This is a genomic window from Lapillicoccus sp. (assembly GCF_036559105.1).
GTDB lineage: Bacteria > Actinomycetota > Actinomycetes > Actinomycetales > Dermatophilaceae > Lapillicoccus.
The window spans coordinates 1-56,526 of the sequence record NZ_DATBTV010000065.1; the positions used below are offsets into that span (position 1 = coordinate 1).

58 protein-coding genes, 1 tRNA gene and 1 other RNA gene (1 of these 60 only partly in view) are annotated in these 56,526 nt (G+C 71.4%); 16 read left to right on the plus strand and 44 right to left on the minus strand.

Annotated elements, in window-relative coordinates; genetic code table 11:
* The 3 genes from VIG79_RS08485 to VIG79_RS08495 form a co-directional block, all read left to right on the plus strand.
* Positions 1-786 (plus strand): zinc-binding dehydrogenase (locus tag VIG79_RS08485; protein WP_331884549.1); only part of this gene is annotated, 786 nt, incomplete at its 5' end.
* Between the two features lie 38 nt (positions 787-824).
* Complete coding sequence (locus VIG79_RS08490) at positions 825-1,592, plus strand: glucose 1-dehydrogenase (protein WP_331884551.1); 768 nt, start codon at positions 825-827, stop codon at positions 1,590-1,592.
* Positions 1,593-1,683: 91 nt separating this feature from the next.
* Entirely contained in the window at positions 1,684-2,988 is a 1,305-nt protein-coding gene (locus VIG79_RS08495) for an NAD(P)/FAD-dependent oxidoreductase (protein ID WP_331884553.1), read from the plus strand.
* 22 nt (positions 2,989-3,010) lie between these two features.
* Here the strand turns inward: VIG79_RS08495 and VIG79_RS08500 are convergent, their stop codons facing one another.
* On the minus strand, positions 3,011-3,313 hold the full coding sequence (locus VIG79_RS08500; protein ID WP_331884555.1) for an SHOCT domain-containing protein: 303 nt from the start codon (positions 3,311-3,313) through the stop codon (positions 3,011-3,013).
* Between the two features lie 58 nt (positions 3,314-3,371).
* Positions 3,372-3,803 carry a DUF6325 family protein gene (locus VIG79_RS08505; RefSeq protein WP_331884557.1) on the minus strand — a complete coding sequence of 144 codons (432 nt, stop codon included), beginning with the start codon at positions 3,801-3,803 and terminating at the stop codon, positions 3,372-3,374.
* A 207-nt stretch (positions 3,804-4,010) separates the two neighbouring features.
* Between VIG79_RS08505 and VIG79_RS08510 the strand changes: the two genes are divergently transcribed.
* The gene (locus VIG79_RS08510; protein WP_331884559.1) at positions 4,011-4,457 is read left to right on the plus strand and encodes an aromatic ring-opening dioxygenase LigA; all 447 of its coding nucleotides are present in this window, start codon (positions 4,011-4,013) and stop codon (positions 4,455-4,457) included.
* A 10-nt stretch (positions 4,458-4,467) separates the two neighbouring features.
* On the opposite strand, the gene VIG79_RS08515 is transcribed toward VIG79_RS08510, so the two are convergent.
* From VIG79_RS08515 to clpS, 13 genes are all read right to left on the minus strand, one after another.
* The gene (locus VIG79_RS08515) at positions 4,468-5,373 is read right to left on the minus strand and encodes an alpha/beta hydrolase fold domain-containing protein (protein WP_331884561.1); all 906 of its coding nucleotides are present in this window, start codon (positions 5,371-5,373) and stop codon (positions 4,468-4,470) included.
* Complete coding sequence (locus VIG79_RS08520) at positions 5,370-5,711, minus strand: co-chaperone GroES (RefSeq protein ID WP_331884563.1); 342 nt, start codon at positions 5,709-5,711, stop codon at positions 5,370-5,372. The genes VIG79_RS08515 and VIG79_RS08520 overlap by 4 nt, the downstream gene beginning before the upstream one ends.
* A gap of 8 nt (positions 5,712-5,719) precedes the next feature.
* Complete coding sequence (locus VIG79_RS08525; RefSeq protein WP_331884565.1) at positions 5,720-6,010, minus strand: DUF3618 domain-containing protein; 291 nt, start codon at positions 6,008-6,010, stop codon at positions 5,720-5,722.
* 42 nt (positions 6,011-6,052) lie between these two features.
* Complete coding sequence (gene bcp / locus VIG79_RS08530; protein WP_331884567.1) at positions 6,053-6,520, minus strand: thioredoxin-dependent thiol peroxidase; 468 nt, start codon at positions 6,518-6,520, stop codon at positions 6,053-6,055.
* Positions 6,521-6,668: 148 nt separating this feature from the next.
* Positions 6,669-6,748: transfer RNA gene (locus VIG79_RS08535), tRNA-Leu, on the minus strand.
* A gap of 27 nt (positions 6,749-6,775) precedes the next feature.
* On the minus strand, positions 6,776-8,407 hold the full coding sequence (locus VIG79_RS08540) for a molybdopterin-dependent oxidoreductase (protein WP_331884569.1): 1,632 nt from the start codon (positions 8,405-8,407) through the stop codon (positions 6,776-6,778).
* Entirely contained in the window at positions 8,404-9,051 is a 648-nt protein-coding gene (rdgB, locus tag VIG79_RS08545) for an RdgB/HAM1 family non-canonical purine NTP pyrophosphatase (RefSeq protein WP_331884571.1), read from the minus strand. The genes VIG79_RS08540 and rdgB overlap by 4 nt, the downstream gene beginning before the upstream one ends.
* Positions 9,048-9,824, minus strand: coding sequence for a ribonuclease PH (rph, locus tag VIG79_RS08550; protein ID WP_331884573.1), 777 nt, complete (start codon positions 9,822-9,824; stop codon positions 9,048-9,050). The genes rdgB and rph overlap by 4 nt, the downstream gene beginning before the upstream one ends.
* A gap of 75 nt (positions 9,825-9,899) precedes the next feature.
* Entirely contained in the window at positions 9,900-10,664 is a 765-nt protein-coding gene (locus tag VIG79_RS08555) for an MBL fold metallo-hydrolase (RefSeq protein ID WP_331884575.1), read from the minus strand.
* A gap of 10 nt (positions 10,665-10,674) precedes the next feature.
* Positions 10,675-11,496, minus strand: coding sequence for a glutamate racemase (murI, locus tag VIG79_RS08560; RefSeq protein ID WP_331884577.1), 822 nt, complete (start codon positions 11,494-11,496; stop codon positions 10,675-10,677).
* Positions 11,497-11,533: 37 nt separating this feature from the next.
* On the minus strand, positions 11,534-12,529 hold the full coding sequence (locus VIG79_RS08565; RefSeq protein ID WP_331884579.1) for a phosphotransferase: 996 nt from the start codon (positions 12,527-12,529) through the stop codon (positions 11,534-11,536).
* Between the two features lie 4 nt (positions 12,530-12,533).
* Positions 12,534-13,151 (minus strand): DUF2017 domain-containing protein, encoded by a 618-nt coding sequence (locus VIG79_RS08570; protein WP_331884581.1) that lies wholly within the window; start codon positions 13,149-13,151, stop codon positions 12,534-12,536.
* A 2-nt stretch (positions 13,152-13,153) separates the two neighbouring features.
* Entirely contained in the window at positions 13,154-13,450 is a 297-nt protein-coding gene (gene clpS, locus VIG79_RS08575) for an ATP-dependent Clp protease adapter ClpS (protein ID WP_414672607.1), read from the minus strand.
* Between the two features lie 29 nt (positions 13,451-13,479).
* Between clpS and VIG79_RS08580 the strand changes: the two genes are divergently transcribed.
* From VIG79_RS08580 to VIG79_RS08590, 3 genes are read left to right on the plus strand one after another with little or no spacing between them, the layout of a single operon-like run.
* Complete coding sequence (locus VIG79_RS08580; protein ID WP_331884583.1) at positions 13,480-14,793, plus strand: nicotinate phosphoribosyltransferase; 1,314 nt, start codon at positions 13,480-13,482, stop codon at positions 14,791-14,793.
* Positions 14,794-14,825: 32 nt separating this feature from the next.
* Complete coding sequence (locus VIG79_RS08585) at positions 14,826-15,443, plus strand: DUF421 domain-containing protein (protein ID WP_331884585.1); 618 nt, start codon at positions 14,826-14,828, stop codon at positions 15,441-15,443.
* Positions 15,436-16,038 (plus strand): isochorismatase family protein, encoded by a 603-nt coding sequence (locus VIG79_RS08590; RefSeq protein ID WP_331884587.1) that lies wholly within the window; start codon positions 15,436-15,438, stop codon positions 16,036-16,038. The genes VIG79_RS08585 and VIG79_RS08590 overlap by 8 nt, the downstream gene beginning before the upstream one ends.
* A 2-nt stretch (positions 16,039-16,040) precedes the next feature.
* Here VIG79_RS08590 and VIG79_RS08595 read toward each other — a convergent pair whose 3' ends face one another.
* Together VIG79_RS08595 and VIG79_RS08600 are read right to left on the minus strand one after the other, a co-directional pair.
* The gene (locus tag VIG79_RS08595; RefSeq protein WP_331884589.1) at positions 16,041-17,921 is read right to left on the minus strand and encodes a bifunctional metallophosphatase/5'-nucleotidase; all 1,881 of its coding nucleotides are present in this window, start codon (positions 17,919-17,921) and stop codon (positions 16,041-16,043) included.
* Between the two features lie 480 nt (positions 17,922-18,401).
* Positions 18,402-19,673, minus strand: coding sequence for a homogentisate 1,2-dioxygenase (locus tag VIG79_RS08600; protein ID WP_331884591.1), 1,272 nt, complete (start codon positions 19,671-19,673; stop codon positions 18,402-18,404).
* 67 nt (positions 19,674-19,740) lie between these two features.
* Here VIG79_RS08600 and fahA point away from each other — a divergent pair, with 67 nt between their 5' ends.
* A complete protein-coding gene (gene fahA, locus VIG79_RS08605) occupies positions 19,741-20,985 on the plus strand; it encodes a fumarylacetoacetase (RefSeq protein WP_331884593.1) in 1,245 nt (414 codons plus the stop codon).
* 38 nt (positions 20,986-21,023) lie between these two features.
* Here the strand turns inward: fahA and VIG79_RS08610 are convergent, their stop codons facing one another.
* Genes VIG79_RS08610 through hppD form a run of 3 tightly spaced genes read right to left on the minus strand, consistent with a single transcriptional unit; the run spans position 21,024 to position 24,016 of the window.
* Positions 21,024-21,680, minus strand: coding sequence for an IclR family transcriptional regulator (locus VIG79_RS08610; protein ID WP_331884595.1), 657 nt, complete (start codon positions 21,678-21,680; stop codon positions 21,024-21,026).
* Positions 21,670-22,710 (minus strand): RDD family protein, encoded by a 1,041-nt coding sequence (locus tag VIG79_RS08615; RefSeq protein WP_331884597.1) that lies wholly within the window; start codon positions 22,708-22,710, stop codon positions 21,670-21,672. The genes VIG79_RS08610 and VIG79_RS08615 overlap by 11 nt, the downstream gene beginning before the upstream one ends.
* A gap of 52 nt (positions 22,711-22,762) precedes the next feature.
* Positions 22,763-24,016 carry a 4-hydroxyphenylpyruvate dioxygenase gene (gene hppD, locus VIG79_RS08620; RefSeq protein ID WP_331884599.1) on the minus strand — a complete coding sequence of 418 codons (1,254 nt, stop codon included), beginning with the start codon at positions 24,014-24,016 and terminating at the stop codon, positions 22,763-22,765.
* Between the two features lie 107 nt (positions 24,017-24,123).
* Between hppD and VIG79_RS08625 the strand changes: the two genes are divergently transcribed.
* The 3 genes from VIG79_RS08625 to VIG79_RS08635 are packed head-to-tail and all read left to right on the plus strand — an operon-like array spanning position 24,124 to position 25,961.
* Complete coding sequence (locus tag VIG79_RS08625; RefSeq protein ID WP_331884601.1) at positions 24,124-24,603, plus strand: Lrp/AsnC family transcriptional regulator; 480 nt, start codon at positions 24,124-24,126, stop codon at positions 24,601-24,603.
* 9 nt (positions 24,604-24,612) lie between these two features.
* Entirely contained in the window at positions 24,613-24,966 is a 354-nt protein-coding gene (locus VIG79_RS08630; RefSeq protein ID WP_331884603.1) for a GntR family transcriptional regulator, read from the plus strand.
* Complete coding sequence (locus tag VIG79_RS08635; RefSeq protein WP_331884605.1) at positions 24,963-25,961, plus strand: hypothetical protein; 999 nt, start codon at positions 24,963-24,965, stop codon at positions 25,959-25,961. The genes VIG79_RS08630 and VIG79_RS08635 overlap by 4 nt, the downstream gene beginning before the upstream one ends.
* Here the strand turns inward: VIG79_RS08635 and VIG79_RS08640 are convergent.
* The 6 genes from VIG79_RS08640 to VIG79_RS08665 all read right to left on the minus strand — a co-directional run bounded on the left by VIG79_RS08640 (position 25,886) and on the right by VIG79_RS08665 (position 33,122).
* The gene (locus tag VIG79_RS08640) at positions 25,886-27,904 is read right to left on the minus strand and encodes a DUF2156 domain-containing protein (RefSeq protein WP_331884607.1); all 2,019 of its coding nucleotides are present in this window, start codon (positions 27,902-27,904) and stop codon (positions 25,886-25,888) included. The two genes, VIG79_RS08635 and VIG79_RS08640, sit on opposite strands and share 76 nt — an antisense overlap.
* 117 nt (positions 27,905-28,021) lie before the next feature.
* A complete protein-coding gene (locus tag VIG79_RS08645; RefSeq protein ID WP_331884609.1) occupies positions 28,022-28,315 on the minus strand; it encodes a DUF3039 domain-containing protein in 294 nt (97 codons plus the stop codon).
* Between the two features lie 27 nt (positions 28,316-28,342).
* The gene (locus VIG79_RS08650; protein WP_331884611.1) at positions 28,343-28,813 is read right to left on the minus strand and encodes a DUF1992 domain-containing protein; all 471 of its coding nucleotides are present in this window, start codon (positions 28,811-28,813) and stop codon (positions 28,343-28,345) included.
* A gap of 17 nt (positions 28,814-28,830) precedes the next feature.
* Positions 28,831-29,400: a YqgE/AlgH family protein gene (locus VIG79_RS08655; protein ID WP_331884613.1), complete on the minus strand. Its 570-nt coding sequence runs from the start codon at positions 29,398-29,400 to the stop codon at positions 28,831-28,833.
* An 81-nt stretch (positions 29,401-29,481) separates the two neighbouring features.
* Entirely contained in the window at positions 29,482-31,161 is a 1,680-nt protein-coding gene (locus VIG79_RS08660; RefSeq protein WP_331884615.1) for a DEAD/DEAH box helicase, read from the minus strand.
* A gap of 722 nt (positions 31,162-31,883) precedes the next feature.
* Entirely contained in the window at positions 31,884-33,122 is a 1,239-nt protein-coding gene (locus VIG79_RS08665; RefSeq protein ID WP_331884617.1) for a hypothetical protein, read from the minus strand.
* A 166-nt stretch (positions 33,123-33,288) separates the two neighbouring features.
* Here VIG79_RS08665 and VIG79_RS08670 point away from each other — a divergent pair, with 166 nt between their 5' ends.
* A complete protein-coding gene (locus tag VIG79_RS08670) occupies positions 33,289-33,957 on the plus strand; it encodes an SIMPL domain-containing protein (protein WP_331884619.1) in 669 nt (222 codons plus the stop codon).
* Positions 33,958-33,985: 28 nt separating this feature from the next.
* Positions 33,986-34,372, plus strand: a complete 387-nt coding sequence (gene trxA, locus VIG79_RS08675; RefSeq protein WP_331884621.1) for a thioredoxin — start codon at positions 33,986-33,988, stop codon at positions 34,370-34,372.
* Between the two features lie 99 nt (positions 34,373-34,471).
* On the opposite strand, the gene ssrA is transcribed toward trxA, so the two are convergent.
* Positions 34,472-34,838, minus strand: a transfer-messenger RNA (tmRNA) gene (gene ssrA / locus VIG79_RS08680).
* 108 nt (positions 34,839-34,946) lie between these two features.
* Between ssrA and VIG79_RS08685 the strand changes: the two genes are divergently transcribed.
* Entirely contained in the window at positions 34,947-35,444 is a 498-nt protein-coding gene (locus VIG79_RS08685) for a DUF427 domain-containing protein (RefSeq protein WP_331884623.1), read from the plus strand.
* 5 nt (positions 35,445-35,449) lie between these two features.
* On the plus strand, positions 35,450-36,481 hold the full coding sequence (locus tag VIG79_RS08690; protein ID WP_331884625.1) for an NADP-dependent oxidoreductase: 1,032 nt from the start codon (positions 35,450-35,452) through the stop codon (positions 36,479-36,481).
* A gap of 18 nt (positions 36,482-36,499) precedes the next feature.
* On the opposite strand, the gene VIG79_RS08695 is transcribed toward VIG79_RS08690, so the two are convergent.
* The 16 genes from VIG79_RS08695 to VIG79_RS08765 form a co-directional block, all read right to left on the minus strand.
* Positions 36,500-37,780 (minus strand): MFS transporter, encoded by a 1,281-nt coding sequence (locus VIG79_RS08695; protein WP_331884627.1) that lies wholly within the window; start codon positions 37,778-37,780, stop codon positions 36,500-36,502.
* Between the two features lie 34 nt (positions 37,781-37,814).
* Positions 37,815-40,664, minus strand: a complete 2,850-nt coding sequence (ppc, locus tag VIG79_RS08700; RefSeq protein ID WP_331884629.1) for a phosphoenolpyruvate carboxylase — start codon at positions 40,662-40,664, stop codon at positions 37,815-37,817.
* Between the two features lie 174 nt (positions 40,665-40,838).
* Entirely contained in the window at positions 40,839-41,207 is a 369-nt protein-coding gene (locus tag VIG79_RS08705) for a hypothetical protein (protein WP_331884631.1), read from the minus strand.
* Between the two features lie 52 nt (positions 41,208-41,259).
* Positions 41,260-41,700 (minus strand): SDR family oxidoreductase, encoded by a 441-nt coding sequence (locus tag VIG79_RS19780; RefSeq protein WP_414672605.1) that lies wholly within the window; start codon positions 41,698-41,700, stop codon positions 41,260-41,262.
* A 149-nt stretch (positions 41,701-41,849) separates the two neighbouring features.
* On the minus strand, positions 41,850-43,835 hold the full coding sequence (locus tag VIG79_RS08710; RefSeq protein WP_331884633.1) for a DUF2207 domain-containing protein: 1,986 nt from the start codon (positions 43,833-43,835) through the stop codon (positions 41,850-41,852).
* Positions 43,832-44,302 carry an SsrA-binding protein SmpB gene (gene smpB / locus VIG79_RS08715; RefSeq protein ID WP_331884635.1) on the minus strand — a complete coding sequence of 157 codons (471 nt, stop codon included), beginning with the start codon at positions 44,300-44,302 and terminating at the stop codon, positions 43,832-43,834. Before smpB ends, VIG79_RS08710 begins: the two co-directional genes overlap by 4 nt.
* A gap of 145 nt (positions 44,303-44,447) precedes the next feature.
* The gene (locus VIG79_RS08720; protein WP_331884637.1) at positions 44,448-45,755 is read right to left on the minus strand and encodes a peptidoglycan DD-metalloendopeptidase family protein; all 1,308 of its coding nucleotides are present in this window, start codon (positions 45,753-45,755) and stop codon (positions 44,448-44,450) included.
* On the minus strand, positions 45,748-46,656 hold the full coding sequence (ftsX, locus tag VIG79_RS08725; RefSeq protein ID WP_331884639.1) for a permease-like cell division protein FtsX: 909 nt from the start codon (positions 46,654-46,656) through the stop codon (positions 45,748-45,750). The genes VIG79_RS08720 and ftsX overlap by 8 nt, the downstream gene beginning before the upstream one ends.
* Positions 46,657-46,660: 4 nt before the next feature.
* Positions 46,661-47,560: a cell division ATP-binding protein FtsE gene (gene ftsE, locus VIG79_RS08730; RefSeq protein ID WP_331884641.1), complete on the minus strand. Its 900-nt coding sequence runs from the start codon at positions 47,558-47,560 to the stop codon at positions 46,661-46,663.
* 299 nt (positions 47,561-47,859) lie between these two features.
* On the minus strand, positions 47,860-49,509 hold the full coding sequence (mptB, locus tag VIG79_RS08735; protein ID WP_331884643.1) for a polyprenol phosphomannose-dependent alpha 1,6 mannosyltransferase MptB: 1,650 nt from the start codon (positions 49,507-49,509) through the stop codon (positions 47,860-47,862).
* A gap of 343 nt (positions 49,510-49,852) precedes the next feature.
* Entirely contained in the window at positions 49,853-50,284 is a 432-nt protein-coding gene (locus VIG79_RS08740; RefSeq protein WP_331884645.1) for a nitroreductase/quinone reductase family protein, read from the minus strand.
* Entirely contained in the window at positions 50,281-51,399 is a 1,119-nt protein-coding gene (prfB, locus tag VIG79_RS08745) for a peptide chain release factor 2 (RefSeq protein ID WP_331884647.1), read from the minus strand. Before prfB ends, VIG79_RS08740 begins: the two co-directional genes overlap by 4 nt.
* Before the next feature lie 118 nt (positions 51,400-51,517).
* Positions 51,518-52,450, minus strand: a complete 933-nt coding sequence (locus VIG79_RS08750) for an SDR family NAD(P)-dependent oxidoreductase (protein WP_331884649.1) — start codon at positions 52,448-52,450, stop codon at positions 51,518-51,520.
* Positions 52,447-53,940: an NAD(P)/FAD-dependent oxidoreductase gene (locus tag VIG79_RS08755; protein ID WP_331884651.1), complete on the minus strand. Its 1,494-nt coding sequence runs from the start codon at positions 53,938-53,940 to the stop codon at positions 52,447-52,449. The genes VIG79_RS08750 and VIG79_RS08755 overlap by 4 nt, the downstream gene beginning before the upstream one ends.
* 10 nt (positions 53,941-53,950) lie before the next feature.
* Positions 53,951-54,328: a GNAT family N-acetyltransferase gene (locus tag VIG79_RS08760; protein ID WP_331884653.1), complete on the minus strand. Its 378-nt coding sequence runs from the start codon at positions 54,326-54,328 to the stop codon at positions 53,951-53,953.
* An 82-nt stretch (positions 54,329-54,410) separates the two neighbouring features.
* Complete coding sequence (locus VIG79_RS08765) at positions 54,411-54,806, minus strand: hypothetical protein (RefSeq protein WP_331884655.1); 396 nt, start codon at positions 54,804-54,806, stop codon at positions 54,411-54,413.
* Between the two features lie 514 nt (positions 54,807-55,320).
* Here VIG79_RS08765 and VIG79_RS08770 point away from each other — a divergent pair.
* On the plus strand, positions 55,321-56,397 hold the full coding sequence (locus VIG79_RS08770; protein ID WP_331884657.1) for a hypothetical protein: 1,077 nt from the start codon (positions 55,321-55,323) through the stop codon (positions 56,395-56,397).
* Between the two features lie 3 nt (positions 56,398-56,400).
* Here VIG79_RS08770 and VIG79_RS08775 read toward each other — a convergent pair whose 3' ends face one another.
* On the minus strand, positions 56,401-56,526 hold the end of the coding sequence (locus tag VIG79_RS08775) for a CHAT domain-containing protein (RefSeq protein ID WP_331884659.1). 1,923 nt of this gene lie beyond the right edge of the window; the window shows 126 of its 2,049 coding nt (coding positions 1,924-2,049); its start codon lies beyond the right edge, outside the window; it ends in the stop codon at positions 56,401-56,403.

Here is a 56,526-nt window from a genome sequence, read left to right on the forward strand (position 1 = left end):
ACGGACCTACAGGTCGGTCAGCGCGTGTCCATCGAGCCGGGTGTGCCATGCCGGCACTGCCCGCAGTGCCTGACCGGCCGGTACAACCTGTGCCCTGACGTGAGGTTCTTCGCCACGCCACCGTACGACGGCGCGTTCAGCCAGTACGTCGCGATGCCGGCATCCTTCGTGTTCCCCATTCCTGACGGCATGAGTGACGACGCCGCCGGCCTGATCGAACCCCTGTCCGTCGGCGTGTGGGCCTGTCGACGAGGCGGCGTCTCTCCGGGCACGGACGTGCTGGTGACCGGTGCCGGCCCCATCGGGCTGATCGCCGCCCAGACCGCGCGGGCCTACGGGGCAGACACCGTCACCGTGACCGACGTGAACCAGCACCGGTTACGCCTGGCCGAGCGGCTCGGGCTCGGCACCGTCGACGTCGCGCAGACCTCGCTGGCCGATGCCGGGATCGAGGCCGACGTGCTGCTGGAGTGCTCCGGTAACGCCCGCGCCACCTGGGACGCCGTCGGCACCATGGCCCGAGCCGGCCGGGTCGTGCTGATCGGCATGGGCGGCGACACCGTGCAGCTGCCGCTGTCCTACGTCCAGGACCGCGAGCTGACGATCACCGGAGCATTTCGCTACGCCAACACCTGGCCCACCGCGATCCGCCTCGCCGCATCCGGGCGAGTAGACCTGGACGCGATGGTCACCGGCCACTACGGTCTGCGCGACGTCGAAGCCGCCCTGACGGCCTCACGGGACGACCCCCAGAGCATGAAAGCCATCGTCAGGCCCGGCGAGTGACCCGGAGAGTGACCCGGGCGAATGATCAGGAGAGTGACATGAGCGCCATGGACCGTTTCGACCTCACCGGCCGGGTCGCCGTCGTCACCGGCGGAACCCGAGGTCTGGGTGAGGGGTTCGCGACCGCTCTCACCGACGCGGGTGCCGCCGTGGTGCTGGTCGGACGTGACAGCGACCGCGGCCAGGTCGTCAAGCAAGCCCTGACCGAGAGGGGAGCGACCGTCACGTTCACGGCGGCCGACGTCACGGTCGCCGAGGATGTCACTCGCATGCTCGACGCGACGCTCGAACGGTTCGGCCGAGTCGACATCCTCGTCAACAACGCGGGCGCCTGTGTGCACGCTCCCGCCCTCGAGGTCACCGACGAGGACTGGCGGCACGTCATGGACGTCAACCTCGACGCCGTCTGGCACTGCGCGCGCGTGTTCGGACGGCACTTCGTCGACCAGCGCTCCGGCGTCATCGTCAACATCGGCTCGATGTCCGGTCTCATCGTCAACCGGCCCCAGTGGCAACCGGCATACAACGCCTCCAAGGCCGCCGTCCACCACCTCACCCGGAGCCTGGCCGCCGAGTGGGGGCCGTACGGCGTCCGCGTCAACGCCCTCGCGCCCGGCTACATCAAGACGGACATGTCGCCGGTCGACGAACCGCAGTACCGGCAACACTGGATCGAGGACGCCCCGCTGCAGCGGTACGGCACCGTCGAAGAGCTGGCCCCAGCCATCCTCTTCCTCGCGAGTGATGCCTCCAGCTTCGTCACCGGCTCGGTACTCGTCGCGGACGGCGGGTACACCACCTTCTGAACCGACGCCAGTCACGCACAGGGAGAGCCCTGTCCGTCTGCCGGTCTCGGCCCGTGGCGCTCCCCCGCCATCTGCGCCAGGGTGTGGAGCTATGGGCCGACCCACGATCGCGATCATCGGCGCCGGCTTCGCGGGGTACAACGCCGCTCGGGTCCTGGCCCGACGGATGCCCGACAGCGAGGTGGTCCTGGTCAACCCCACGGACTACTTCCTCTACCTCCCGCTGCTGCCCGAGGTGGCCGCCGGAATCCTCGACCCGCGGCGCGTGACCGTCTCCATCCCCGGGACGTTGCGGAAGGTACGCCTGCTCCTGGGGTCGGTGGACTCGGTCCGGCTCGAGGAGAAGCAGCTCACCTACATCGACCCGGAGGGCGACCGCGGGGAGCTGTCCTTCGACCGCGTCCTGCTGACCACCGGAAGCGTCAACAAGCTGCTGCCCATCCCGGGCGTCGCGAAGTACGCGCACGGCTTCCGCAACATCGCCGAGGCGCTCTACCTGCGTGACCACATCACCCGTCAGATCGAGCTGGCCGACAACACCGACGACCCGGAGGAGCGGGCGGCGCGGCTGACCTTCGTCGTCGTCGGCGCCGGGTACACCGGGACCGAGGTCACCGCCCAGGGCGTCCTCATGACCAAGGCTCTGTGCAAGGAGCACCCCCGGCTTGCGGGGCAACAGGCCCGCTGGCTCCTGGTCGACACCGCTCCGAGGGTGCTGCCAGGGCTGGGCGAGAGCCTCAGCCGAACCGCCGACCGCGTGCTGCGTCAGCGCGGGGTGAAGATCCGGACCCAGACCTCCGTCGCCGAGGCCACGGACGACCACGTCCGGCTGAGTGACGACACCGTCGTTCCCACCCGGTCGCTGATCTGGTGCGTGGGCGTGCGGCCGGAGCCGCTCATCTCCGGGCTCGGCTCCCCCACGACCAAGGGTCGGATCGACGTCGACGAGTATCTCCAGGTGCCCGGCCATGACCACGTGTTCGCGTGTGGAGACGTCGCGGCAGTCCCGGACCTCACCCGGCCCGGTGAGATCACGCCCATGACGGCGCAGCACGCGCAGCGCCAGGGGGTCCGCGCGGCGCTCAACATCGCGGCATCCTTGGGCATCGGCGAGCGACGTCCGTACGAGCACCACGACCTCGGCTTCGTCGTCGACCTCGGCGGCTGGACCTCGGCGGCGGACCCGCTGCACATCCCGCTGTCCGGCTTGCCGGCCAAGGTCGTCACCCGTGGCTACCACCTCTACTCGCTGCCGGGCAACCGCGGACGCACCGCCGCTAGCTGGCTGACCGAGACGGCGTTCGGGCGTCAGGGAGTCCAGCTCGGGCTGGTGCGCGGGAAGGACGTCCCCCTCGACACGGACACCCCTATGGGAGCGGTGACCCCCAACCCGTGAGAGCCGGCGAGCGCTGACCGACTCACATTCCGAGGAGCTGGGCCTTCGCGGCTGAGAACTCCTCGTCGCTGAGGAGCCCGGACGTCTTGAGGTTGGCGAGTCTCTCCAGCTGGTCCATCAGGTCTCCGGGCCCGGCGGCCGGTGGGGCATCCTGCGGCACGGCCGGAGGCGGCGGGGGTGGCGGGGCCGCCTGCTGCTCCGCGGCGGCCTGAGCCTGGGCAGCGCCGGCCTGCTGCTTCTTCTGGATGCTCCCGGATACGGCGGTGGCGGTTCCGGCGATCACGGCCGTGCGCGCCATGGTCCCGACCAGACCCGGGCGTCCCATGCGACGTCTCATCTCATGTCCCTCGTGTTCGTCGTTCGCGGTGTGCGGATGAAGTGGCTCAGTCCTCGTCGGGAACCGTGGCGAGGATCTCCTCGACGACGGCGCCGGGGATGCGAACGCTGTCGAGCAGCACTCCACCGGCCTCGACGACGGCGTCGCGAAGCGGCTTCATCCAGGTGTGCTCGAACGCCATGATCGCCGCCGAGCTGTTGGGTTCGAGCTCCGCCGTGAACGCCTCGACGTCCTCGTCCGAGATGATCCCTTCGATCCGCTCGATGACCGAGGTCAACGCGGCCGCATCGTCGTTGCCGCCCAGCTCGCCGAACTCGATGAGCGCGACGGTCCCGTCCTCGTCCTTGGTGGCGAACACCCCGTCGATGACGGTCACGGTGTCGGCATCGACCAGCTTCCGCAGTTCCGGCACGATCTGACCGGTGAACCGGTTCTCAGGGAAGGCGATGACCACGATCTCGATCGGGCCCAACGGCATGATGAAGTCCTTTGCCTGGTGCGAGGTGGGGGTCGAACGGGACCGACGTCCCGGGCGTCCGCGACCACACTAGGACTGGTGGCCCGCGGCAGCATCATCCTCAGGAGGTGACCGCTTCGTGGCCGGCGGGGTGTGGACTTGGCGTCATGGCCCAGGAGCCTGGGCCTTGTCAGCCTGGGTCTCAGGGGACCCGGGAGGGAGCACGCCATGAAGGCACGGACCGCCGCTCTGATCGTCATCGTCTGCGGAGTCGTCTTCTTCGTCGCGGGTGTTGCGACGTACGCCATGGTCAGCACGACGCTCGGCGCCCAGAACATCACGGTCTCCGAGGACGCCTCGATGTTCGCTGGGCAGCACATCACCCAACCGTGGGAGGCCTTCGCGCAGGCCAACGTCATCAACGAGCACGCGAACAAGATCGCCGGCGGGAAGACCTACGCGGAGCTCCCCCAGACCGACCCCAACCGGGCCACCGTCATGAACGCGTCGTTCCTCCAGGCGTCCCTGTTCACCTCCGTGGTGGCGTTCGGGGTGGCCGCCATGGCCGCCGTGCTGGGACTGGTCCTCGTCGTCATCGGGCTGGCGCTCCGGTCCGTCGCGAACGACGCCGCCGCGGTGACGGCTCCGGTCTCGGCGAAACAGACGGCCGCGTAGGCCACTCGCCTCAGGAACCGGCCACGCGCGCGCGGCACCACGCCGCGATCCACCGCTGCGCCGCGCGGGCCTCGGGCGTCGGGTGCAACGGATAGTCGTGGAGGAGTCCCGGCTCCTCCACCAGCTCGACCGCGCCGCCGACCGTCGTCACCTCGTCGACGAGGCGGTGCGCGTCCGCGTTGAGGATGTCGTGAGTGCCGCTGACCACCAGCATCGGCGGCAGACCGGCGAGGTCTCCGTGGATCGGGCTCACCCACGGATGGTCGGGGTCGAGCGGGCCCCGGTACGCGACGCCGGCCTCCCGGAGTCCGGGCGCCTGCAGCCACGGGTCGAGGAGTGCCCGCGCGGCCACACCGGGGTCGTCGCAGGTGATGTCGACCCACGGCGAGACGAGTACCAGGCCGGCCAGCTCTCGGTCGTGCGACCGGCGGAGCTCCTGGGCGACGGCCAGCGCCATCCCGGCGCCGGCCGAGTCGCCCGCCAGGAGTACCGGGCTCCCTGGGTAGCGCAGCACGTCGCGCACCAGTTCGACCACGCTGGGGACCACGATGTCGGCGGTCCCGATCGGGGCCAGCGGGTACACGGGGACGAGGACGAGGAGGCCGGTCTCCCGGGCCAGCCGCTCGACGAACCACCAGTGCCACGACCGCAGCTCGCGAAAGTACGCGCCGCCGTGGAGGAACACGAGACGTCCGGTCGACCGGCCCCGTGGGGCGATCTCGTACACCGGCCAACCGTCGGGGCTCACGCCCGCGACGACGTCCACCCGCCAGCCGAGGCGGGCGGGCGGCTTGTAGGTCGGGGGGCCCGCGCGCAGGGCGGTCATCGCTGCCCGGGTCGCCGGTCCCGTCGCATACTGCTCGTGGGCACGCCGGATGCTCGGCGCATACCGGACCAGGCGGCTGGCGAGACTCACAGGTAGAGACCCGTCGTGCCGTCCTCCTCGACCCGGCGCGCCGCGATGGCGTGGATGTCGCGCTCGCGGAGCAGGACGTAGTCCTTGGACTGCAGGTCGACCTCGTGGCGGTCCTCCGCGTCGAAGAGGACCCGGTCGCCGACCTCGACCTGGCGTACCGACGGCCCCGTCGCGACCACCCCCGCCCACGAGAGGCGCTTGCCGACCGCGGCCGTGGCAGGGATGAGGATGCCACCCCCGGACTTGCGCTCACCCTCGTTCTCGAGGGACACCAGGACCCGGTCGTGCAGCATGCGGATGGGCAGACCTTCGCCGGCCTTGGCCCGCTTGGCGGCCACCGCCGAGGTCAGCTGCGGTTGCGGCGCAGCAGTCCGGCGCCGACGAGCACCAGCGAGACCGCGCCGAGGACGGCGGCGACCAGCTCGGTGCGAATCTGGCCGTCAGGAGTGCGCGTGGCCTCGGCGATCCGGATCTTCACCGACTCGACCTCGCGCCGCACGATCTCCTGGGGACTCAACCGGGTGACCAGCTCGTCGATGGTGGTGCTCAGATGCGCTCGACGCTCGTTCAGCTCGGACTCGAGTGCCGCCACCTCCGGCGTGGGAGGGTCGGGGACCGCCGGGGTCGAGCTGCTCATCGCCTGACTCCTTGATAGCGCCGTCGTCCTGTCGGGCCAACCCTACAGACCGAGGTCCTTGCGCAGCTTGGCGACGTGACCGGTGGCCTTGACGTTGTAGCGCGCATCGGACACCTTGCCCTCCTCGTCGACGACGAACGTCGAGCGGATGACGCCCTGGACCGTCTTGCCGTAGAGCTTCTTCTCGCCGTAGGCGCCGTAGGCGTCGTGGACGTGCTTATCGGGGTCGGACAGCAACGTGATCGTCAGGCCGTCGCGCTCGCGGAACGTGGCCAGCTTCTCGGGCTGGTCCGGGCTGATCCCGAGCACCTCGACGCCGCGGGCGTGGAGCGCGTCGATGGAGTCCGAGAAGTCGCACGCCTCCGTGGTGCAGCCGGGGGTCATCGCGGCCGGGTAGAAGTACACGATGACGCGCTGGCCCTTGAGGTCCGACAGCGTCACGTCCTCACCCTTGTCGTTCGTCAGCGTGAAGTCGGGGGCGGCGTCCCCGGGCTTGAGAGTGGTCGTCACAGGTCCCAACCTAGCCTCGGCCGGTTCGCCGAGACAGACCCGGGTACGCCCTCGCCCGGCTCTGCGGTCGTTCCCCAGTCGGCCGCGCACCACGCCCCCGACTTCTCATGTCCGAGTCGCTGGCCGCCGACGGCGCACCTCGGACCGGTGCGGAAGGCGGGACTCGAACCCGCACGCCGAGGCACAGGAACCTAAATCCTGCGTGTCTACCAGTTCCACCACTCCCGCGAGTGGCCCAGTCTACGAAGCCGGACGCTACGAGACGTCCACCTGGACGGTGTGCCAGCCGGTCGAGCCGTCCGGGTCGGGCGGAGCCTGCTGCTCGGTCTGCGTGACCCCGGTCGCGTCGGTCGCGCGGACCCGGATCTCGTGCTTCCCCGGCGTCGCCGCCCACATCAGCGCCCACTGTCGCCAGGCGTCCACCGTCGGCTCGGCCGCGAGCGTCGCCTGCTGCCACGGCCCGTCGTCGACCTGGACCTCCACCTTGCTGATGCCGCGGTGCTGCGCCCACGCCACGCCGGCGACGGCCACGGTGCCCGCCTTGACACCGCGACCCGCCCGCGGGACGTCGATGCGGGACGCGGTCTTGATCGGGCCCTTCGCCGACCAGCCGCGCGGCGTCCAGTACCCCTCGTCGGCCGAGAACCGGGTCACCTTCAGCTCGGTCACCCACTTGGTCGCCGAGACGTACCCGTAGAGCCCGGGCACCACCAGCCGGGCGGGGAACCCGTGCTCGAACGGCAGTGCCTGGCCGTTCATGGCGACGGCGACCATCGCGTTGCGGTCGTCGGTGAGCGCCTCGATCGGCGTTCCCGCGGTGAACCCGTCGCTGCTGCGCGACAGGACCATGTCGGCACCGGCCTTGGGCTTGGCCATGGCCAACAGGTTGCGAACCGGCCAGCCGGTCCACATGGCGTTGCCGACCAGGTCGCCGCCGACCTCGTTCGACACGCAGGTCAGCGTGACGAGATGCTGCTCGAGCGGCTGCTTGAGCAGGGTGGCCCAGTCGATGGTGACCTCCTGCTCCACCTCACCCCACACCCGCAGCGACCACGTCGCCGTGTCGAGCTGCGGCACCACGAACGCCGTGTCGATCCGGTAGAAGTCGTCGTTCGGCACGATGAACGGCGTGACGCCCTCCACGTTCACGGACGCGCCGTCGACCGACGGCGTGACCGTCGGCGTCGGGATCACCGTGTCGGCCCGGGCTTCGCGGGCCGACCCCGCGCCGCCGCCCAGTCGCCAGCCGAGGAAACCGGCCACGAGCGCGCTGCCGCCGGCGAGGACCCGTCGGCGGGTCAGCGGGTTCCAGGCGCCGGTCTGCAGGTCGTCACTGGGCCTCGGCCGCAGTCGGAACAGCGTGTCGATCCCCGCCGCGGTCCCGAGCAGGGTCGGGAGCACGTCGGGTCCCGAGGCGCCGGGCCGCGAGATGACCGCGGCCATCCCGAGTGCACCCACCACGCCGAGCAGGACGGCGGCGAGAAGACCCCGCCGCCTCGAAAGCACGCCGATCCCGGCGCACGCCGCGACGAGGACGACGACCATCCCGATGGTCAGGGCCAGCTTGTCGTTCGTCCCGAAGGTCGAGACCGCGAAGTCCTTGAGCCATGGCGGGGTCCGGTCGATGAAGGCACCGGCCACCGCAGGAATCGGTGAGGGAGTCCCGCCGGCGATACCCAGCCATACCAGAGCCCCCGCCAGCAGGGTTGCGACGCCGATCGACACTGCGCCGGCGATGACGCCGTTGAGCGCCGCACCCCAGGTCGACCCGGACGTCGGCTCCTCGGTCCGCTGGTCGGGCGGAGCCGCCGTCGAGCCACCACCGAGCGGCGGCGGGACACTCCTCGTCGCGTCGGTCTTGGCCGGACGAGGGCTCAGGTCAGTCATTCGGTCAGCCGCTTCCTCAGGATCGGCGCCATCTCGCGGAACGCGCGCCCGCGATGCGAAATGGCGTTCTTCTCCTCGTCGGTGTACTCGGCCAAGGTCCGGCGGCCACCATCCGAGGACTCGACGAGGAAGATCGGGTCGTACCCGAACCCGTTGTCACCACGTGGTTCTCGGGCCAAGGTCCCGTCAACTCGGCCCTCCGTCGACTCGACGGTCCCGTCCGGCAGGGCGAGGACCGCCGCGCACACGAACGCCGCCGACCGGTGCTCCGGTCCCACGTCGGCCACCTGTTCCAGCAGCAGTCGCAGGTTGGCCCGGTCCCGGTCCGCCCGCGCCAGGTCGGTCCCACCGGTCGTCCCTGACCACCGCGCGCTGAACACGCCCGGCGAGCCGCCGAGGACGTCGACGGCGAGGCCCGAGTCGTCGGCGAGCGCCGGCATACCGGTCGCCTCGGCGAGGGCCACCGCCTTGAGCCGGGCGTTGCCCTCGAACGTGACCTCAGTCTCGGGGACGTCCGGTCCGTCGACCTCGGCCGCGCTGACGATCTCGAGTCCGAGCTCGTCGACGAGGACGGCGAGGATCTCGCGCAGCTCGTGCACCTTGTGCTCGTTGCGAGTCGCCAACACCACGCGCCGCGCCGTCACGTGCGCGACCTCGCGGGCGCCTCGAGAGCGGACTGCTGCAGCACGGTGAGGTCAGCGCACCCCTTGGTGGCGAGGTCGAGCAGCCGCCCGAGCAGCTCGCGGTCGAACGGGTCGGCCTCGGCCGTGCCCTGAACCTCGACGAACCGGCCGTCACCGGTCATCACGACGTTCATGTCGGTGTCGGCGGTCGAGTCCTCGGGATAGTCGAGGTCGAGGACCGGCTCCCCCTTGACGACGCCGACGCTGATGGCGGCGACCGACCCGGTCAACGGCCGCGCCTTCGCCGACAGCAGACCCCGGTCGCGGGCGTCCTCGATCGCGTCGACCAGGGCGACGTAGGCGCCGGTGATGGCCGCCGTCCGCGTCCCGCCGTCGGCCTGGAGAACGTCACAGTCGAGGACGATGGTGTTCTCCCCCAACGCCCTCGTGTCGACGACGGCTCGGAGGGAGCGCCCGACGAGCCGCGAGATCTCGTGGGTCCGGCCGCCGATCCGGCCCTTGACCGACTCACGGTCGGAGCGGGTGTTCGTCGAGCGCGGGAGCATCGCGTACTCCGCGGTGACCCACCCGGTGCCCTGTCCCTTGAGCCAGCGGGGAACGCCAGCGGTGAACGACGCGGCGCAGAGCACCCGCGTGCGCCCGAACTCGACGAGGACGCTGCCCTCGGCGTGGTCGAGCCAGTTCCGGGTGATCCGGATCTCGCGCGTCTGGTCGGGTGAGCGCCCGTCGTGCCGGGTCGTCGGAGCGGGCTTTTCGCTGGTGGGATCGGTCATGGCCGCAAGGCTAACCACGGCCCGAGAGTACGTCGGCGACCTGTCCGGAGGCCCGCGTCGAACCTCACGAAGCCCTTACAGAACGTATGCGGCGCCGGGCTCGGCGAGCTCGACCTCACCCGCCCAGTGCGCCGCCGCCTGGGCGCGGCACCGCTCCCGGTCGTTCCACGCGGGGATGTGCGTGAGCATCAGCCGGCCGACACCGCCGGCGCGGGTCGCGACCCGCGCACACTGGGCGCCGTTCATGTGGATGCCGGGGAGCGTGTCCCGTCCCTCGACGAAGGCCGAGTCCGCGAGGACCAAGTCGGCGTCGTGCATCAGCGGCAGAAGGGACTCGCACTCGTCGGTGTCCCCCGTGTAGGCCACCGTCACCCCGTCGGCCTCGACCCGCAGGCCGTACGCCTCGATGGGGTGGTGGACCGCATACGGGGTGACGGTGAACGGGCCGACGACGACCGGCACCCGGTCGACGTGGTCGCGGTAGTCGAACTCGGTGTCCATGGCATGCACGTCGTCCAGCCCGTAGGCCTCGCTCATCCGCTTCCCGGTGCCGGTGGGGCCGTAGACGACGACGGGCTCGGAGTGGCCCTCGGGGTGGTAGCGCTGGACGACGTAGAGACCGCACAGGTCGATGCAGTGGTCCGGGTGCAGGTGGCTGAGGAAGATCGCGTCGAGGTCGCGCGGGTCGATGTGCTGCTGCAGCGTGCCCAGCGCGCCCGCGCCGATATCGAGCACGACGTTCCACGTCCGGCCCTCGTGCTCGGCCTGGACGAGGTAGCAGGACGCGGGCGACCGCGGCCCGGCGAAGGACCCGGAGCAGCCGACGACGGTCACCTTCACGCGGTCCACCTCATGGGGCCACCGCCATCGGCGCCGACCCGAGGTTGCCGAACACCGTCTCGACCTCGGGTCCGAGGAACCGGCGGGCCAGGCCACGGAACTCGTCCGGGTCGCCGGTCGTGCTGAACGCCAGCGTCGGGGCGGGCAGCTCGTCGGGACGCAGCATGTCGCCGTCGGCGAGCACCCGGTAGACGTCCTTGGCCGTCTCCTCGGCCGAGGACACCAGCGTCACGTCGTCGCCCATGACGTAGGAGATGACGCCGGTCAGCAGCGGGTAGTGCGTGCAGCCGAGGACCACCGTGTCCACGCCGTGCCCGGCGACCGGCTCGAGGTACTCGCGGGCGACGTCGAGCAGCTCCTTGCCGCCGGTCACCCCCGCCTCGACGAACTCGACGAAGCGCGGGCAGGGCTGGCTGAACACCTCGATCTGGGGAGCCGCGGCGAAGGCGTCGACGTAGGCCTGCGACTGGTGCGTACCGGTCGTCGAGATCACGCCCACCCGGCGGTTCCGGGTCGCCGCGGCCGCCCGCCGCACCGCCGGCCGGATCACCTCGATGACCGGCAGGTCGTACCGTTCCCGGGCGTCGTGGAGCACCGCCGCACTCGCGGTGTTGCAGGCGATGACGAGGACCTTGACGCCGTGGTCGACGAGCCGGTCGAGGCACTCCAACGCATACTGCCGGGTCTCGGCGATCGGGCGCGGGCCGTACGGGGCCCGAGCCGTGTCCCCGAAGTAGACGACCGACTCGTGAGGCAGCTGGTCGAGCACTGCCCGGGCGACGGTGAGGCCACCGAAGCCCGAGTCGAAGATGCCGATCGGCGCGTCCGTCACCCCTGAAGGATAGGTATGCGCGTGTTTGCCGACCGAATCAGCGCGCCGTCTGCTTGGTCACAGCACGCTCGACGGCGGGCACCACCTCGTCGAGGAACGCCTGGTGGAACCGCGCGTCGTCGTCGTCACCGTCGTGCGGGGCGTGGAAGCGCACCGCGTACTCCGCCACCTCCCAGAGCCACCACTCGAGGTCGAACAGCTCGACCATGTCGTCGTCGAGCTCGGCCGTGCCGCCGTGCGCGACGTAGGCCGACAGCGGCTCGGCGCCGTCCGCTCCACGCAGCACGGTGCGCAGGTCGCGCTCACGCGGCGCGACCCGTAGCGACTCCCAGTCGACGAGTACCGGACCGCCCAGCTGCCACAGGACGTTCGCGGTATGCGGCTCTCCGTGCGTCGCCACCCACCCCTCGCGGCCCTCGAGCGCCTGCGCGGCGAGCTGGTCGAAGCGCTGGTAGAGCCGGCCGAGCTCCGGTCCACTGCGCCGCAGCGCCTGGCGCACGGACTCGCCGAACGGGCCGGCACTCCACGGTCCTCCGAGGCGCGTCAGAAGAATGCCCAGCTCGGAGCGCCGCGGCGGGCCGGGGGTCCACGGTCGTGTCCGCGCGGGCGGCCGCTCGGCGTGCAGGCCGCCGAGGGCGCCGGCGATGAGCGCCCGCTGGTTGTCGTCCGCGTACTCCCCCGGCCCGGGCTCACCCTCCAGGTAGGGGGCGACGGTCAGCAGGTATGCGGCCAGCACGACACCGACTCCCGTGGGCTCGGTCTCCGGGGCCACGGTCGGAACCACGACGTGATGGCCACGAGCCGCGAGCTCCCGCGCCGCCGCATACGAGTCGAGGAGCTCCTCGAGCCGGCCATCGGTGGCGACGTCGTCCGCGGTGACCAACCACCGAGGCTGGTGCCGCCCGCTGCCGACCCAGTGGTGTGCGCCGGCGCCCCGCGGGAGGTAGGCCGCCGACACGATGCCCACGTCCCAGTGCTCGCGCACGACCGCGAGGACGGCGTCGGGAGACAGGTCCGCGGGCTCGGTCAGCATGGGCTCAGTGGAAGAGTCCGCGACCCAGCAGCGCGGTGGTCAGCGACTCCTGCATCCAGGTGAGGAAGTCGTAGAACGAGGCGGCGTAGACCACCGGGTCCTCCGGGTCGAGGTTGGCGACGAGCCGGTCGAGGGCCAGTGCGTCCTCGTCGGTCTTGAGTCCCAGCCGCTCGCCGAGGACGAGCCGGGCATCGGTCAGAGCCACCACGACGGCGTCGGCCTGCTTCCTCGTCAGCTCCAGCCGGTCGCCCTCGGCACCGCGCAGCGCCTCGATCGCCACGGTGAGGTTGGCCGCCTTGCGGTCGCGCAGGTCGTGCTCGGTGAGCCGGCGGAACTCGGCCGCCACCTTCTCGTCGCCGCGGTGGGCGGTGGGCAGCAACCGCTCCAGTGCGGGGTCGCGGTCGGCGAGCTCCTCGGCACTGGCGACGTGGTCCTCAGCGCCCACCGAGACGCCGGCGACGATGTCGTCGAACGCGTCAGGGTTGGCCACCGGAGGCTCGCCCGCGTCGGTCGGCGCGACGATGTCGCGGGTCTGCTCCAGGAGGCCGGCGACGACGCCGCGCTCCATCTCGTCGAAGGCGGCCACATAGCGCTGGCCCTTCCGCCGGAACGCCCGAGCCACCCTCAGGCGTCCTTCTCGAAGGTCGCCCAGAGCCCGAACCCGTGCATCGCCTCGGTGTCCCGCTCCATCTCCTCGCGGTTGCCGTGGGCGACCACGGCCTTGCCCTTGGAGTGGACGTCGAGCATGAGCTTCTCGGCCTTGTGGCGGGGGTACCCGAAGTACGTCTCGAAGACGTACGTGACGTAGGACATGAGGTTCACCGGGTCGTTCCACACGAGCGTGATCCACGGGACGTCCAGCTCGAGCTCTTCCACGACCTCGGTGCTGCGCTCCTCCACGGGAGCCAGGGAGGCCGAGATCACCACTGCCCCACCATAGGCTGTCGAGCGTGGCCCGTACCTCTTCCAGCACAGGGCTCCTCACCGATCACTACGAGCTGACGATGCTCGAGGCGGCGCTCCGCAGCGGCGCCGCCGGGCGTCGCTGCGTCTTCGAGGCGTTCGCCCGCCGGCTGCCGGACGGCCGCCGCTACGGCGTCGTCGCCGGAAGTGGCCGGTTCCTCGAGGCGCTGCAGAGCTTCCGGTTCGGGGAGGCGGAGATCGAGGACCTGCGGGCCCGTCACGTGGTGGACGAGGCGACCTGCGACTGGCTGACGGGTTATCGCTTCTCCGGCGACATCAGCGGGTATGCCGAGGGCGAGGTCTACTTCCCCGGCTCACCGGTCCTCGTCGTCGAGTCGACGTTCGCGGAGGGCGTGGTCCTCGAGACGCTGGTCCTGTCGATCCTCAACCACGACACCGCGATCGCCTCGGCCGCCTCCCGGATGACCGCCGCCGCCGGTGATCGGCCGTGCATCGAGATGGGGTCGCGCCGGACGCACGAGGAAGCCGCGGTGGCTGCAGCGCGCGCCGCCTACATCGCCGGGTTCTCGACCACGAGCAACCTCGAGGCCGGCCGCCGCTACGGCGTCCCGACCGCCGGTACGGCGGCCCACGCGTTCACCCTCGTGCACGACACCGAGCGAGAGGCCTTCGAGGCACAGGTGGCCAGCCTCGGTCCCGGCACGACCCTGCTCGTCGACACCTACGACGTCACCGAGGGGGTACGCACGGCGGTCGACGTGGCAGGCACCTCGCTCGGCGCGGTCCGGCTCGACTCGGGCGACCTCCTGGAGCAGGCCCGACAGGTCCGCGACCAGCTCGACGGGCTCGGCGCGACCGGGACGCGGATCGTGGTCACGTCCGACCTCGACGAGTATGCGATCGCCGCCCTCGCCTCGGCTCCCGTCGATGCGTACGGGGTCGGCACCCAGCTGGTGACCGGTTCCGGCGCCCCGACGGCGAGCATGGTCTACAAGCTCGTCTCGCGCTCCGACGACCACGGCGTCATGCAGCCGGTCGAGAAGCGCAGCGCGTCGAAGACGTCGGTGGGTGGGCGTAAGTGGGCGCTGCGCCGGCGGTCCCCGGACGGGGTCGCGGAGGCGGAGGTCGTCGGCATCGAGGAACGGCCGACCGACGACGGGGACGACCGGGCGCTGATGGTCGACCTGGTGCGCGACGGCCAAGTGCTGTCCCCATCGGACCTCGCCGCGGCCCGCGAACGACACCTGGCGTCACGGGCGGAGCTGCCGGCCAGCGCCCTGCGACTGCAGCGCGGCGACGTCGCCATCCCTACGGTCTTCGAGGACCGAGCCACTCCGTAGCAACTCCCAGCGCTGCGGCCTAGGTTCGGCGCATGCATACCCTTGCCACTGCTGGCGACTCGATCTGGTCCGACATGTTCACCTTCCAGATCCCGGCGACCGAGAAGATCCTGCGCACGATCTTCGTCTACGCCGCGGTCGCGCTGCTGATCCGTGTGTTCGGCCGGCGGATGCTCGCCCAGCTGAACCTCTCCGACCTCGTCGTCGTGCTCCTCCTGTCCAACGTCGTGCAGAACGCCATCATCGGCGACGACAACTCGCTCTCGGGCGGCCTGCTCGGGGCGCTGACGCTCGTGCTCGTCGACTACCTGTTCGACCGCGTTGCCTTCATGATCAAGGGATCCGAGCGGTTCTTCGACGGCAAGCCGGTCACCGTCGTCAAGGACGGACAGGTCGACTCGAAGAAGCTCCGCCGACTCGGCATCCGCGACGGCGAGCTCCGGACCGTCCTGCACCGGCTCGGCGCCGACCACGCCTCGGAGGTCGAGTCCGCGACGCTGCGCCCGGGCGGGTCGTTCGACATGACCCTCAAGCGGGACGAGCAGGACGCCAACGCCGGGGAGCTGGAGGCGGCGGTCCGGCGGATCGAGGCTCGCATCGACGAGCGCTTCACCGCGTTGGAGGCCCGGATACCGTTGTCGCGTGAGTGACCCCTATCGCGCCCTGCTCGTCGTCGACGTGCAGAACGACTTCTGCGAGGGCGGGTCACTGGCCGTCGCGGGCGGGTCGAAGGTGGCCCGACTGATCGCCACGTTCGTGGACGCGCACGGGGACGACTACGCGACGATCGCGGCCACCGCCGACTGGCACGAGGACCCGGGTGCGCACTTCGCGGACGACCCCGACTTCGTCGACACCTGGCCGCCGCACTGCCGAGTGGGCTCCGACGGGGCGGACTTCCACCCAGCGGTGAAACCCGCCGTCGCCCGAGCGGAGGCGGTCTTCCGGAAGGGCCGGTTCCGCGCGGCATACAGCGGGTTCGAGGGCCACGCGCCCGACCCCGACACCGGCCAGCCTCTGGACGACTGGCTGGGCGACCGGCGGATCGGCGCGGTCGACATCGTCGGGATCGCCACCGACCACTGCGTGCGGGCGACGGCGGTCGATGCGCTCCGGCGCGGGCTGGGGGTGCGGGTGCATCTGCACCTGACCGCCGGCGTGCTGCCGACGACGACCGCCCGGACGCTCGACGAGCTCCGCGCAATGGGCGCGGAGCTCGTCGGCGATCCGGTCGTTCGCGGCTGAGGTCAGCCGGTGATGGTCACCGGCTGCCCGTTGGCGACGAGCTTCCAGTCCATCGTGGAGAACAGCGACGAGTCGATGACCTTGTTGGCGGTCACCCAGTCGATGAGCAGCTGCCGGATCTCGACCTGGGCGTTGTAGACGACCGGAGCCGTCGTCACGCCGGGGAAGTTGCCGCCGCCGGACTGGCGGTAGTTGTTGATGGCGATGACGAACGCCTGGTTCGACGTCACCGGAGCACCCGCATACCGGAGGTTCTTGATGCGGCTGCCGACCGGCTGGGCGATGTCGATGTCGTACGTCAGCGGAGCGTCGAGCCCGCCCATGATGTCGTAGTTGTAGTCGGGCGTTCCGTTCGGCGCGGTGCCGGTGGGGGCGTTGGTGACGGCGTCGGCCGCGAACGGGCCGGCGCTCGCGACCTTCTCGAAGTACTGGGCCGAGAACTCCAGGTAGGCGAGCACCTGGGCGCCGGTGAACTTGATGCCCAGCAAGGTGTTGTCGTAGATGTACAGCCCCGCCACGTCACGCACCGTGACGTCGCCGGCCGGGATCGCTGCGGCCTTGTTGAACGGCGCCGCGATCGACAGCATCGGCGTGGTCGCGTCGGCCGTGCCGGCCAGCGCCTTGCGCACCGCGTCGGCCTGGACGTAGTTGATGAAGTCCATCGCCGCGGTGTCCTCGTAGCGGGACGTCGCCGCCGACATGGCCTGCTTCGAGGTGCCGATCACGCCGTTGACGTAGGCGAGCACCTTGACGTGAGCCGGCCGGATGATCCGCGCGATCTCGGCGTCCTCGGGCACGGTGTTCGCGTCGTAGACCGTGCCGACCAGCGCGGTGTCGTCGACGACCCACTGGCCCTTGACCTTGGCCATCGGGATGTCCATCCGGGCGACCCGCATACCCCAGTAGAGCGGCTCGACGAGGAGCACCTTCTTGCCCGTCGAGGTGTTGGTGACGATCTGGTTGAAGTCGATGTGGGCGTGCCCGACGAGGATGGCGTCGATGTCGGCGACCTGCTCGGCGAGCAGGCGGCTGGCGTTCTCGGGGTACGGCAGGGCGTCGCCGTAGGACGACGACGTGACCGGGCCGGAGTGGCAGGACACGACGATGACATCGGCGCCGGCGGCCTTGAGGCGCGGGACGTAGATCTTGGCCTGCTCGACGATGCCCGGGAACTTCGCCTTGCCCTGGACGTTCGCCTTGTCCCAGATGGCGACGCCGGGCGTGACCAGGCCGAGGATGCCGACCCGGAGGGGCTTCTGGCCGGGGACCTTGACGGTCTTGATGATGTACGGCGGGAAGAGGGGGGCGCCGGTGTTCCAGTCGACGGTGTTGGCGCTGAGCAGCGGGTGGTTGCACTGGGCGTCAAAGGCGCGAAGCAGGTCCAGGCCATAGTTGAACTCGTGGTTGCCGAGAGCGGCGGCGTCGTATCCGACGGAGTTCATGGCCTGGGCCATGGGGTGCATGGTGCCGTTGGTGATGGGCTCGATCTTGGCGTAGTAGTAGGCGAGCGGCGTGCCCTGGATGGTGTCACCGGCGTCGAGGGTGATGGTGTTGCCGGCGCCGACCTCGGCGCGGACGGCCTTGATGAGCGTGGCGGCCTTGGCGACGCCGATATCGCGGTGCTGCGTGTCGTCGTACTCGGCGTTCTTGTAGTAGTCCCAGTTGTAGACGTTCCCGTGCAGGTCGGTCGTGCCGAGAACGGTGAGCGTGTACTCGTGCTTGCCGGGCTTGCCCTTCTTCGCGTCCTGGGCGGCCTGAGCCGGACCCGCGGCGGCGACGCCGGCCACGCCGACGCCTCCCACGGTGGCCATGGCCAGCAGCTGGCGGCGGGTGGTCTGGGCCTCGGTGATCGTGCTGAGGGTTCGGGGCGCGCGGCGCGTCATGTCACTCCAGGGGGTGTCGGGGTGGGTTTCGGGGCGCCCGGCATCGAGTGACGCCGGGGCCGTCCGCCCCGCACGTTTCCTCCTTTTGGAGCCGGACGCAACCTCGCCCCCCTGATCGGGCTTACCACTCCCCTGCCCCAGGTCGGCTCGCAACAACCGACCGCCTCGTCGAGGCGGTCAGGAAACGCGGCCGTCCTTCGCTCGAGGTCAGCACAAATGCCAGGTCGCGACGCCGGCAAGGCAGCCAAGAACCGACAGGACAAGTTGCTCCTGACCAAGATGGCCGAGGCCACTGCAGCGCATCGACCAGGCGCGCGTCGACCGAGGCGCCGCACCCACCAGAGCGTTCAACGAGGAGTGGCGGCGGTACTTCCCGGGTCGGGACGTTGCCTGAGCCCCAACAACGACGCCCGATGACAGTGGTTGCGGTACCTCAGGCCATTCGGCCACGACTGTCGACCCTGGCGTCAGTGGTTGCGGTCAGCCGTGGGACGGGGGTTCGGCGGCTGCGCGCCGGTGGGAGCCGCGGAGCCAGCTGAGGGCGTACTGGCCGTCGTCGACCGCGCGTCCGGCCTCGCCGAGCTCCAGCGGGCGGAACGTGTCGACCATGACGGCCAGCTCGTCGAAGTAGTGGACGCCGATCGAGCCCTCGGTCGCGCCTGGCTGCGGGCCGTGGGGGTGACCGCCGGGGTGCACCGAGATCGAGCCCTTGCCGATCCCGGACCCCTTCCGCGCCTCGTAGTCGCCGTCGACGTAGAACATGATCTCGTCGCTGTCGACGTTGGAGTGGTAGTAGGGCACCGGGATCGACAGCGGGTGGTAGTCGACCTTGCGCGGCACGAAGTTGCAGATGACGAAGTTCCAGCCCTCGAACACCTGGTGCACCGGTGGAGGCTGGTGGACGCGCCCGGTGATGGGCTCGAAGTCCGCGACGTTGAAGACGTAGGGGTAGAGGCACCCGTCCCAGCCCACGACGTCGAGCGGGTGGAACGGCAGGGTATGCACGGTGCCCACGACGCCCCCGGGTCCGGACCCGCGGTGCTTGATGAACACCTCGGTCTCGTCGCCCGCGCGAGCGCCCACGTCCTCGGCCAGCAGCGGACCCGCCGGAAGCCGGAGGTCGCGCTCGCAGTAGGGGGCGTGCTCGAGGAGCTGGCCGTACTTCGAGAGGTACCGCTTCGGCGGCGCGATGTGCGAGTTGGCCTCGATCGCGTACGTGCGCAAGGGATCCCGCGGGGACCGGCGCGGGACCCATCGATGCGTCGTCGCGCGCGGGATCACGACGTAGTCGCCCGGACCGACGTCGAACGCGCCGAACACCGTCTCGACCCGCGCCCGGCCGCGCTCCACGAAGACGCACTCGTCGCCGATCCCGTTGCGATACCAGGGGCTCGCGAGCGCCGACACCGCATACGAGATGCGCACGTCGCCGTTGCCGAGGACGAGCCGCCGTCCGGTCACCGGGTCGGTCCGTCGCACCGCGCCCGCGTCGAAGAGGTCGTGCAACCGCAGGTGCCGCGGGACCAGCGGATGGTTCGGCGTGGTCGACAGGTCTCGGATGGACCACTCGCGGGAGTCGGCGATCGTGGACGGGATGTTGCGGTGGTAGAGCAGCGACGAGTCGGACGAGAAGCCCTCCTCCCCCATCAGCTCCTCGTAGTAGAGGGCGCCCTGCTTCCCGCGCGACGCCGGTCGCCGGTGCTGGGTGTGCCGCTTGTGAGGGACGCTGCCCATCCGTTGGTAGTGCGCCATCGCTGCTCCCGTTCGTGACCACGAGCGTCCGATAATCGGACAGTTGTGTAGCGATATTCTAGCGACCATGACGAGCTGGCTCGACCTCGACGCGACCGACCCGTTCGGCCTCCAGACGCTCCCCTACGGGGTCTTCTCGACCGCGGACCGGCCCACACCGCGGATCGGGGTACGCATCGGCGGGTTCGTCCTCGACGCCGCCGCCGCCGCGGAACAGGCGGGGATGGAGTCCGGCGAGACGTGGGCCTGCTCGAGCCTCAACCGGTTCCTCGGCCGCGGCCCTCAGGCCTGGGCGGCAGCGCGCGAGTGGCTGACCATGGTGCTGAGCGGCGACGCCTACCGCGACGCGGTCGAGCCCCACCTGCACCCGCTCGACGCGGTCACCATGCACCTGCCCTTCGAGGTCGCCGACTACGTCGACTTCTACGCCGCTGAGCACCATGCCGCGAATGTCGGCCAGATCTTCCGGCCCGACAGTCCCGACCTGCCCGCCGCGTGGAAGCACCTGCCCATCGCCTACCACGGGCGAGCCGGCACCGTCGTCGCGAGCGGAACCGACGTCGTCCGGCCCAGCGGGCAACACCGGGCCGCGGGCTCGTCGCTGCCCTCGTTCGGGCCGAGCGCGCGCCTCGACATCGAGGCCGAGGTCGGGTTTGTCGTCGGAGGGGCGACGGACCTCGGTATGCCGGTGCCGCTCTCCGAGGCCGGCGACCACCTCTTCGGGGTGGTCCTGCTCAACGACTGGAGCGCCCGTGACATCCAGGCGTGGGAGTACGTGCCGCTCGGCCCGTTCCTCGGCAAGTCGTTCGCGACGAGCATCTCCGCGTGGGTCACGCCGTTGGCCGCGCTCACCGAAGCGCGGGTCGACCTGCCCGGACAGGAGCCCGAGCCGTTGCCGTACCTGAGCGGACCCGCCGCGCGCGGGATCGACCTCCATCTCCAGGTGACGGTGAACGGCACCGTGGTCGCGCGGCCCGAGTTCCGCCACGTGTACTGGTCCCCCGAACAGATGCTGGCCCACCTCACGGTCAACGGAGCGTCGCTTCGCAACGGCGACCTCTTCGCGTCGGGCACGGTGAGTGGTGCCGAGGCGCACACGCGCGGGAGTCTCCTCGAGCTGACCTGGAACGGCCGCGACCGCCTCGAGCTCGACGACGGGACCGCACGTGGGTTCCTCGAGGACGGTGACGTCGTGACGATGACGGCGTGGGCGCCGGGACCGGGCGGTTCGCGGGTCGGTGTGAGTGAGGTGACCGGGCGGATCGTCCCGGCGCGTCAACCCGCATCGGGTGGAGGTTACGGGGAGCGTTAGGGCGCTCGGGTATACCTCCACCCGGTGACGAGGCGGCGTCAGGCCAGGGCGTCGCCGACCTCACGCGCGGCGGCGACGACGGCCGGGCCGACCCGGTCCTCGTCCAGCTCGCTCAGGGCGACCACCCCGACCGACCCCTCGACCTCGCCCGCCGGCAACGGGGCGGCGACGCCGTGCGCGCCGGGCTGCAGCTCGCTCCGGCTCGTCACCCAGCCCTCGCCACCTTCGCGACCCCGGACGATGGCTCTCCCCGCTGCGCCGCGGTCCAGCCCGTGCCGCGTCCCTGGCCGGTAGGCCACGTGCACATCGGTCCAGGTCGGCTCCACGACGACGACCGCGAGCGCTCCGTCCCCGTCCACCAGGGTCAGATGCGCGGTCGCGCCGAGCTCGTCGGCCAGCCGCCGCAGCACCGGCGTCGCGGCGGCCCGCACCAGCGGCGCGACGGCCGCGGCCAGACGCGTCACCGCATACCCCAACCGCACCCGCCCGCCCGGCAGCCGGACGACGTACCCGTGGGACTCGAGCGTGCCGAGCAGCCGGTATGCGGCGGTGCGGCTCATGCCGAGGCTCGCGGCCAGCGCCGTGACGGTCATGCCCGCGGCGTTCTCGGGGCGGGCGAGCAGGTCGAGCAGGCGCAGGCCCCGGTCGAGGGTCAGCGAGAAGGAGCCGGGCGGGTCGCTCCGGTCAGCGACCACGACGCTTGACGACGACGTTGGTCTTGGCGATCTTGTCGTGCAGCGCCTGCCTCTTGTCGTCCCAGAGGGGCCAGAGGAGGTTGAGGATCTTGATGATCACCGACGAGGCACCGATCCCGGGGACCAGGCTCAGGAGGCTCGTGCCGACGTAGATGGTCTGCCGTTTGAGGGCCACGAGGAACGTCGGGTTGCCCGGTGTGTCGCGCAGCCGGACCGAGATGCCGACCGCCATCTTCCCCGGCGTCGCGCCGCGCCAGGTCAGGAAGGCGACCTGGTAGATGATCGTCACGGCGAAGCTGATCAGCGAGATCGGCAGGACGTAGCCCGTGATCTGGTCCGACAGCTGTGCCTGGTCGAAGGTCGGGGAGCCGCCGCCTTGCGCCTCGTTCATGATCTGCGTGAACCAGGACGTGTACCAGGCCACGAACTGGGACAGCCAGTACCAACCGGCCACCGTCGTGATGGCGACTTGGATGACGAAGTCGATGAACCACGCGCCGACGCGCTGCCCGTAGCTCGCCAGCGGCACGCCATCGGGTGTCGTCTTGACGCCCAGAGCCGTCGAGTAGGCCGGCGGCGTCCGGTTGTAAGCACCCTGGGGCGGGTAGCCGGGAGGGCCGTACTGAGGCGCCGGCGGGTACTGGCCGTACTGCTGCTGCTGGCCGTACTGCTGCTGCTGGCCGTACTGCTGCTGCCCGTAGGGAGGCTGCTGCCCGTAGGGAGGCTGCTGGCCGTACTGAGGCGGCTGCCCGTACTGGGGCGACTGGCCGTACCCCGAGGAGTCCTGCTGCTGCCCGCCGTAGGGCAGCTGCTGGGTCGGCGTCTGCGGGACCTCCTGCGTCGGTGCCGGCTGCGTCGGGGCCTGCTGCGCGGCCTGCTGCGCGGCTTTCTGCTCGGCGAGCCCGATCGTCGTCTGTCCCGCCGTCGGTGAGGTCCGTGGAGTGGTGTGGCTGGTCCACAGGACACCGTCGAAGTACCGGAGGTTCTCGGAGTTCTCCGGGTCGTCGTACCACCCGGCGCGCTGGCTCATACCTCGGAGTTTCCCATACCCACGTTGGCTAGCCGACCACTCTGCGCCGACCTCAGAGGTTGCCGCGCCGCTCCTGCTCGCGCTCGATCGCCTCGAAGAGGGCCTTGAAGTTGCCCTTCCCGAAGCCGAGCGAGCCGTGCCGCTCGATGAGCTCGAAGAAGACGGTCGGGCGGTCGCCGAGGGGCTTCGTGAAGATCTGCAGGAGGTAGCCGTCCTCGTCACGGTCGACGAGGATGCCGCGACTCTGCAGCTCCTCGATCGGGACCCGGACCTCGCCGATCCGAGCCCGCAGTTCCGGGTCCTCGTAGTAGGAGTCCGGAGTGCTGAGGAACTCGACACCGTTGTCCCGCAGCGCATCCACGGTCCTGAGGATGTCGTTGGTCGCGACGGCGAGGTGCTGAGCACCCGGGCCCTGGTAGAACTCGAGGTACTCGTCGATCTGGCTCTTGCGCTTGCCCACGGCCGGCTCGTTGAGGGGGAACTTCACCCGGTGGTTCCCGTTGGCCACCACCTTGGACATGAGGGCGGAGTAGTCGGTCGCGATGTCCTCGCCGACGAACTCGGCCATGTTCACGAAGCCCATGACCCGGTTGTAGAAGCCTACCCACTCGTCCATCTGGCCGAGCTCGACGTTGCCGACGATGTGGTCGAGGGCCTGGAAGAGCCGCTTGGGCTGACCCTCGCGACGCGAGACGGTCGACGCCGCCGCCACGAAGCCCGGCTTGTAGGGGCCGGTGTACCGGTGGCCCGCGACGACCCGCTGGACGAGGGTGTGCCGGGTGTCGCCGTAGGTCGCGATGGCAGCGGTGCGGATGGTCCCGTGCTCGTCGGACTCGTCGTGCGGATCCTCGATCACGGTCGCGCCGGCCCTCCGAGCCTGGACGATGCACCGGTCCACGTCAGGCACCTCGAGCGCGATGTCGACGACGCCGTCGCCGTGCTTGCGGTGGTGGTCCGCGTGCAGGCTCTCGGGGTTGACCGCGCCGCAGACGACGAACCGGATCGACCCGGACTCGAGCACGTAGGACTTGTGGTCGCGATACCCGGTCTCCGGCCCGCGGTAGGCGACCAGCTGCATACCCCAGGCGGACTGGTAGTAGTGCGCCGTCTGGGTCGCGTTGCCGACGACGAAGACGATGGCGTCCCAGCCGGTCACCGGGAAGACGTCCTTGGCTTCGTCGTAGGCGACCAGTCCGACCAGCTGCTTCAGCTGGTGGACGTCGAAACCGGCGTCGCGTTCCTGCTGGGTCAGGTCGGTCGGGTCGGTCGCGTCGTCATCGACCTGGGACACCATCGTCGTCGTCATGACCGGAGCATGCGGTACCGGTCGGTCCTGGTCAACCGGTACCCGACACGCTGGTCACGGTGCGCAGGTTGTTGCCTGCATGCCGTCAAACACTGGACACTCTGTCCATGCCCCCCGTCAACCTGGACGAGCTCGACGCCCGCATCGTCCGGCTCTACACCGACGAGCCGAACGTCGGTGTGCTCGGCGCCTCCCGCCGGTTGGGCGTGGCCCGAGGCACCGTCCAGGCCCGCCTCGACCGGCTGACCGAGCGCGGGGTGATCCGCTCGTTCGCGCCGACCGTCGACCCTGGCGCCCTCGGCTACCCGGTGACGGCGTTCTGCACGTTGGAGATCCGACAGGGCCGCGGCCATGGTCCGGTCGTCGAGCACCTCGCCCGGATCCCGGAGGTGCTGGAGGCGCACACGATCACCGGCTCCGGCGACCTGCTGATCCGGGCCGTCGCCCGTGACAACGCGGACCTGCAGCGGGTCATCGACCTCGTCGTCGACGACTCGCACGTGATCCGCGCGTCGACCGCCATCTCGCTGGCGACCCGGATCGAGTACCGGACCGCTCCGCTGGTGACCGCGGCTATTTCTAGTTAAACTAGAACTATGCTCCTCCGAGTGGACCCCGCGTCCACCCTCCCGATCTTCGCGCAGATCGCCGCCGGCGTGCGTCGCGAGGTGCTCGAGGGCCGGCTGGCGACGGGTGACCGCCTGCCGGCGGCCAAGGAGGTCGCCCGGTCCCTGGACGTCAACCTCCACACCGTCCTGCGGGCCTACCAGGAGCTGCGCGACGAGGGCCTGGTCGACCTGCGCCGCGGCCGCGGTGCGGTCGTCACCGGAGCCCAGCCCACCGCGCTGGTCGAGGTCGGCGAGGCGGTGCGCGCGTTGGTGCGCGCCGCCGGCACCGCGGGCCTCAGCCGGCAGGAGACCGTCTCGCTCGTCACGAAGGAGTGGTCATGATGACGACCCGACAGCCCACCTCGACGACCCAGCGTCCGCCGGTTCCCGGAACCGGCCGCTACGCCGCGACGGTCATCGCCCTGCCCGCACTCGCCGTGGTCACCGGTCTCGCCCTGGTAGCCGGTTCCTGGTCGCAGCTGCCCGCCGTCGTCGCGAGCCACTGGGGCCCGAACGGGGTCGACGGCACGCAGACCCTGGTGGCGTACACCGTGACGGCGACCGCGTTCGTCGTCGGCCTCTCGCTGCTGCTCGCACTGGTGGCGTGGGGCATGCCCGGCGACGGGCGCCGCGTCATGGCGACCACCGTCGGCGTGATGAGCGGCTTCCTCGGCGCCGTGCTCTACGGGGCTCTGCTGGGCCAGCGCGGGGTCACCGATCCGAGCGCCGCGACGCTCCCACCGGGGCTTTTCCTCGTGGGCGCCCTCGTCGGCGCGACACTGGGCGCCGTGGCCTGGATGCTCAACCCCGTTCTCCCCCGTCCCGACTCGGCGATCCCCGCCGTCCCGGCGGATGCTCCACGCATACCTCTCGCCGCCGGTGAGCGGCTGGTGTGGTTCGGCTGGACCGCGGCCGGCTCCTGGCTGGTATGGGTCGCCGTGGCCCTCGCCGCGCTCGGCTGCTTCGTCGCGGTCGTAGCGCGACCATGGGCGGCTGTCGGCCCGGCCTTCGGGATCGTCATGCTGCTCCTCGTGGCCCATGCGCGGGTGGTCGTCGACGCGGACGGGCTGCGGGTCACGTCGGCCGGGATCGTGCGGTGGCTTCGGGTACCCCTCTCCTCGGTCGCCTACGCGGAGCGGTCCGAGCTCCAGGCGTTCCAGGAGTTCGGCGGGTTCGGGCTCCGGTTCAGGGCCGACCAGCGCGCCTTCGTGACGCGGTCCGGCGAGGCACTGCGGGTCGTGCAACGCGACGGGACGCGGACCTACGTCTCCGTGGACGGGGCCGGGGAGGCGGCGGCGGTGCTCAACGCGCTGGTCACCCGCGCCGCGGACGCCTGACCGCGAGCGGGTCGCTCCTCGGTATGCCGGTCGGGCCACAGGGCGGCAAGGTCCCGCAGCCGGGCCTCGGGCAGATAGGCGCGGGCCAGGGCCACCGTGATCCTCGGCAACGCCACGTCGTCGGGGTAGACGAGGTAGAGGGGTTCGAACCGCGGTGAGAACTTCGCCTTGAACGCGCGCAGCGACCGGAACCCGTAGAACGGTTCGAGCCGGATGGCGACGCGCTGCACCATCAGCTCGAGGCCGGCCGAGCGGCCTGAGGCATCGACGGCAGCCCCGGTGGCAGCGAGCGGGGACGCCGACAGCGAGGCCCAGGCGCACCCCTCGTCGCGGAACCGCAGCAGTGAGGTGGCGATGAGCAGCTCCATCACCGGACGGAACGCGTCACGGCCCTCGCGACGCCGCATGACGTCGAGCGTCCAGCCCTCGACCGTGCCGTCGGACGGACGGTGCGACGGCAGCCACGACGTGACGCCGTGGACCACGCCGGCGGGGTCGATCGCGACCGACACCACCACCTCAGGATCGGCGGCCTCGTCGAGACCGCCGAGGGTGAAGCCCAGCTCGGGCAGCCGTCGCCCGGTGGTCCGGCCGCATGAGATCTCGGCCACCTGGAGCCGGACGGCGTCGGGTAGCTCGTCCAACCGGCCGGTCTCGACGGTGATGCCCCGGCGGGCCGCGTGGTTGAGGGCGGTCCGGACGTCCTGCCAGGCGCGACCATGGAGGGCCAGGCCCGGTAGGTCCACGACAGCCTCCTCGCCGACGGGCAGCACCCGCCACCCCATCGCCACCGCCGTGGCCGCGGTTTCGGCGGTGGCCGCGAAGACACACGGGACGAGCCCGCGCCGGTGAGCCCGGGTGGCGAACTCGTGCAGCAGCAGGTCTCGCCCCGACTCGTCGAGCGCGACCGGGTCGCACAGTCCGATGGCGACGCCGGCGTGCACCCGGTGGGCCAGGTAGCCGGGGGCGGCAGAGCTGTGGAACCACCGGTTCTGCGGCCAGGTCGTCATCCAGGCCAGCCGGTTGGTGGAGCCGACCGACCTCAGCCGGTCCCGTACCAGCCGGCGCTCCGCGTGCCGTTCGGCCGAGGGCGCGCGGTGGACCCGGTGACGCACCGGCCAGGCGACGAGAACGCCGGCGGCGAGCAGCAGCACGATGTCGGCGAGGACGGCGGGGCCGGCGGGCGGCCACCCCAGGGCTCGCCGGTCCAGCGGCCACGGCAGGACCACCGCACGGGGAAGGGTCACCAGCGCGACCACGAGCAAGGCGAGCGCCACGACGAGCCGGCGGTCGGCACGGCGCGCACGGCCGCGCCGCCGAGAAGCGGAGGCGACCATCGGACCGAGCGCGAGCCCGGCCGCGATGCCGAGCAGCCGTTCCAGGTCGGCGAGGCCGCCGGCGACGACCAGGGCGAGCGCGGCATACCCCACGAGCAGCGCACGAAGCCGGAGCCGCCATCCTGGGGAGAGCGTCGCGGAGGCGGCCGCCGCGGCGCCGAGAAGGGCGGTCGTCATGCCCAGGTCGCTGTGGCGCGCGAGGCCGGTAGGCCAGTCCCACCCGTGCCCGGCAGCGCCGAGGACCAGGGCCATCGCTCCCCCGACGGCGACGAGGTGGACGACCAGGCCGGCCAGGAGCGCGCGTCCCGCACCGAGGCGCCACTCGGCGAACCCGCCACCCAGCACGACCCCGAGCAGGAGCGCCACATAAGCGACCGGGTGGTCCGCGAAGAAGGCGCCGGTGACCAGACCCCACCAGTGACCCGTGTGCACGCTCGCCGGTCCGTACCCCACCGCGTCGGCGAGTGGTTCACCGACGAGGGGGGTCCACAGCGCGCCGCTTGCCGCCCCGAGCGCGAGGACGGCAACCGTCAGCGTTGCGGTGACGGGCAGGCGGCGGCGCGTCGTGTGCGCGGCAGCCCGACCGAGGGAGAGGGCGGTGGCCACACCCGCACAGAGGGGCGCGCCGAACCCGCTGATACCGCTGCGGCCAGCCGGGCCGGTCCGGGTCCAGTCGGGGTCCCCGCGACGTATCGGAGCGGAGCGGAGAACTTCGTGGGGTGACTAGTCGTCGTTGCCCTCGGCCTTGCGCAGACCCTCGTAGATCTCCTTGCAGACCGGGCACACCGGGAACTTGTTGGGGTCTCGTCCGGGGACCCAGACCTTGCCGCAGAGCGCGACGACGGGCTCGCCGCTCAGGGCGCTCTCGAGAATCTTCTCCTTGCGCACGTAGTGGGCGAACCGCTCGTGGTCGCCCGGTTCGGCGACCTGTTCCTGGGTCTCCTCGCGCTCGAGGACGGACGTCGCCGTCCGCGGAGCCTCGGGCTCGCGCAGCGGCTCGGGGTACGGCTGGCTCATCCCGCGAGTGTAGGCGGGGGCTCAGCGTTAACGCCGACGCCGCCACCAGGGCCGTGGCGGTGGCGGGGGCGCGGCCGGCTCGGAGGGCGGTGGGGCCATCGACTCGCGGAGCCGCCGCCACTGCTCGACGATGTCGTCGACGTCCACGGTCCGGGCCAGCAGGGGCGGCAGGTTGCCCACCGCCGGGCGCAGCCGGTCGACCTTGACCCGCCGGTTGAAGTCCTCGAGGATCTCGCGGACCTCCGCCTCGGTGCGGACCTCGGCCAGCGAGTCCGGGAAGGACGCGGCCTCCTTGCGCAGCACGAGAGGGGCGGGGAGGGCGCCCGAGACGTCGAGCTGCTCGCGCTCGATGTAGCGGCGCACCCACCAGTCGGGGTCGTTGGGGTCCCCCAGGTTGCCGAGCGGCTTGCCGGCGCCGGGCAGGTTGTCGAACTCGCCGCGCTCCTGGGCCTCCCGGATCTGCCGATCGACCCAGCCCTCGCGGTACTGGTGGCTCATGGCGCCATGTTCCCGCGTCAGTTCAGGGAGGGGTCGTCCGGGTAGCTCGCGACCAGCTTGAGGGTGTCGTTCTGGCGCAGCAGGACGTCGGACCACAGCCGCTCCGGAGCCATCGAGAAGGCGTCCCGCGACTCGCTGTCCACGACGTACCAGTCCCCCCGGAGGATCTCGTTCTCCAGCTGCCCACCGGACCAGCCCGCGTAGCCGGCGAAGATCCGCATACCGGCGACCTCCGGAGCGACGAGGTTCGGCGGCGCGTCGAGGTCGACGAGGCCGAGGCCTCCGAACAGGTGCTTGACCCCCAGTGGCTCCCGCTCGTCACCGGGGACCGTGACGAGACCGATCGCCGAGTTGAGCTCGACCGGGCCGCCCTGGAACACGGTCTGCGGCGAGGACGCGACGTCCTTCCAGCCCGGAAGGACGGCGTCGATGTCGGCCTCGATCGGCCGGTTGAGGATGACGCCCTGGGCGCCGTCCTCGTCGTGGTGCAGCAGCAGCACGACGGACCGCCGGAACGTCTCCTCCTCGACCTGGGGCGAGGCCACGAGGAGACGGCCGGCGAAGAACGCCCGCACGTCGTCGACCACGGCGCCAGTCTCGCATCCGACGACGCTCGCCGGCCGCAGGTATGCGGTCGGCGAGCGTCGTGGGATCGGGACGGGTGTGGCCTACGGGCGGGGGCGACGTCCGCGCGTACCGCCACCACGGTGGTCGGCACCGCCACGAGGTCCACGGGGACCACCGGGGCCGCGCCGCGGGCGCTTCTCCGCCTCGAGGAGGCGGCGGTAGACCTCGTCGGCCACGGCGATGCCGGTCGGGGTACGACCCCCGGTGTCGGCGATCACCGAGTCACCCGGCACGGCCTTGACCGGTACCGCGTCGACACCGGCGTCGCGCAGCTGGCGCTCCATGGTGCGACGCTGGTGCGGGAGGGCGAGCGTGACGACGGTGCCGGTCTCGCCGGCCCGTGCGGTACGGCCCGAGCGGTGCAGGTAGTCCTTGTGGTCCGCCGGCGGGTCCACCTGGAGCACCACGGAGACGTCGTCCACGTGGATACCGCGAGCGGCGACATCGGTGGCGACGAGCACCGGGAGGGTGCCGTCGCGGAACGCGCCGAGGACCCGGTTCCGGACCCCCTGGCTCAGACCGCCGTGCAGCGCGGCCGCGAGGACCCCCTGCTCGCGCAGCTGCTCGGCGACGCGGTCGGCACCGAGCTTGGTGCGGACGAAGACCACGGTGCGGCCCGGTCGGTTCGCGACCTCGGCGGTGATGACCTTCTTGTGCTGCGGATCGACGAGGAGCACGTGGTGGGCCATCGTCGTGATCGAGGCCTGGGCGTCGTCGGCGGAGTGGGTCACGGCGTCGGTGAGGTACCGCTCGACCAGCCCGTCGACGCCCCGGTCGAGGGTCGCCGAGAAGAGCAACCGCTGACCACCCTCGGGGAGCAGGTCGAGGATGGACGTGATCTCCGGCAGGAACCCCATCTCGGCCATGTGGTCGGCCTCGTCGAGGATGGCGATCTGGACGTCGCCGAGCTCGATGGCACCACGCTCGATGAGGTCGTTCAGACGGCCCGGCGTGGCGATGAGCAGGTCGACGCCGCGGTTGAGGGCGGCGATCTGGGTGGTGTAGCTGAGACCGCCGGCGACGAGCTTGTGGCGCAGGCCCATGACGTGCACGAACGGCTCCAGCGCGTCGGACACCTGCATGGCCAGCTCGCGGGTGGGCACGAGGACCAGGGCTCGCGGACGACGAGGGGCGGAGCTCGGTGCGTCGTTGGCGAGGCGGGTGACGGTCGGGAGTCCGAAGGCCAACGTCTTGCCAGAGCCGGTACGGCCGCGTCCGAGCACGTCGCGGCCGGCGAGGCCGTCGGGGATCGCGGCGGTCTGGATCGGGAAGGGCTCGGTAATGCCGTCGCGAGCCAGTCGCTCGACAAGCCGCTCGGGCAGGCCGAGTGCGGTGAACGGGTTGTCGGGCGCGACCTCGACCGGCCCGGTGCTCACCGAGCGACGGGTGGACTTGGTCCACGAGTCGGCGGCGATCCGCTCGGCCTCGGGGTCGATGCCGCCCGCGGCGTGACCGGGGACGTGGTTGCGGGTCGAGTGCGGCTGGTACGCGGCGCGATCGTGGTGCGGGGGACGGCGGCGCTCGCCGTCGTGGCCGACACCCTCGCGGCGGACGGGTCGCGCGTAGCGCGCACGGTCGCCGTCCGGGGCGGACTCGCGACGCACGGGGCGGTCGTCGCGCGAGTACTCGCGCTCCCGAGCCGGGTAGCTCGAGCGCTCAGGACGCTCGGTGCGCTCAGGACGGGCGGAGTAGGAGCCGCGGTCGGGACGCTCGGAACGCACGGGACGGTCGGAACGCACGGGACGGTCGGAACGCACGGGACGGTCCGAACGCACGGGACGGTCCGAACGCACGGGACGGTCCGAACGCACAGGGCGGTCGGAACGGTCGGAGCGATCGGGACGATCCGAACGCTCGACGCGATCGGGTCGGCCGGCGCGAACCGGGCGATCAGAGCGAGCGGGGCGGTCCGAGCGAACAGGGCGGTCTGGGCGACCCGGACGGTCGGTCCGGCTCGACGGCGACCCCTTGCGGGCGGCCGCCTTCTGGGCGGTGCTCCAGCGAGCCTTCTTGGGCGCGCTCGAGGAGGCAGTACGGGTTTTGGGCACGGGAAGTTCAGCTCTTTCGGTCTATGACAACAGTGACTCGGGCTAGACACGCCTCGAGCCGCCTGGCGAGAGCGACCGTGCAAGACGTACCTCAGGCGCCGGCTGGCGGCGCCCGGTGGACCGGGATCCGGGCGGGCGCCCGGTCGGTCAGGGAACCGGCTTCGTCTGGTCACCACCCACATCGGCGGGAGGTGGGGCGCAGCCTTGCGCCCAGGATGCCTGGTTCGAACCCGGATTCTATCAGTAGCCGCCGAAAGCCTCGACCACGACGGGAAGGGTGACCCGACGCAGCGCGACGAGGCCCGACAAGAGCCCGACGCGAGCCGCACGTCACGTCAGCCCGACGGCAGCCCGACGCGACGGCAGCCCGACGTCAGCCCGACGTCAGCCCGACGTCAGCCCGACGTGGTCGGCGGGACCGTCGTCGTCGTGGTCGGAGGCGTCGTGGTCGTCGTCGGCGTTGGCGGGACCGTCGTGGTCGTCGTGGTCACTGGGCGGGTGGTGGTCGTCGTCGATGGCGTCGATGGCGGCAGGGGCGGCAGGGGCGGCGGGGGCGTGGAGGCCGGCGGCGGGGGCGACGACGACGGTGGAGGGGTCGAAGCGGGCGGTGTGGTCGCACTCGCCGGCGCCGGCGCCGGAACAGAACCCGTCGAGTCGGCGGTTGGCGTCACGCCGTCGCGGTAGGCCGCGGCCCAGGTCAGCACGATGTTCACGTAGGACGCCGAGTGGTTGTACCGGAGCACGGCCTTGGCCATCGTGGCCGGGTTCGACAGGTCGCCGACCGAGCAGAGCACGTAGCCGGCCGCCGTGGCCGCGTCGAACACGTTGTTGGGGTCGGCCACCCCGTCGCCGTTGCCGTCCTGGCCCCACTCGGTCCACGACCCCGGCAGGAACCCCATCGGGCCGATAGCCCGGTCGTACGTCGCGTTACCGTCCCACTTGCCGCCGTCGGTGTCGCGGATGACCGCCGTACCGGGCGAGGACCCGTCGAGGAGCGGCCCCATGATCCGGCCGCGGGTGTTGCCGTTCGCGTCGACGCGCCCGCCGAACGCGTGGCCGCTCTCGATCCGGCCGACGCCCGCGACGAGCCACCATGGCAGGTGACAGGACGGCTTGGCCGCCGCGAGGTTGGCCTCCGCCCTCCGGTATGCGGCGAGCACGGTCACCGGGATGCCCGTCGCCCCGTCGGTGACGCCGGGAGCGCCGGACAGGGCCGACTGCGCCTGGGCCTCGACGGCGGCCTCGTCGACCGGCGCGGCGTCGGCCGGAGTGCCGGCGACGGCGGTCTCGGTCGAGGTCGGGGCCGAGGTGGGTGACGCGGTCATGGTGACGAACGTCCGGGTCGGGGCCCGGTCGTCGAGCTCGGCGACCGGTTGGTCGACCTTCGTGCCCGGCGGCAGCAGGACAGCGGCGGCGGCCGGCGCCGCCGGGGACCCGGCCGGAGGCGCATACGGCACCGCGACGGCGACCGGGAGCGCCAGCGCGCCGAGGCATCCGACGAGGAGGAGCGGGAGCACGACGGTCCTCGTGGCGCGTGCGGTAGGGACCGCGTCGGAGGTGTAGGGCGTCAGCTCGACGAGGTCGTCGGCCGGCGCGACCGGCACGCTCGGCGCAGGGAACTCGGGAGTCCGCACCACTCGTAACCGCCGCACCGCTGCCCCTGCTCGATCTCCGTGCCCCAGTCGCTCACGACCCGGCGCATACCGTCGTCGGTTCCCCGAGATCCGACCCGCACCACGGTACGTCGGTATCGCCGAGTTCGGGAGGGTTCCGCCCTAACGGGCAGGTACCGTGACCCGCATGTCCAGACACCGCCGGATCGTCCAGGTGACCGGGAGCGGCAGGTCCACGGCGACCCCGGACGTCGTGCGGCTCGCCCTCGGCGTGACCTGCGACGGCGACGACGTCTCTTCGGCGCTGCGGCTGGTCGGCGAACGCGTGCAGGCGATCGGCGCGGCCGCGCGGTCCCAGGACGTGCGCGCCGGCGACATCAGCTCGACCGGCGCGGGGGTGCACCCTCGGTACGACAGGGACGGGCAGCGGGTCGTTGGGTACCAGGCCTTCCACCGCCTCGGGGTGATCGTGCGCGACGTCGACCGGGTCGGCGCCGTCGTCGACGCGGTCGCGGGCGTGGCCGGCAACAGCCTGTCGGTCGACTCGATCCAGCTCGACCTCAGCGACGTCTCCGCGCTGCAGGACGAGGCGCGGTCCGCGGCGTTCCTCGACGCGCGGGCCAAGGCCCGCCAGTATGCGGCGCTGTCCGACGCGGTCCTCGGTGAGGTCCGGTCCGTCGTCGAGGGCGCCGTCGGCGGCGGCCCGGCTCGGCCGATGATGCGGATGGCCATGGCCAGCGCCGACTCCGCGATGCCGGTCGAGGCCGGCGAGCAGACCGTCATCGCCACCGTCACCGTGACGTGGGCGCTGGACGGGTCGTCGGTCGGCGCCGCGGACCGAACCGCCTCGGAATAGTCGACCCACCCGGCCCGTTGGAGGACGTATGGCCACGACCGAGCTGACCGCAGCGAACTTCGAGCAGACCGTGCTCGACAACGGGACCGTTTTCGTCGACTTCTGGGCCGAGTGGTGCGGGCCGTGCCAGCGCTTCGGCCCCGTCTACGAGGACGTCTCGGAGCAGCACGACGGCATCGTCTTCGCCAAGGTGGACACCGAGGCGGAGCAGGCGCTCGCCGCCGCCGTCAACATCACCTCGATCCCGACGCTGATGGCGTTCCGGGACGGGATCCTCGTCTTCCGCCAGCCCGGTGCGCTGCCCAAGGAGGCCTTCCAGTCCCTCGTCCAGCAGGTCGGGGCGCTGGACATGGACGCCGTCCGCGCGGAGCTGGCCGAGAAGAAGGACGAGAAGGTCGAGCAGAGCGCAAGCTGACCCGCACACGCAACGGCAGGAGCCGCCAGACCAGCAGGGCCCGACCGGAGACCGGTCGGGCCCTGCTGTCGTGACGAACAGCGTGACGTGGGTGCCGCATGGTGGAGGTGGCGGGAATTGAACCCGCGTCCGATGACGAATGACCAGGACTTCTCCGGGCGCAGTGCGCTATGGATTTTCTCGGCCTCGGAGCTCGCGCGCACACGTTCTCCGACAGGCCCAGCCGAGTAGATGTCCCCCGCGGCCCCTCGGCATGACCGCGCGGTGAGTTCCCTAGCTGACGCCAGGCACTGAGTCGGGAACTACCTCAGGCTGACGGACCTATGCGCTCGCTCAGGCGGCGAGGGCGAGGTCGGTGCTCTTGGAGTTGGCACCTATTGGTTTGCACGGAGCGTTAACGAGATAACCGCACATCCTCGGCCCGCTTCTCCTGGTGAGACGACCACCGTCGAAACCGATCACCCCCCTGAGGGGGCACCAACGTCACGCTGTTCAGTTGTCAAGAACCTCCAGTATGGCGGTCAACGCCCACCCCACCAACTTCGATTCCCGGTGCGGGAGGCAGGATGCTCGTATGCCACCAGCAAGCCGTGTCACGCCCGCTCCCGGTCAGGAGTCGGTCTGGGACTACCCCCGACCGCCACGCGTCGAGGCCAGCGGGGAGGAGGTCGTCGTCGTCCTCGGCGACGAGGTCGTCTCCCGTACGCGGTCGGCGCTGCGGGTGCTGGAGACCAGCCATCCGCCGGCCTTCTACCTGCCGTACGCCTCGTTCCTCGACGGTTCGCTGGTTCCGGTCGGGGGGACGACCTTCTGCGAGTTCAAGGGGTCGGCGTCGTACTTCGACGTGGTGGCGGGTGGCCGGCGCGCCGCCCGCGCCGGCTGGACCTACCGACAGCCCTCCCCCGGCTTCGAGGCGCTCGTCGACCACGTGGCGCTGATGCCCGGTGCCATGGACGAGTGCACGGTGGGCGGTGAGGTCGTCGTGCCGCAGGCGGGCGGCTTCTATGGCGGCTGGATCACGTCCCGTGTCGTCGGCCCGTTCAAGGGCGGCCCCGGAACGACGGGCTGGTAGGCGAGATGAGCGCAGACGGAACGATGGCCGAGTGGCGGCTGGTTCGGCGGCCGGTCGGCGAGCCCGCGGCCGACGACGTCGAGCTGGTCGAGATGTCGCTGCCGCCCCTCGACGAGGGCGAAGCCCTGATCCGCAACACCTTCCTGTCGGTGGACCCCTACATGCGGGGGCGGATGAACGACGCCCCGTCGTACGTGCCGCCGTTCCCGCTGGGTGGGCCGATGGACGGCGGGGCGGTCGGTGTCGTCGAGTCGGTCCGCGGCGAGATGACCGACCGGGCGGGGCGACCCGTCCGACGCGGCGACACGGTGCTGCACGACGCCGGTTGGCGGACGCATGCGCTGCTGACGGGACGAGCCGTCCGCGTAGTCGACGCCAAGGCGGCGCCCGCGCAGTCGTACCTGGGGATCCTCGGCATGCCGGGTCTTACCGCCTACGCGGGGCTGCTCCGTGTCGGCGAGTTCCGTTCTGGAGACAGGGTTTTCGTGTCGGCGGCGGCCGGCGCCGTGGGTTCGATCGTGGGCCAGCTCGCTCGGCTGAAGGGCGCGTCGCTGGTCGTTGGGAGCGCCGGTGGCCCGGATAAGGTGCGCTGGTTGCTCGATGACGCTGGGTTCGACCGGGCGATCGACTACAAGGCCGGTCCGCTGCACAAAGCGCTCAAGGTGGCGGCTCCCGAGGGCATCGACGTCTACTTCGACAACGTCGGCGGCGATCACCTGGAGGCGGCGATCTCGAGTCTGCGCCAGGGGGGCCGGGTGGCGATGTGCGGCGCGGTGGCGCAGTACAACGACACCGAGGCGCCCGCCGCGCCGCGCAACCTGTCGCTCGCCATCGGGAAACGGCTCACGCTGCGAGGGTTCATCGTGGTCGACCATCGCGACCTGCGACCGCAGTTCGAGGAGGAGGTCGGCGCCCTGGTTCGCGACGGTCGGATCGTGTGGCGGGAGACGGTGATCGAGGGGATCGAGCGCACCTTCGACGCGTTCCTGGCGGTGCTGACCGGCGGCAACACCGGAAAGATGCTCGTCCGCCTCTAGCCGGCAGATCGGGCGGAGTCAGGCGTGGTCGGCGACCGGCTCGAACGCCGTCCGGGCGCGGGCGGCATACCGACCGGCCACGACGCTGACGACCACGACGCCGAACGCGAGCACCGCGGCGCCGGCGCTGAGCCAGCCGTACCCGAGCGTGCCGACGACGATCCCGGCCACCGCGCCGCCGGCGGCCGCGGTGAACCCGGTCGTCATGTCGACGGTCCCCTGGACCCGCGGTCGATGACGGGTGGGCGTCGCCGCGACGAGCAGCGTGGACGACCCGACGGTGCCGAACGACCAGCCCAGACCCAGGAGGAACAACCCGAGCCCCAGGCCGGGGCTGGCGCCCGGCGCGGACAACCCGGACAGGACCAGGGCGGCGAGCAGGATCACCCCACCGATACCCACCACGAGCGGGCTGCCCACCCGGTCGGCGAGCATCCCGACCAGCGGCGAGAACGCGAACATCCCGAGAATGTGCCCGCTGATGACCAGGCCGATCACCTCGAGGCTCGCGCCGCCGTGGTCCATGTGGATCGGGGTCATCACCATCACCGACACCATGACAGCGTGGCTGAGGGCCATCCCGACCGCCGCGGCGAGGACGAGCGGCGTGTGGAGGATGACGGCCCACGGCCGGTCGTCGGCGCCCGGGTCCGTCTCGTCGGGCTCCTCCTGCGCCCTCACCGAGCGGGCCAGCAGCAGCGGGTCGGGCCGCAGCAGGGTGCCCATCACGGCGGCGGCGGCCAGGAGCGCCACGATGGTGAACACGAAGGGGCCGGTCTTCTCCGGGATGTGCAGCCATCCGGCGACCACGGCGCCGGGTCCGCTGAGGTTGGGTCCGAGAACGGAACCGATCGTCGTCGCCCACACGACGGTGCTGAGGTCGCGCCCGCGGCGGGCCGGGAGCGCGAGGTCCGTGGCCGCGTACCGGCTCTGCAGGTTCGTGGCGGTCACGGCGCCGAGGAGCACCATCCCGACGAGCAGCAGCGGGAAAAACCGGATCACGCCCGAGACGAGGCACAGCGCGCCGCCCAGGGCGCCGGTGAGGTAGCCGATGGTCAGGCCCGGGCGGCGACCGTGGCGGGACATGAACGCCGCCAGGATCGCCGCGACGACCGCTGCGCCGAGGGTCTGGGCCGTCTGTGACAGCCCGGAGAGGCCGTCCGAGCCGGTGATGTCCTTCGCCAGCAGCGCGCCGACGGCGATCGCCGCGCTGAGGCCGATGCCGCCCACGGCCTGGGTGGTGACGAGGGTTCGCACGGTATGCCGCTGGGCGGCGGCGACGTCGGTGGTCGTGATCATCGTCCCCGAGTCTAGGGACGAGGGGCGACGCCGATCAGCCCGTGTTGCGCAGCCCGGCGGCGATCCCGTTGATGGTCAACAGCAGGGCGCGCTGGAGGTCGCTGTCCGGTTCCTCCCCGTCGGGGACCTCGCGGACCCGGGCCAGCAGGCTGGACTGCAGCGCGTGCAGCGGGGCGAGGTAGGAGTCACGCAGCTCCAGCGTGCGCCGCAGGACCGGAGCGGTCTCGAGCAGGCTCGACTGCCCGGTCACCGCGAGGATCTCGTCGACGGTGCGCAGGTGCTCCTCGCGGATCCGGTCGAAGAGGCCCGCCGAGTCGTCCGCGACCAGGGTGCGCACGTAGCGGGCGGCGATGTCGAGGTCCGTCTTGGCCAGCGTCATCTGGACGTTGGAGAGGAACGTCCGGAAGAACGGCCAGGTCCGGTACATCTCGGCCAGCGCCTCTCCCCGCCCGTCCTCGCGGGCGGCGGCCAGACCGCTGCCGACGCCGTACCAGCCGGGCAGGATGAACCGCGACTGGGTCCAGCCGAAGACCCACGGGATCGCGCGCAGGTCGTCCAGGCCGCCGGCGCCGCCGGGGCGCTTGGCCGGTCGCGAGCCGATGTTGAGCTTGCCCAGCTCGTCGACCGGGGTCGCGGCGACGAAGAACGGCACCAGGGCCGGATCGCGGACGAGCGCGCGGTATGCGGTCTGTCCGGCCTCGGCGACGACGTCCATCGCCTCGTCCCAGTCCGAGAGGACCTCGCGTTCGAGCAGCGGTGTCCGGTGCAGGATCGAGGCCTCGACGACCGCGGCCAGCGCGCTCTCGAGGTTGAGCAGGCCGAGCTTGGGCAGGGTGTACTTGTCGGACAGCACCTCGCCCTGCTCGGTGATCTTGATCGGGCCGTCGAGGCTGCCGTCGGGCTGCGACAGGATCGCCTCCGCGGTCGGGCCGCCGCCCCGGCCCACCGAACCTCCCCGGCCGTGGAACAGCCGTAGGACGACACCGTGCTCGCGGGCCACGTCGCGCAGGGCGCGCTGGGCCAGGTGGATCTGCCACTGGGACGCGGCGATGCCCGCGTCCTTGGACGAGTCGGAGTAGCCGAGCATGATCTCCTGCACGTCGCCGCGCGCCGCGACGACCCGGCGGTAGGACGGGTCGCTCAGCAGGGCGGCGAGCAGCGGACCGGCCGCCTCGAGCTCGGCGACGGTCTCGAACAGCGGGGCGAACCCGATCCTCGCCACGGCCGGGGCGTCGTGACCGCCGGGGTCGACGAGCCCGGCCTCACGGGCCAGGACCACGACGGCGAAGAGGTCGTCGACGTCGTGCGTCATCGAGACGATGTAGGTCTCCACGGCGTCGCGGCCGTAGGTGTCCAGGGCCACCCGGATCGCGTCGAACACGTCGAGGAGCGCGGTTGCCTCGGTGGGCAGGTCGTCGCGGACCGCCCCGACCAGCGGACGCCGGCTGGCCATCTCGTGGGAGAGGTAGGCCGTGCGCGCTGCCCGGTCGAGGTCGGCGTAGGGGCGGCCCAGCTCGCCGACGCGGTCGACGAGGACCGCGAGGGCGGCGTGGTGACGCTCGCTGTGCTCACGGACGTCGAGGGTGGCCAGACCCAGACCGATCGCCCTCGTCGTACGGATCAGCCGCAGGATCGCGCCGTCGGCGCTGAGCCGGTCGCCGTTGGCCAGCATCGAGTCGCGGATCAACGTCAGGTCGACCAGCAGCTCGTCGAGGTGGCGGTAGTCGCGGCCCGGCTCGTGCGGTCGTCCCGAGGTCAACCGGTCGCGGGTGCGCTGGAGCCGTACGCGGACGAACGACAGCTTGAGCCGGTAGGGCTCCTCCGCGTTGAGCCGGCGCACGGCGGCGAAGGTGATGGGGAGGGCCTCGGCGTCGGCGTCGAGGCTGGCCAGCAGCTCGTCGGTGACGGTGACCACGCGAGTGGAGGCGGACGCCTCGGTGAGGAGGTCCTCGACCTGGTCGATGAGGACGCGGAGGCCGGCGAGATGCTGCAGGCTGAGCACGTCGAGGGTAACTGCGGGCGTGACGTTCGGGTTGCCGTCGCGATCCCCCCCGGCCCACGTACCGAACCGCAGCGGCCGCGCGTCGAGCGGGAGGGTGACGTCGATGGTCGCCAGCTGGCGGTCGAGCTCCTCGAGCAGGTCCGGGACGACGGAGGTGGCCAGCGAGCGCAGGTAGTAGGTCGCGGTCCGGGCCTCGTCCGTCGGCTGGGGGCGCACGATCCGCAGCTCGTCGGTCTGCCACAGCAGGTCGACCAGCTCGGCCAGCCGTCGGTCGCGCTGCGCCCGATCCAGGCTCGGGCGACGCGGGTCCTCCGAGGCGTCCACGACGTCGGCGATCTTGCGCAGCAGGGTGAGCACGGTGCGGCGGGTGGCCTCGGTGGGGTGGGCCGTGAAGACCGGCCGGTACTCGACCCGGGCCAGGACCGACTCCACGAGCTCACGGTCGACCGAACCGTCCTCCAGGGCCTCGCCGATCCGGCGGACGGTGCCCTCGAGGGGACCCTCCTCCCCCGTGGTCAGCTCCTGGTAGCGGTGCAGCTGCTCGGTGACGTTGACCAGCTGGAAGTAGGCGGTGAAGGCGCGGGCCAGCACGACCGCCGTGGCGTCGTCGACGCCAGCCAGGAGGCGGTGCAGCGCCTCGTCCCCGGGTTCGCGGGCCTTGGCCCGCACCTCCTCGACCAGGGCGAGGAGGTCGGCGCCCTCGTGCCGGGTCAGCGCCTCACCGAGGAGCTGGCCCAGCTGCCGGACCGAAGCGCGCAGCGCGGTGTGCTGCGAGTCCGACGCCACCCCCCCGCCGAACCGGGACACGTCGAGCGATCGGCGGTCGGCGTCGCCGTGGTGCTGCGTCGCCACACCGGGCTCGGTGGTCTCGCGGGCGGTCATGTCCGTCAGTCTGACCCGCCCGTGTTACGGGCGTGTGGCGTGGTCGCGTGGTGGACGCGTCGCTGTCACGGACGCGGTTGCCACCGACCGGGCTCCGATGTCGGCTCGGTCCGGACGTCCGTACCGCGAGGGACCGCTGAACATCTGAGTCGGGTCACAGTGCTCGGTGGCCGGTCAGTGGGTCCGCACGAGGGTCTCCACGTAGTCCTGGAGAGTCGTGCGGCCGCGGGTCGGCGACTCGGGCAGCTCGATCTCGTTGCTGGTGGCGAGAGCGACCATGCCGGCGTACGACTCCGCCGCCTCGGCCGAGAACCCCATCTCCCGAAAGGCCGGGACCCAGCCCTCCCGCGGCGTGACGGTGACGTCGACGGGGTGACCGAGGGCCGCCGCGAACGCCTGCGCGACGTCGACCGGCGTGTAGCGGTCGGGCCCTTCGACGAAGTGGAGGCTGGTCGCCGGTCGCGGTCGGGTCAGCAGGTCGGCCACCGCGACGCCCACGTCGACGGGGGCGACCATCGGGATCGATCCGCGCTCGTCGAGCATCGTCGGGAGCACACGGTCGTCGCGGGCGGCGCGAGCAGCCCGTCCCAGTTGCTCAACTGGTAGGCGACGCGGACGACCGCGACCGGGATGTCCAGGTCCGCGATGGCCCGCTCGAAGGGCTAGAGCGTGCCGAGGTCGCCGATCCGCTCCCCCGGCTGAGCGCCATAGGTGGACAGGGCGACGACGCGCTCGAGGTCGGCGCCGCGGATCGCGGCGGCGATAGCGTCACCGGTGCGGTTCTCCTCGGCGTCGGTGTCACCGCCGTTGGGTCGGCGGGCGGGTTCAGCGCGAACACGCGGCCGCCGTCCGGAAGCGCGGCCCTCAGCGCCTCGGCATCGTGCACGTCGAGGACGACCGCCGTCGCCCCGTCGGCCTCCCACCGGCTGGCCTTGTCGGCGCTGCGGGTGACGACGGTGACGGGTTCGCCCGGCGCGAGCAGGGACCGGGCCACGGCCGATCCGAGGTGACCCGTGGCACCGAGGACGACGTGCATTCCGGCACCCTGGCACCAGTGGCCGACACCGCCCTACTCCCCTCCGGACGCCGGTTGTCGTCGATTCGGGTCGCCCACGTCGTTGTCGGCCACGTCGTCAGAAGGGGCACCCCCGGCGTGTCCGGTCGCGGAGCTACCAGGAACCGGAGCTACCAGGAGCCGGAGCTCGACCCGCCCATGCCGCCGCCACCGCTGAAACCGCCCCCACTGAACGCGGAACCGCCCGACGACCCGGAGCTGGCCGTCGCGGCGAACGTCCCGCCCGCGGACGACGCGAAGCTACCGGCGCCGTCCGCGATGCTGGTGAAGTCGGGGAACATCGCGCCGCTGTAGAGGTACCAGGTCGGCATGATCAGCGGGCTGCCCGTCGCCGCCGCGGCTTCGGCGACCTTCTGGAACGTCCCCGCCCACCGGTCGGCGACACCGAACACGATCGCGTACGGGAGGTACCGGCTGAAGATCGCCGACGCCTCCTCGAACCGGATCTGACCCGCCTCGGCGGTCTCGAGGTACTTGCGGAAGCCGAGGGACTGCGCATACACCGCCGAACCAGCAGCGGTCTTGGCGGCCATCCGCTTGCCGAGGATCCGGAAGATGAGGCCGGCGACGATCAGCCCGATGCCGAGCACGACCCCGGACGGGATGCCGATCCCGACCCCGCCGGTCTGGTCGATGGCGCGGGTGATGACACCGAGGTAGAAGCAGCTGACGACGCCGGCGCCGATGAGCAGGAACCCGAGGGCCTGCCAGCCGGCCCGCTGCGTCTGCGGCGACCGGCGGAACCAGCCGCGCTCGACGACCTCGGTGTACATCTGGCGGATCGCGAGGTTGAGGGTCGTGTGGAACTTGTACTTCAGCTCGGACAGCTTGATGTCGGAGCCCGTGGCGAAGATGCCGTCCAGAACCGTGGCCTCGTAGGGGCGCAGGGTCTGGCCCGCCGGCGGCGGCAGCTGCACGAGGCGCCAGTCGGTGCGGGAGAAGACCGTCCCGTCCTGGATCTCCTCGATCCGCATGAACCCGCGCACGGCGAGGTCCATGACGGTGGCCGAGACGTCGATGGTGTCGGCCGACTCGTCGATGACCGTGCCCACCATCCCTGGCTGGACGCCCGGCGGTGGGTTGAACTGGACGGCGATCTCGGGCTTGCGGCCACGTCGGGTCGGCTGCGGCGACGGAGGGACGGTCCCGGGAGCCACCGCGTCGGTAGCGCCGGACCCGGCGCCAGCCGGGGACAGGCCAGGAGTGACACCGGCGTACCACTCGTCCCGGCCGCGCGTCGCGACGAGCACGCCCATCACTCCCGCGGCGAGCAGCGGCGCACCGATCCCGCCGGCCAGCGCCAAGGAGCTCAGCACCTTGGCCTGACCCTCGTCGTACGCCGACCCGTAGACCCGGATGTCGGGCTTGAGCTCACCGAACCCGGCGCGGGGCAACGACGTCGCGATGGTCAGGTCCTCGTTGCCCAGCAGGTTGGCCACGGTGAACACAGCGGTGGGTCCGGCCTCGGCGCTGTCGCACGGCTTACCGGGATCGGAGCCGCGGACGCAGTTGACCGTGGTCACCCCGCCCGGTCCGGTCACGGTGACCTTCACGTGGTCCTTCGGGATCGCGTCGCCGAGGAAGACGTTGTAGAAGAACTCCGCGTGGTCCGGGAACGGGTTCATGACGTTGGCCAGGTGGTATGTCAGGACGTAGGTCTCGGAGCCGCTGACCGTGACGTCGGGGTCGCCGATCCGGATCTGGGTCTGGCCGCCGGACTGGTCGGTGAGCTGGGCCTTGGTCGGTGCGCCCGTCGGGCTCGTCACGCTCTCGAGGTCGAGGGCGTAGTACCGGTACGTGTCCTCGTTGGACTTGTCGTTGGGGTCGTTGACCGCCTGGCGGGTCACGATGTTGCGGTAGATGCCGTGCTTGGCTCCGCTGCTCGTGCCGAAGACGTAGTCGATCGTCTCGGTGACCGTCGCCCCGCCCTCGGCATCGAGGACGTAGTCCGCGGTGAACGACGACATTCGGTCGAACGACCCGTTCGCCGCCGGGGCCGCGACCGCGGGCGGTGACGCATACGCCGTTGCCGGTAGGCCGACGAGTACCGCCGCCGCGAGGAGCAGGGCGAGAACGGCGGGTAGGCGACCCCTCACCGGTTCTCCCGGTGTCCTATCGCGCGGTCGGCCTCCCGCCGGTCCTGGCGCTCACGGAGGGACTGCCGCTTGTCGTACTCTCGCTTGCCGGTGGCGAGGGCGATCTCGACCTTGGCGCGGCCGTCCTTGAAGTACAGCTGCAGCGGCACCACCGTGCGTCCGCGCTCGCGGGTCTTGGTCGCGATCTTCTCGAGCTCCTCGCGGTGCAGGAGCAGCTTGCGACGTCGACGCGGCGCGTGGTTGGTCCAGGTGCCGTTGAGGTACTCCGGGATGTGCACGCCTTCGAGCCACAGCTCGTTGCCGGAGAAGTGCGCGAACCCGTCCACGAGCGAGGCGCGACCCATCCGCAGGGCCTTGACCTCGGTACCGGTCAGCGCGAGGCCCGCCTCGAAGACGTCCTCGATGTGGTAGTCGTGGCGCGCCTTGCGGTTGCTCGCGATCACCGATCGACCGCGTTCCTTGGCCACCGCTCCGCCCTCCCCGCTCGTTCCCGACTGCTCGTCGTCCGACGCGCGCGAGTCGACCCGTGCGCAAGGCCACGCTACCGGGCCGGCCGACGCGACTCCTGCGAGATTGACGTCGGCGGACGACGCGAGGTTCCCGAGAGCGCTGCTACAGCCACTTCATGGGGTCGACGAACTGCCCGTTCTCCAGTGTCTCGAAGTGCAGGTGACACCCAGTCGAGTAGCCCGTCGTGCCCGAGTAGGCGATGAGCTGACCCCGGGTGACCCGGCCGCTCTTGACAACGAACGAGGTCAGGTGGTTGTAGGTGGAGGCGAGGTCGACACCGCTCACGATGCCGTGGTCGATGACGATCCGGTTGCCGTCGCCGCCACCCCATCCGGCACTGATCACCGTGCCGTCCGCTGCCGCGAACACGGGGGTGCCGCACGGGACACCGAAGTCGGTGCCGGAGTGGAGCTTCCACACGTGCAGGATCGGGTGGTAGCGCATCCCGAACGGAGACGTGATCGGCCCGTTGGCCGCGTGGCTGAGGAACCCGGTGCCGCCGGTGACGGGGGCGTAGGTGCGTCCGGCCGCGCGGGCCGCGGCCGCCCGAGCCGCCTCGGCCGCCGCCGCGGCACGGGCCTGTGCCGCCAGCGTGGCCTGGAGCTGCGCCTGCTCCGCCTCGGCGTCGGCGAGCCGCTGGAGCTCGCCCGCCTTCTTCGACTCGACCTGAGCGGCGTATGCGGACTGCTGGGTCATGAGGTTGTCGAGGTTGGTCTTCGCCGTGGCCGCCGTGGTGCGGGCGGCCTGGGCCTTGGCCAGCGCGTCCTCGGCCTCGTGCTTGAGCTGGGTGACCTCGGCCTCGACCGCCTTGAGGTAGGACTCCTGCGCGGTGGCCTCCGCGCGGGCGTTCTGGAGCTCCTTGAGCGCGTTGTCGGTGAGCGAGGTGACCTGGTCGGCGAGGACGACGCGGGTCGCGAAGTCGTCGGCGCTGGTCGCCCCCAGCGCGACGGACATCTGCGAGCCGCCCCCGCCACCCTGGAAGAGGTCGGCGGCGAAGTTGTCCAGGACCGACTGGGTCTGGTCGAGCTTGGCCTTGTTGGCGGTCTGCGTCTCGACCGCGCGCTGCTCGTTGGCCTGCGCTACCGCCAGCTGTGCGGCGATCTCGTCGTTGTGCTGGTTCGCCGCGTGCTCGGCGTCCTCGGCCTGGGTGAGCGCGGCCTGCGCGGCCGGCAGCTGCGACTGGGTCGCCTGGAGGGCGTTGTAGGCGGTGGCGAGGTCGGCTGAGGTCTCGTCGAGCGCGCCCTGGATGTCCTGGATCTGCTGGTCGACGGCCCGCTTCTGGTCCCCCGTGTCGGCCGCCGAGGACAGCGCCCCGGTGACCCCGAAGGCCAGGGCACAGGCGGCGGCCACCGCGGACGACACCGCGCGACGGCGGAACGTCGTGGGGTGACTGGCGGGGTGTCTAGACACGGAGGTACCTCCGCAGGGTGAACCCCGAGGTCAGGATGGCCAGGCCGACGACTCCACCGATGACCCACGGCGCGATGGCGACGACGTCAGGCACCCCGATGAAGGCGGTGTCGATGAGCGCGGTGCTGAGGTAGCCCGACACCCCGTAGCGGACCGTCGCGTACAGGAGGGCCATCGCCAGCCCGGCACCGACGACCGCGGCGACGACCGTCTCCATGATGAAGGGCAGCTGGATGGTCGAGTTCGAGGCCCCGACGAGGCGCATGATCCCGGTCTCCCGGCGTCGGCTGAACGCGGTCTGCCGGATGGTCGTGGCCATCAGCAGCGTGGCGCACAGGACCATGAGCACCGCCAGGGCGATGGCCCCCCAGGACACGACGTTCATGAAGGTGAAGAACTTGTCGAGCAGCTGCTTCTGGTCCTGGACCTTGCCCACGCCCGGCGCGCCCTGGAACGAGCTGGCGATGACGTCGAACTTGCTCGCGTCGGTCAGCGAGACGCGGAACGAGTCAGCGAACGCGCGCTCGGTCGCCTGTTCCCCGAGGGGGCTGTTGCGGAACTGGTCCTTGAACCGCTGGTATGCCTCGCCCTGGGTCTCGTAGAAGACCTCCTTGACGGGCGGCTTCATCTGCTCGAGCTGGGCCTTGAGCGCGTCGCGCTGGGCCGGGGTGGTCGCGGCGCCGGCGCAGTTGGGGTACAGCGACTTGTCGACGCACAGGAAGATCGACACCTGGACGCGGTCGTACCAGTAGTCCTTCATGGTGTCGACCTGCCGCTGGGCCAGCAGGCCCATGCCGAGCAGGTACATCGAGATCATCGTCACGAGGACGACCGAGACGACCATCGAGACGTTGCGGCGCAGACCGTTGCCGATCTCGCCGAGCAGGAAGCCGAGGCGCATCAGCTCACCGGCCTCGGCGGAGCTTCAGCCGGGAGGTCCGGGGCTCTGTCGCGGCGGCGCCCACAACGACCAGTTCGTCGGAGTCGGGGCCGTCGGATGGGGCGCCGTCGGGGCCGTCGGCGTGGGCGACCTCCGCCTCGCGGCCGGCGGCCTCCGCCACGGCCACCGCGTCGAGCGCGTCGAGTGACGGGCGCGTGTCCCAGCCGGGCATGACGATCTCGCCCGAGTTGTACTCGCCGCCGGCATCGTCGCGGACGACGCGGCCCTCCTTCAGCTCGATGACGCGCTTCCGGTAGGCGTTGACGATGTGCAGGTCGTGGGTCGCCATGACGATGGTCGTGCCCGAGCGGTTGATCCGGTCGAGCAGTCCGACGATCTCCAGGCTGATGCCCGGGTCGAGGTTCCCGGTGGGCTCGTCGGCGAGGAGGATGGCCGGCTTGTTGACGATGGCGCGGGCGATGGCCACCCGCTGCTGCTCGCCACCGGACAGCTCGTGCGGGAGCCGTTTCTCCTTGCCCTCGAGCCCGACGGTGCGCAGGGTCTCGGGGACCGTCTGGCGGATCACCGAGCGGGACTTGCCGATGACCTGGAGCGCGAAGGCGACGTTCTGGAAGACGTTCTTGTTGGGCAGCAGTCGGAAGTCCTGGAACACCGTGCCGATCTCGCGGCGCAGCTGCGGCACCTTGCGGTCGGGCAGCCGGGACAGCTCGCGGCCGGCGACGAAGACCGACCCCGACGTGGCGTTCTCCTCCTTGAGCGCGAGGCGCAGGAGGGTGGACTTGCCGGAGCCGGACTGGCCGACGATGAAGACGAACTCGCCACGTTCGACCTCGAGCGACACGCCGTCGACGGCGGGCCGCGTGGTCCGCGGGTACTTCTTCGTCACGGTGTCGAACAGGATCATGTGAGCGTGGGCCTTCGGCTCTCGGTGGGGACCCTCGTCGGGCGCCCTCGGGGGCTGTCGCGCATGGGAGCGTCCTTGGGAGCGTAAACCGGGCACCCGTGAAACGGGTGTTACTGATGTGACTCGGGCGTGGCGACCTGGTCCCCCCTGCCTGCCCGGCACTGGCGTGGACCGGGCACCAACACGGTAAGGCGGCTCAGCGGCCAGGGGAAGGCGTTGGCACGGATGTCACCCGGATGTCACCCGTTCGGGTCAGATCCCGACGATCCGGGCGCGGCGCGAGACGTCAGCGCGAGACGTCAGCGCGAGCTCGGCTCGCGGTCGTCGACCCCGTCGAGCATCTCTGCCGCCGGCGGCTGGCGACGCAGCGCGCCCCCGCCCGCGGTGGCGCCCTGGAGGAACGCCCACCAGCTCATGAGGGTGCTCCAGCGCCCGAGGGTGGCCACGCGGATCGGGTCCTTCTCACGGTCGAGGTCGCGGTCGTGGCCCATGGCGATCCAGGTCAGCGCCAGCGCGGCGGTGACGCCGAGCGCGAGCGCGCCGTTGCGGAACGCGGAGTCGACGGTGCTGTAGACGACCAGGCCGGCGGTCACCCAGACCATGACGCGGCTCGGCCAGAACCGGGTGCCCTCGGTGACGCCGAGGAACAGGCCGGCCCAGATGAGGTACCAGGGGTGCACGACGGGACCGGTGACCACAATGATCGTCACGATCCACGCGAGCGCCCGGAGCGGCGCGACCGGTCCGAGTCGCCAGGCGATCCGCGCGCAGACCAGGATGCCGAGGACCTGGCCGATCCGCTGGACCACCATGACGGTGGTGTCGAGCGCGTTGGGCACCTGGAGCCAGATGAGGACGTGCTCGAGGCCCATACCGAAGACGGTCACCGGAGACAGGACCGACCGCACGGCACCCGGCACGCCCAGCGCCCCGAGCCACCCCAGACCGAGACCACAGGCGACGGTGATGGCGAGGAAGGCGGCCACGCAGGCGCCACCGCACCGGACGAGCTCGCGGAACACCGCGGGGATGGACGGCACCCGGCCGTGTCGGCGACGAGCCTCCAGGGCGACCACGACGAGGATGGCGGCGAGCCCTGGGGCCTTGATCGCACCGGCGAGGGCGATGGCGATCACCGCCAACCAGGTCCGCTTCTCGACCGCGAGGTAGATGCCGAGGACCATGAGACCGAGCATCAGCGCGTCGTTGTGCGCGCCGCCGACGAGGTGCATGACGACGAGGGGGTTGAGCACGACGAACCACGTCGTCATCCCGACGTCGTAGCCGAAGCGGCTCGCGATCTTGGGCAGCAGGAAGGCGATGAGTGCGACCCCGAGAAGGGCCGGCAGGCGCATGGCGACCGCCGCCGCGTACGGCTGGCTGGGCCCGGCGACGTCGACGATGAGGTGCTGGATCTGCAGCTGCAGCGGCCCGTAGGGCGCCGGCGTGTAGAGCCACATCGGGTCGACGTTCTGGGAGTACTGCTCCGCGATCGCGGCCGGCCCGTACCGGTAGGGGTCGATCCCGACGTGGACGAGGCGGCCCTGCCCGGCGTAGCTGTAGGCGTCGCGGCTGAACAGCGGCGGCGCGAGCAGCAGCGGCAGCGTCCACAGCCAGAGGATGTGCCGGGTGGGGTTGGCCCGCCCAGCCCGTGGGCGCAGGCGCAGCCACGAGTCGAGCATGAGCAGCACGCCGGCCATGAGCACCGCCGTGGCGAGGATGCGGCCGGGGACGGTCTGCAACCAGCCCAGCACGGGGACGTCGGTGAACGGGTTGACGTCGGGCAGGAAGGCCGGCGTGAGGCTGCCGACGAGGATGAGCAGGCCGGCGAAGGTGCCGCGGCGGACGGCCGGGATGCGCCAGGCGTCCGCCACCCCCGCAATCTCGCGGGCGACGGCGAGCGCGACGGGGCTGGCGGCGGGCCTCGTCAGCCCTTGGTCCACCGTCATCGCGATTCTCGCTCCGTTCGCCCGTACTTGGTTTCGTTGCCGTACCGTCTGGACCCGATGCCTCACCCCCCGACGACGTCGTACCGGGGGTACGACCCCATCGGCCGCCGACGGCCTCGTCGGTGACGGATAGACATGCGTAGCCTGCTCGTCGCGTCACCCGTCCCGCCGGCGCTGTTGCCGAGAGTAGGCGCTGACGGCGACACACTGCGGGAGGTGAACGCCAGCCGGACGCAGATCGAGATTACATCGAAACCTTGGCGTGCGCCCGCCCGCATCGATGCTGGAGTGGCTGGCGTGGCGCGTGGGGCCCATGGTGTGACGAGCGTGTAACGAGTCGGCCTCAGCGGGGTGTGAGGTGCGCCACGGGCATCGGGCGGCCCGCCTTGCCCTCGTAGGCACCGAAACTCGGGTTCTCCTGCAGCACCTGGGCGAACGCGTCGTCCCGCTCCTCGCCCTCGAGCACGCGCACGGCGACATCGTGATGTTGGTCACGCAGATCCACCCCGGCCGTGTCCGTCGCCCGCAGGTTGCGGAACCACTGTGGCTCATCCGGCAGCCCGCCGGCCGATCCGACGACCAGCCAGCCCCCGTCACGCTCGAAGTAGGCGACCGGGTTGCTGAACGGCGTCCCGCTCCGACGACCTGCCACGGTCAGGATCATCACCGGCGAGCCGCCGCGGGCCTTACCGCCGATCCGGCCGCCGCTCGTGCGATAGAGCCAGACGCTGACGCGGTTGCCCAAGCGGAAGAGGCGCCGCTGCATACCGGTCATGACGCGTTCTCTTTCTCACCGGTGCGGCGCCAGCGGATTCCTGCCTCGATGAAGTCGTCGATGTCGCCGTCGAAGACCCCGCTGGTGTTGCCGACCTCGTGCTCGGTGCGCAGGTCCTTGACCATCTGGTACGGGTGCAGGACGTAGGACCGCATCTGGTCGCCCCAGCTGGCCTTGATGTCGCCGGCCATCTCCTTCTTGGTCGCGTCCTCCTCGGCCTGCCGGACGAGCAGCAGCCGAGACTGGAGCACGCGCAGGGCGGCGGCGCGGTTCTGGATCTGAGACTTCTCGTTCTGCATCGAGACGACGATGCCCGTGGGGATGTGGGTCATCCGGACCGCGGAGTCGGTGGTGTTGACCGACTGACCTCCCGGACCGCTCGAGCGGAAGACGTCGACCTTGATCTCGTTCTCGGGGATCTCGATCGAGTCGGTGCTCTCGATGAGCGGGATCACCTCGACGGCGGCGAAGCTGGTCTGGCGCCGCCCCTGGTTGTCGAACGGGCTGATCCGGACCAACCGGTGCGTCCCCGCCTCGACGGTGAGGTGCCCGAACGCATACGGGGCCTTGACCTCGAAGGTCGCGGACTTGAGTCCCGCCTCCTCGGCGTAGCTCGTGTCGAGGACGCTCGTCGGGTACTGGTGGCGCTCGGCCCAGCGCAGGTACATCCGCATGAGCATCTCGGCGAAGTCGGCGGCGTCGACGCCACCGGCTCCGGAGCGGATCGTGACGACCGCCTCGCGCTCGTCGTACTCGCCGGACAGGAGGGTTCGGACCTCGAGCTCGCCCACGTCCTTCTTGAGAGCGGCGAGGTCGCGCTCGGCCTCGGCCATCGTCTCGGGGTCGCCGCCGTCCTCGGTGCCCATCTCGACGAGGGTCTCGAGATCCTCGACCCGCTGGTCCATCCCCACGACCCGCTCGAGCTCGGTGTTGGCCCGCGACAGCGACGAGGTGACCTGCTGCGCCTTCTCCTGGTCGTCCCAGAGATCCGGGACCGAGGCCTGCTTCTCGAGGTCGGTGATCTGGCTGCGGAGGGCGTCGAGGTTCGTCACCTCGCGCACGGAGTCCATCGTCGCGCGCAGGGTCTTGATCTCCTCATGGAAGTCGACAGCCACGAGGGTCGAGCCTAAGGCACCCCGCGAGGCTCTCCGCTTCGCTCGGACACCTCGCGGGGACCCGCCAGTTCGTCGTCGATCCTGTGGACGACCCCCGCCGGGCTGGCTGGCTGCGCGGCTATCGCTGGGGCGGCCCGACCGGTCGCGGAAGATCGGTGCCCTCTTGGGGGGTGTGGACTTCCGCGCCGGATGAGTCGCCGGATGAGCTTCGCAGCGTTGCCCGGGCCAGGATCGGCCGGAACGCCAGGGAGTGGCCGACCGGCGCGAGGCGGGCGGCCAGGTCGGGGATCCGGGCGCTGGCCCCGATGAGGAGTCGAGCCCTGCGGCGTTCGATGGCCCGCAGGATGAGCTCGGCGGCGCGCTCGGGCGGGATCCGAAGCATCCGGTCGAACGTCTCCCGCCCCGCTGCCACGTCCTCCTCGCGGACCCCGGACGCCGCCCGAGCGTTGCGGGCGATCGCGGTGCGGATACCGCCGGGGTGCACCGTCGTGACCCCGATCCCCTGCGGTCGCAGCTCGGACCGGAGCGCCTCGCTGAACCCGCGCAGCCCGAACTTGCTCGTGCTGTATGCCGTCTGTCCCGGCGGAGCGATGATCCCGAAGATGCTGGACACGTTGACGACGTGCGCGTTGCGGGCCGCCACCAGCGCGGGCAGCAGGTGGTGGGTCAGCCGGATCGGGGCGCGGAGGTTGATGTCCACCACCCACTCGAACTCCTCGAGCGCCGTCTGCTGGAACATCCCCGCCAGCGCCACGCCCGCGTTGTTGACCAGGAGGTGCACCTGGGGGTGGGTCGCCCGAACGCCCTCGGCCACGACCGCGAGCCGTTCCGCGTCGGCCAGGTCGACGACGATCGTCCCCACCTCGACGTCGGCATTGAGGAAGCGCACCTCGGAGGCCACCGCCCGCAGCCGTTCGGCGTCGCGGTCGAGGAGCACGAGGTTCGTGCCCCGTCGAGCCAGCGCGTGGGCCACCTGTTCGCCGATACCGGACGCGGCCCCCGTGACGACGGCCGTCCGCCCACGGAAGACGAACCGCGGGAGCCCGCTCACGACGTCCGCCCGACGGTCTGGGGGGAGCGCCGGTCCGTGGCGCGGCGTCGACGCGCCACGAAGGTCATGTCCTGCTCGATCCGCGCGCGCCGCACGGCTCGGCGGTCCACGAACCAGTTCTGCCGGATCGTCCACGGCTCTCGGTCGCCCTGCTTCGGGAACCGGTCCTGCCCCCGCACTACGTACCCCGAGGTGAGGTCGAGGAGCGGACGCGGGCGCATACCCCCCGGCGCGACGGGCATGGCGGACTCCGCGTCGTGCTCGTCGAGGTAGGCGAGCACCCGACAGACGAAGGCGTGGGTCACCTCGGCCCGCAGGGTCCACGACGCGTTGACGTACCCGATGCAGAGGGCGAGGTTCGGCACACCGCTCAGCATGGTGCCGCGGTAGGCGAACGTCTTCCCGAGATCCACGGGGCGGCCGTCCACGACGAGGTTCAGGCCTCCGAGCGCCTGCAGCGACAGCCCGGTCGCGGTCACGACGACGTCCGCCTCGACCACGCGGCCGGAGCCGAGCGCGAGCCCCTCGGGCACGAACCGCTCGATGCGGTCCGTGACGATCTCGGCCCGCCCGTCCGCGATCGTGCGGAGGAAGTCGTTGCCCGGGGCGATGCACAGGCGCTGCTCCCACGGGCCGTAGTGCGGCGTGAAGTGCTCGGCGATGGTCGCCTCACCGACAACCGCCCGCATACCGCGGCGCAGGTATGCGGCGGCGACCCGCGGAGCCCGGCGGGAGATCTCGTACAGCCCGATGCTCAACGCGGCGTTCTGCGTCCGCAGGACCGACGCGACCATCCGGTCGGGCAGCCAGCGATGAAGCCGCGCCGCTCCCGGGTCGTGCTGGTCCACGCCGGCCACCCAGCTCGGAGACCGCTGGACCATCGTGACCGCCGCGCCGGCGTCGGCCAGGGCCGGGACGAGGGTGACCGCGGTCGCCCCGCTGCCGACGACCGCGACCCGTCGCCCCCGGACGTCGAGGCCGTCGGGCCAGAGCTGCGGGTGGACGACCCGTCCCCGGTAGCCCTCGATGCCGGCGAAGGGCGGCGTGTAGCCGCTCGCGTAGTCGTAGTAGCCGGTGCACCCGTAGAGGAACGAGCAGGTCCACGTCTCCGGGCGCCCGTCGGCGAGCACGTCGAGGGTCCAGCGCGCTTCGGCGGACGACCACTCCGCACGAGTCACCTTGCGCCCGAACCGGATCCGCGTGTCGATGCCGTATGCGTCCGCGGTCTCCCGCAGGTACTCGCGGATCTCCGCTCCCCCGGCGCGCGAGTCGGTGCCGCGCCAGGGGGCATACGGGAGGCTCAGCGTATGCATGTCCGAGTCGGACCGTACCCCGGGGAACCGGAAGAGGTCCCAGGTACCGCCGATCGCGGCCCGCGCCTCGAGGATCGCGAAAGATGTGCCGGGTCGCTCGTGCTGCAGGTGCCACGCCGCGCCGATCCCGCCCAGACCGGCCCCGATGACGAGGACGTCGACGTCCCGCTCGGACATCTGCGGGGGCTCAGAGGGACGACAGGATGGCCGGCGTCGCGCGGTCGACGATGTCGGCCTCCTCGGGATGCCGCTTGACGTAGGCCGCGACGAACGGGCAGACCGGCACGGCCCGTCGCCCGGCGGCGCGGACGTCGGCGAGCGCTCCCTTGACGAGAACTGCGCCGAGGCCCTGACCCTCGTAGTTCGGGTCGATCTCGGTGTGGACGAAGACCCGCCGCTGACCTCCGCCCTCGCCACCAGGCCGGTCGAGGTAGGCCGCGAACCCGGCCAGTCGGCCGGCCACGACGATCTCGTAGCGATGCTCGGCCGGGTTGTCCCGGACGGACGTCGCACCGGGCTGGGCGCCTCCGGCCGCCTTGGCCGAGGTTGCGTGCTGGTCGGTCACCGGAAGACCGTACTCGACCGCTCCGAGATCCCGCTGTAGAGCGGGGAGCCCGCTGGCGCTCGCGGAGCCGGGCAGCAGCGGGTCACTCGTCCGGGGTGACGGTCACCGTCCACTGGCCACTGTTGTTGTCGAGCCCGATGTCGTTGACGCCCAGGTAGAGCTTCCCGGCGCCGGGACACTGGTACGTCGCGGACGAGCCCACCACGGCGAACGGTGCGGTGCGGTCGACCGACGCGACCAGTGCCGCGTGGTTGGCGGCCCCCAGCCCCTCGAGGTTCGACGACCGGTACGCCGGGTTCGGGGATCCGTCGGGTCCGACGGGGACGGTCGCGGCGGCGAGCACGATACCCGTCGCGTTGAGCTCGACGGTGTGACCCGCCGCGCACGAGACACCGGAGTCGGTCCAGTCCTTGGCTCCGATGACGCTCACCTGGATCGAGACGACCGGAGGCGCGTCGGTCGGTGCGGTCCCGGTCAACGTCGCTGTCGTGGTGTCGAGGGTCGCGTCGGGCGATCGCTGTGAGAAAACCCAGGTCGCTCCACCGAGCGCGCCGAGCACGATCACTGCGGCGACCAGCCGGCCGATGGCCCACGTCGAACGAGGGTGGTTCGGTGCGGGTTTCGAGGTGCTTCGGGCGAGGTCGGGTGAAGCGGCCGCGGGGGGCCGGTCCGCCGGCACGGGAGGCGTGAGGTTCGTTCCGGCGTCCGGAGCCTGCTTCGGAGCGATCCGGAGAGCCGCCAGAACCTCCACGAAGTCGTCGACAGCAGAGTCGTTGACTGCCGAGGGCGCTGCCCCCCCACGCCAGGCGGGTGCCGGTCGCCCGTCACGCAGCACTCCCGCTGCCATCGGTCGCCTTTCGCCGCACGGTCGCCGAGCCGACGACCCGGTCGGAGGTGGTTCGGTGCCGCTGGGCTGTCGGCTTGCTTCGGCGCCCCGCCGTCTGGCGCCGCCGCTCCCGGGGATTGTCCGGCGCTGCCCCTATCGTCGGGACATGTTCGGGTCGCAGTCGCTGGACACCGCCATCGGGCTGGTGCTCCTGCTGTTCATCCTCGCGACCGCCACGTCGAGCATCCTGGAGCTGATCAACCGGCTCGCTCGGACGCGCGCCAAGAACCTCCAGGCGGCGCTCGGCTCGCTGCTCGGGGGCGCCGGCAACGGCGGCGCCGACGCCGAGACCGCGCTCGCGGCCCTCCAGCGAACCTCCGTGTATGCGGCGGCGACCGGCTCGTCCGACGGCAAGGCACCCGCATACCTCTCGGCGAAGTCGTTCGCGGACGCCGTGCTCGAGCTGGCCTCGGACGCCGGCTCGTCACCCGACACCGTCCTGCCCGGTCAGCTGCGAGACCGGCTCCAGGCGCTGCTCCAGGAGTCGAGCAACGACACCCTCGAGCTGCGGGCCGGGCTCGAGCGGTGGTTCGACGAGGCGATGGGGCGGCTGTCCGACTCCTACAAGCGGCAGGCCACGCTGTGGTTGGGGGCGCTCGGGTTCGTGCTGGCGGTGCTGGTCAACGCGGCGACGCCGGACGTCGCGGCCCGGCTGTGGACCGCGCCGGTGACCCGGGAGGCGGTGGTGTCGGCGGCCCAGAACGTCGGGGAGAGCGGCAACGCCCCGCTGCTGCGCGACGTCGCGGGGATCACCAACACGCTGACCGAGGTGTCGATACCCGTCGGCTGGATGGGGGTGGTGCCCGACGGGTTCGGTTGGTGGAGCGGGCACCTGCTCGGCTGGGCGCTGACGGCGGTGCTCGTGATGGTCGGCGCGCCGTTCTGGTTCGAGCTGCTCGAGCGGCTCATCACGTTCAAGTCCGGCGGATCCGGTGGACAGCCGGCCCGCGCCGACCAGGACCCCGCGGCTGCGACGCCTCGGGTGCTGGCGCGCGACCAGAACCCCGCCTACACCGCGTCGGCGCTCCGGGCGGTCGGGGCGGCTGGGGCGCCCGGTTCGACAGGTGCGCCCGGTGAGGTCGAGGTCTCGGTGCCCGAGAGCGAGCTGCTGACGAACATCAAGCGAGCGATCGCCCGCGGCGCGCCGGCCGCACCGTCGTCGGCGTCCGCGGCGTCGGCCTGACCCTCAGCCGGACGGGGTGACGGTCACCGTCCACTGGCCGTGGTTGTTGTCGACGCCGCTGTCATTGGGGCCGAGGAACAGCTCGCCCGCTGCCGTGCAGGTATAGGTAGCGGAGCCGCCGACGACGGT

Bases quoted from the DNA above. Each gene is read 5' to 3' on its own strand.
- ppc (WP_331884629.1), bottom strand. From the start codon at position 40,664: ATGACCGCCCGCGAGACCACCGAGCCCGGTGTGGCGACGCAGCACCAC.
- fahA (WP_331884593.1), top strand. From the start codon at position 19,741: ATGACGAGCTGGCTCGACCTCGACGCGACCGACCCGTTCGGCCTCCAG.
- VIG79_RS08670 (WP_331884619.1), top strand. From the start codon at position 33,289: ATGTCCAGACACCGCCGGATCGTCCAGGTGACCGGGAGCGGCAGGTCC.
- VIG79_RS08505 (WP_331884557.1), bottom strand. From the start codon at position 3,803: ATGCCGTTGGGCCCGATCGAGATCGTGGTCATCGCCTTCCCTGAGAAC.
- VIG79_RS08685 (WP_331884623.1), top strand. From the start codon at position 34,947: ATGCCACCAGCAAGCCGTGTCACGCCCGCTCCCGGTCAGGAGTCGGTC.
- VIG79_RS08755 (WP_331884651.1), bottom strand. From the start codon at position 53,940: ATGTCCGAGCGGGACGTCGACGTCCTCGTCATCGGGGCCGGTCTGGGC.
- VIG79_RS08695 (WP_331884627.1), bottom strand. From the start codon at position 37,780: ATGATCACGACCACCGACGTCGCCGCCGCCCAGCGGCATACCGTGCGA.
- VIG79_RS08490 (WP_331884551.1), top strand. From the start codon at position 825: ATGAGCGCCATGGACCGTTTCGACCTCACCGGCCGGGTCGCCGTCGTC.
- VIG79_RS08585 (WP_331884585.1), top strand. From the start codon at position 14,826: ATGCATACCCTTGCCACTGCTGGCGACTCGATCTGGTCCGACATGTTC.
- VIG79_RS08630 (WP_331884603.1), top strand. From the start codon at position 24,613: ATGCTCCTCCGAGTGGACCCCGCGTCCACCCTCCCGATCTTCGCGCAG.
- ftsE (WP_331884641.1), bottom strand. From the start codon at position 47,560: ATGATCCTGTTCGACACCGTGACGAAGAAGTACCCGCGGACCACGCGG.
- hppD (WP_331884599.1), bottom strand. From the start codon at position 24,016: ATGACGACGACGATGGTGTCCCAGGTCGATGACGACGCGACCGACCCG.
- rph (WP_331884573.1), bottom strand. From the start codon at position 9,824: ATGACCGATCCCACCAGCGAAAAGCCCGCTCCGACGACCCGGCACGAC.
- VIG79_RS08690 (WP_331884625.1), top strand. From the start codon at position 35,450: ATGAGCGCAGACGGAACGATGGCCGAGTGGCGGCTGGTTCGGCGGCCG.
- VIG79_RS08595 (WP_331884589.1), bottom strand. From the start codon at position 17,921: ATGACGCGCCGCGCGCCCCGAACCCTCAGCACGATCACCGAGGCCCAG.
- VIG79_RS08625 (WP_331884601.1), top strand. From the start codon at position 24,124: ATGCCCCCCGTCAACCTGGACGAGCTCGACGCCCGCATCGTCCGGCTC.
- trxA (WP_331884621.1), top strand. From the start codon at position 33,986: ATGGCCACGACCGAGCTGACCGCAGCGAACTTCGAGCAGACCGTGCTC.
- VIG79_RS08565 (WP_331884579.1), bottom strand. From the start codon at position 12,529: ATGCTGACCGAGCCCGCGGACCTGTCTCCCGACGCCGTCCTCGCGGTC.
- VIG79_RS08635 (WP_331884605.1), top strand. From the start codon at position 24,963: ATGATGACGACCCGACAGCCCACCTCGACGACCCAGCGTCCGCCGGTT.
- ftsX (WP_331884639.1), bottom strand. From the start codon at position 46,656: ATGCGCCTCGGCTTCCTGCTCGGCGAGATCGGCAACGGTCTGCGCCGC.
- VIG79_RS08740 (WP_331884645.1), bottom strand. From the start codon at position 50,284: ATGACCGGTATGCAGCGGCGCCTCTTCCGCTTGGGCAACCGCGTCAGC.
- VIG79_RS08500 (WP_331884555.1), bottom strand. From the start codon at position 3,313: ATGGGACGCCCGGGTCTGGTCGGGACCATGGCGCGCACGGCCGTGATC.
- VIG79_RS08600 (WP_331884591.1), bottom strand. From the start codon at position 19,673: ATGGCGCACTACCAACGGATGGGCAGCGTCCCTCACAAGCGGCACACC.
- VIG79_RS08525 (WP_331884565.1), bottom strand. From the start codon at position 6,010: ATGAGCAGCTCGACCCCGGCGGTCCCCGACCCTCCCACGCCGGAGGTG.
- VIG79_RS08645 (WP_331884609.1), bottom strand. From the start codon at position 28,315: ATGAGCCAGCCGTACCCCGAGCCGCTGCGCGAGCCCGAGGCTCCGCGG.
- VIG79_RS08540 (WP_331884569.1), bottom strand. From the start codon at position 8,407: ATGACTGACCTGAGCCCTCGTCCGGCCAAGACCGACGCGACGAGGAGT.
- VIG79_RS08650 (WP_331884611.1), bottom strand. From the start codon at position 28,813: ATGAGCCACCAGTACCGCGAGGGCTGGGTCGATCGGCAGATCCGGGAG.
- VIG79_RS08615 (WP_331884597.1), bottom strand. From the start codon at position 22,710: ATGAGCCAGCGCGCCGGGTGGTACGACGACCCGGAGAACTCCGAGAAC.
- VIG79_RS08770 (WP_331884657.1), top strand. From the start codon at position 55,321: ATGTTCGGGTCGCAGTCGCTGGACACCGCCATCGGGCTGGTGCTCCTG.
- mptB (WP_331884643.1), bottom strand. From the start codon at position 49,509: ATGACGGTGGACCAAGGGCTGACGAGGCCCGCCGCCAGCCCCGTCGCG.
- VIG79_RS08510 (WP_331884559.1), top strand. From the start codon at position 4,011: ATGAAGGCACGGACCGCCGCTCTGATCGTCATCGTCTGCGGAGTCGTC.
- VIG79_RS19780 (WP_414672605.1), bottom strand. From the start codon at position 41,700: ATGCACGTCGTCCTCGGTGCCACGGGTCACCTCGGATCGGCCGTGGCC.
- VIG79_RS08495 (WP_331884553.1), top strand. From the start codon at position 1,684: ATGGGCCGACCCACGATCGCGATCATCGGCGCCGGCTTCGCGGGGTAC.
- VIG79_RS08705 (WP_331884631.1), bottom strand. From the start codon at position 41,207: ATGCTCGACGAGCGCGGATCGATCCCGATGGTCGCCCCCGTCGACGTG.